At 70.9% G+C, this 41,908-nt stretch carries 39 protein-coding genes and 2 tRNA genes; 18 read left to right on the forward strand and 23 right to left on the reverse strand.

The window, feature by feature from the left end; all coding sequences use genetic code 11:
- Nucleotides 1-149 precede the first annotated feature (149 nt).
- Entirely contained in the window at nucleotides 150-1,355 is a 1,206-nt protein-coding gene (locus ABZ948_RS34490; protein WP_359766332.1) for an MFS transporter, read from the reverse strand.
- Nucleotides 1,356-1,484: 129 nt separating this feature from the next.
- Here ABZ948_RS34490 and ABZ948_RS34495 point away from each other — a divergent pair, with 129 nt between their 5' ends.
- Entirely contained in the window at nucleotides 1,485-2,063 is a 579-nt protein-coding gene (locus tag ABZ948_RS34495; RefSeq protein ID WP_359766334.1) for a TetR/AcrR family transcriptional regulator, read from the forward strand.
- Nucleotides 2,064-2,096: 33 nt separating this feature from the next.
- Here the strand turns inward: ABZ948_RS34495 and ABZ948_RS34500 are convergent, their stop codons facing one another.
- Together ABZ948_RS34500 and ABZ948_RS34505 are read right to left on the reverse strand one after the other, a co-directional pair.
- The gene (locus ABZ948_RS34500; RefSeq protein ID WP_359766336.1) at nucleotides 2,097-7,022 is read right to left on the reverse strand and encodes a response regulator; all 4,926 of its coding nucleotides are present in this window, start codon (nucleotides 7,020-7,022) and stop codon (nucleotides 2,097-2,099) included.
- A 409-nt stretch (nucleotides 7,023-7,431) separates the two neighbouring features.
- Nucleotides 7,432-7,947, reverse strand: coding sequence for an SSI family serine proteinase inhibitor (locus ABZ948_RS34505; RefSeq protein ID WP_359766338.1), 516 nt, complete (start codon nucleotides 7,945-7,947; stop codon nucleotides 7,432-7,434).
- Between the two features lie 199 nt (nucleotides 7,948-8,146).
- Here ABZ948_RS34505 and ABZ948_RS34510 point away from each other — a divergent pair.
- Nucleotides 8,147-8,237: transfer RNA gene (locus tag ABZ948_RS34510), tRNA-Ser, on the forward strand.
- 217 nt (nucleotides 8,238-8,454) lie between these two features.
- Nucleotides 8,455-8,527: transfer RNA gene (locus tag ABZ948_RS34515), tRNA-Arg, on the forward strand.
- A gap of 90 nt (nucleotides 8,528-8,617) precedes the next feature.
- Here ABZ948_RS34515 and ABZ948_RS34520 read toward each other — a convergent pair.
- From ABZ948_RS34520 to ABZ948_RS34555, 8 genes are all read right to left on the reverse strand, one after another.
- On the reverse strand, nucleotides 8,618-9,403 hold the full coding sequence (locus ABZ948_RS34520; protein ID WP_359766341.1) for a hypothetical protein: 786 nt from the start codon (nucleotides 9,401-9,403) through the stop codon (nucleotides 8,618-8,620).
- A gap of 100 nt (nucleotides 9,404-9,503) precedes the next feature.
- Nucleotides 9,504-10,787 (reverse strand): site-specific integrase, encoded by a 1,284-nt coding sequence (locus ABZ948_RS34525; RefSeq protein ID WP_359766343.1) that lies wholly within the window; start codon nucleotides 10,785-10,787, stop codon nucleotides 9,504-9,506.
- Nucleotides 10,787-10,969 carry a helix-turn-helix domain-containing protein gene (locus ABZ948_RS34530; protein ID WP_093781320.1) on the reverse strand — a complete coding sequence of 61 codons (183 nt, stop codon included), beginning with the start codon at nucleotides 10,967-10,969 and terminating at the stop codon, nucleotides 10,787-10,789. The genes ABZ948_RS34525 and ABZ948_RS34530 overlap by 1 nt, the downstream gene beginning before the upstream one ends.
- Nucleotides 10,966-12,444 (reverse strand): replication initiator, encoded by a 1,479-nt coding sequence (locus tag ABZ948_RS34535; protein WP_359766346.1) that lies wholly within the window; start codon nucleotides 12,442-12,444, stop codon nucleotides 10,966-10,968. The genes ABZ948_RS34530 and ABZ948_RS34535 overlap by 4 nt, the downstream gene beginning before the upstream one ends.
- Before the next feature lie 152 nt (nucleotides 12,445-12,596).
- Nucleotides 12,597-13,322: a DUF2637 domain-containing protein gene (locus ABZ948_RS34540; protein WP_359766348.1), complete on the reverse strand. Its 726-nt coding sequence runs from the start codon at nucleotides 13,320-13,322 to the stop codon at nucleotides 12,597-12,599.
- 54 nt (nucleotides 13,323-13,376) lie between these two features.
- Nucleotides 13,377-14,783 (reverse strand): FtsK/SpoIIIE domain-containing protein, encoded by a 1,407-nt coding sequence (locus tag ABZ948_RS34545; protein ID WP_359766350.1) that lies wholly within the window; start codon nucleotides 14,781-14,783, stop codon nucleotides 13,377-13,379.
- Nucleotides 14,784-14,990, reverse strand: coding sequence for a hypothetical protein (locus ABZ948_RS34550; RefSeq protein ID WP_359766352.1), 207 nt, complete (start codon nucleotides 14,988-14,990; stop codon nucleotides 14,784-14,786).
- Entirely contained in the window at nucleotides 14,987-15,346 is a 360-nt protein-coding gene (locus tag ABZ948_RS34555) for an SCO3933 family regulatory protein (RefSeq protein WP_359766354.1), read from the reverse strand. The genes ABZ948_RS34550 and ABZ948_RS34555 overlap by 4 nt, the downstream gene beginning before the upstream one ends.
- 187 nt (nucleotides 15,347-15,533) lie before the next feature.
- Here ABZ948_RS34555 and ABZ948_RS34560 point away from each other — a divergent pair, with 187 nt between their 5' ends.
- A complete protein-coding gene (locus ABZ948_RS34560; protein WP_359766356.1) occupies nucleotides 15,534-15,938 on the forward strand; it encodes a GntR family transcriptional regulator in 405 nt (134 codons plus the stop codon).
- Here the strand turns inward: ABZ948_RS34560 and ABZ948_RS34565 are convergent.
- The 4 genes from ABZ948_RS34565 to ABZ948_RS34580 form a co-directional block, all read right to left on the reverse strand.
- Nucleotides 15,919-16,044, reverse strand: a complete 126-nt coding sequence (locus tag ABZ948_RS34565; RefSeq protein ID WP_359766358.1) for a hypothetical protein — start codon at nucleotides 16,042-16,044, stop codon at nucleotides 15,919-15,921. The two genes, ABZ948_RS34560 and ABZ948_RS34565, sit on opposite strands and share 20 nt — an antisense overlap.
- 1,375 nt (nucleotides 16,045-17,419) lie before the next feature.
- Nucleotides 17,420-18,262: a protein kinase family protein gene (locus tag ABZ948_RS34570; RefSeq protein WP_359766360.1), complete on the reverse strand. Its 843-nt coding sequence runs from the start codon at nucleotides 18,260-18,262 to the stop codon at nucleotides 17,420-17,422.
- 71 nt (nucleotides 18,263-18,333) lie between these two features.
- A complete protein-coding gene (locus ABZ948_RS34575; protein ID WP_359766362.1) occupies nucleotides 18,334-18,777 on the reverse strand; it encodes a glycine-rich domain-containing protein in 444 nt (147 codons plus the stop codon).
- 204 nt (nucleotides 18,778-18,981) lie between these two features.
- The gene (locus tag ABZ948_RS34580) at nucleotides 18,982-19,212 is read right to left on the reverse strand and encodes a hypothetical protein (protein WP_053913072.1); all 231 of its coding nucleotides are present in this window, start codon (nucleotides 19,210-19,212) and stop codon (nucleotides 18,982-18,984) included.
- Between the two features lie 124 nt (nucleotides 19,213-19,336).
- Between ABZ948_RS34580 and ABZ948_RS34585 the strand changes: the two genes are divergently transcribed.
- Nucleotides 19,337-20,677 carry an NsdA family TPR-like regulatory protein gene (locus ABZ948_RS34585; protein WP_359766365.1) on the forward strand — a complete coding sequence of 447 codons (1,341 nt, stop codon included), beginning with the start codon at nucleotides 19,337-19,339 and terminating at the stop codon, nucleotides 20,675-20,677.
- Here ABZ948_RS34585 and ABZ948_RS34590 read toward each other — a convergent pair.
- The gene (locus ABZ948_RS34590; RefSeq protein WP_359766367.1) at nucleotides 20,655-21,188 is read right to left on the reverse strand and encodes an NUDIX hydrolase; all 534 of its coding nucleotides are present in this window, start codon (nucleotides 21,186-21,188) and stop codon (nucleotides 20,655-20,657) included. The two genes, ABZ948_RS34585 and ABZ948_RS34590, sit on opposite strands and share 23 nt — an antisense overlap.
- A gap of 292 nt (nucleotides 21,189-21,480) precedes the next feature.
- On the opposite strand from ABZ948_RS34590, the gene ABZ948_RS34595 reads away from it, so the two are divergent.
- A complete protein-coding gene (locus ABZ948_RS34595) occupies nucleotides 21,481-22,104 on the forward strand; it encodes a nucleotidyltransferase family protein (protein WP_359766369.1) in 624 nt (207 codons plus the stop codon).
- A gap of 225 nt (nucleotides 22,105-22,329) precedes the next feature.
- On the opposite strand, the gene ABZ948_RS34600 is transcribed toward ABZ948_RS34595, so the two are convergent.
- Nucleotides 22,330-23,091: a hypothetical protein gene (locus tag ABZ948_RS34600; RefSeq protein ID WP_359766371.1), complete on the reverse strand. Its 762-nt coding sequence runs from the start codon at nucleotides 23,089-23,091 to the stop codon at nucleotides 22,330-22,332.
- A 271-nt stretch (nucleotides 23,092-23,362) separates the two neighbouring features.
- Here ABZ948_RS34600 and ABZ948_RS34605 point away from each other — a divergent pair, with 271 nt between their 5' ends.
- A complete protein-coding gene (locus ABZ948_RS34605) occupies nucleotides 23,363-23,584 on the forward strand; it encodes a hypothetical protein (RefSeq protein ID WP_359766373.1) in 222 nt (73 codons plus the stop codon).
- Nucleotides 23,585-23,963: 379 nt separating this feature from the next.
- On the opposite strand, the gene ABZ948_RS34610 is transcribed toward ABZ948_RS34605, so the two are convergent.
- Nucleotides 23,964-24,440, reverse strand: coding sequence for a MarR family winged helix-turn-helix transcriptional regulator (locus ABZ948_RS34610; RefSeq protein ID WP_359766375.1), 477 nt, complete (start codon nucleotides 24,438-24,440; stop codon nucleotides 23,964-23,966).
- Nucleotides 24,441-24,545: 105 nt separating this feature from the next.
- Between ABZ948_RS34610 and ABZ948_RS34615 the strand changes: the two genes are divergently transcribed.
- The 8 genes from ABZ948_RS34615 (at nucleotide 24,546) to ABZ948_RS34650 (ending at nucleotide 34,576) form a co-directional block, all read left to right on the forward strand.
- On the forward strand, nucleotides 24,546-24,941 hold the full coding sequence (locus ABZ948_RS34615) for an HGxxPAAW family protein (protein WP_359766377.1): 396 nt from the start codon (nucleotides 24,546-24,548) through the stop codon (nucleotides 24,939-24,941).
- Between the two features lie 76 nt (nucleotides 24,942-25,017).
- A complete protein-coding gene (locus ABZ948_RS34620) occupies nucleotides 25,018-25,890 on the forward strand; it encodes a DUF2797 domain-containing protein (RefSeq protein WP_359766379.1) in 873 nt (290 codons plus the stop codon).
- A gap of 217 nt (nucleotides 25,891-26,107) precedes the next feature.
- Nucleotides 26,108-26,848: a response regulator transcription factor gene (locus ABZ948_RS34625; protein WP_359766381.1), complete on the forward strand. Its 741-nt coding sequence runs from the start codon at nucleotides 26,108-26,110 to the stop codon at nucleotides 26,846-26,848.
- Nucleotides 26,845-28,461: a sensor histidine kinase gene (locus ABZ948_RS34630; protein WP_359766383.1), complete on the forward strand. Its 1,617-nt coding sequence runs from the start codon at nucleotides 26,845-26,847 to the stop codon at nucleotides 28,459-28,461. Before ABZ948_RS34625 ends, ABZ948_RS34630 begins: the two co-directional genes overlap by 4 nt.
- 14 nt (nucleotides 28,462-28,475) lie before the next feature.
- On the forward strand, nucleotides 28,476-29,924 hold the full coding sequence (locus tag ABZ948_RS34635; RefSeq protein WP_359766385.1) for a bifunctional glycosyltransferase family 2/GtrA family protein: 1,449 nt from the start codon (nucleotides 28,476-28,478) through the stop codon (nucleotides 29,922-29,924).
- Complete coding sequence (locus ABZ948_RS34640; RefSeq protein WP_359766387.1) at nucleotides 29,921-32,050, forward strand: ArnT family glycosyltransferase; 2,130 nt, start codon at nucleotides 29,921-29,923, stop codon at nucleotides 32,048-32,050. The genes ABZ948_RS34635 and ABZ948_RS34640 overlap by 4 nt, the downstream gene beginning before the upstream one ends.
- Nucleotides 32,051-32,170: 120 nt before the next feature.
- A complete protein-coding gene (locus ABZ948_RS34645; RefSeq protein WP_435857724.1) occupies nucleotides 32,171-33,673 on the forward strand; it encodes an MFS transporter in 1,503 nt (500 codons plus the stop codon).
- A gap of 144 nt (nucleotides 33,674-33,817) precedes the next feature.
- Nucleotides 33,818-34,576: a TetR/AcrR family transcriptional regulator gene (locus ABZ948_RS34650; protein WP_359766389.1), complete on the forward strand. Its 759-nt coding sequence runs from the start codon at nucleotides 33,818-33,820 to the stop codon at nucleotides 34,574-34,576.
- Between the two features lie 50 nt (nucleotides 34,577-34,626).
- Here the strand turns inward: ABZ948_RS34650 and ABZ948_RS34655 are convergent, their stop codons facing one another.
- Both ABZ948_RS34655 and ABZ948_RS34660 read right to left on the reverse strand, forming a co-directional pair.
- Nucleotides 34,627-35,097: a PPOX class F420-dependent oxidoreductase gene (locus tag ABZ948_RS34655; protein ID WP_359766391.1), complete on the reverse strand. Its 471-nt coding sequence runs from the start codon at nucleotides 35,095-35,097 to the stop codon at nucleotides 34,627-34,629.
- A 10-nt stretch (nucleotides 35,098-35,107) separates the two neighbouring features.
- Entirely contained in the window at nucleotides 35,108-35,461 is a 354-nt protein-coding gene (locus tag ABZ948_RS34660; protein ID WP_435857726.1) for an STAS domain-containing protein, read from the reverse strand.
- A gap of 217 nt (nucleotides 35,462-35,678) precedes the next feature.
- On the opposite strand from ABZ948_RS34660, the gene ABZ948_RS34665 reads away from it, so the two are divergent.
- On the forward strand, nucleotides 35,679-36,401 hold the full coding sequence (locus tag ABZ948_RS34665; RefSeq protein ID WP_359766395.1) for an ANTAR domain-containing protein: 723 nt from the start codon (nucleotides 35,679-35,681) through the stop codon (nucleotides 36,399-36,401).
- A gap of 57 nt (nucleotides 36,402-36,458) precedes the next feature.
- On the forward strand, nucleotides 36,459-37,169 hold the full coding sequence (locus ABZ948_RS34670) for a GAF and ANTAR domain-containing protein (RefSeq protein WP_359766397.1): 711 nt from the start codon (nucleotides 36,459-36,461) through the stop codon (nucleotides 37,167-37,169).
- Here ABZ948_RS34670 and ABZ948_RS34675 read toward each other — a convergent pair.
- The 3 genes from ABZ948_RS34675 to ABZ948_RS34685 all read right to left on the reverse strand — a co-directional run bounded on the left by ABZ948_RS34675 (nucleotide 37,152) and on the right by ABZ948_RS34685 (nucleotide 41,126).
- Nucleotides 37,152-37,973 (reverse strand): YceI family protein, encoded by an 822-nt coding sequence (locus tag ABZ948_RS34675; RefSeq protein ID WP_359766399.1) that lies wholly within the window; start codon nucleotides 37,971-37,973, stop codon nucleotides 37,152-37,154. The genes ABZ948_RS34670 and ABZ948_RS34675 overlap by 18 nt on opposite strands.
- 86 nt (nucleotides 37,974-38,059) lie before the next feature.
- Entirely contained in the window at nucleotides 38,060-40,540 is a 2,481-nt protein-coding gene (locus ABZ948_RS34680) for an MFS transporter (protein WP_494487300.1), read from the reverse strand.
- A 97-nt stretch (nucleotides 40,541-40,637) separates the two neighbouring features.
- On the reverse strand, nucleotides 40,638-41,126 hold the full coding sequence (locus ABZ948_RS34685) for a MarR family winged helix-turn-helix transcriptional regulator (protein ID WP_359766402.1): 489 nt from the start codon (nucleotides 41,124-41,126) through the stop codon (nucleotides 40,638-40,640).
- 215 nt (nucleotides 41,127-41,341) lie between these two features.
- Between ABZ948_RS34685 and ABZ948_RS34690 the strand changes: the two genes are divergently transcribed.
- On the forward strand, nucleotides 41,342-41,536 hold the full coding sequence (locus ABZ948_RS34690; protein WP_359766404.1) for a hypothetical protein: 195 nt from the start codon (nucleotides 41,342-41,344) through the stop codon (nucleotides 41,534-41,536).
- Nucleotides 41,537-41,908 lie beyond the last annotated feature (372 nt).

The raw sequence follows: 41,908 nt of genomic DNA on the forward strand, positions 1-41,908 counted from the left end.
GCCCGCCCCGCGCGCGCCCCCCGCCCCCCCCGCCCCCCCCCCGGCGGTACGTCTGTCACCCGGTCAGGCCGGGGGGCCGCGTGAGATCACAGGGGCGGAGGTCTACCGGTGACGGGGGCCCACCGGCGGCGGATGCGGGAGTTCGCAGCTCACCGCCGCGACCAGGTCACGCCCCACCCCAGCACCAGCCACAGACCCGCCACCCCGCACACCCCGCCCCAGCCGAAGTGGCTGAAGGCGGCGCCCGCGAGGGCCGAGGCGGCCGCGCCGCCCGCGAAACCGGCGACCACATAGGCGGTGTTGGCGGTGGCCGGCGTGGAGGTCGCGGTCAGGGCGAGCGTCTGGTTGGCGACGTGGGACGCGACCAGCGCCGCGTGGATCAGGACCGCGGCGGCGAACAGGGCGGCCGGCATCTGCCCGCCCAGCCAGAACAGCGGCACCGACACGGCGGCGAGCAGATACGCGGACCGCACGACCCGCGCCGCCCCGAACCGGTCCACCAGCCCGCCCGCCAGCGGCGCCACCGCGCTCGCCGTCAGCCCGAAGAGCCCGAACAGCCCGGCGGTCGCGGTGGACAGCCCGTACACCGGCCCGGTCAGCAGCAGCGCGAGCGAGGTCCACAGCGCGCTCCACGCCCCGAACATCCCGGCCTGCCGCACGCACGCCCGCCACAGCTCCGGCGAGCGCCGCAGCACCGAGGGCAGCGCGGCCAGGCCCGCGAACAGCGGCCCTTCCCGCCGCCGCTGCGACGGCAGGACGACGGCGGTCGCGAGCCCCAGGACGAGGGTGAGCAGGGCAGCCCCCGCGAACACCCAGCGCCAGCCGAAGGCCTGCCCGGCCAGTCCGCCCAGCACCCGGGCCGCGACGATCCCGGTGAACAGACCGGCGATGACGGCCGCGACATGACGGGCCCGCCGGTCCGCGGGGGCGCGCTCGGCGACCAGCGGCACGAGCAGCTGCGGGATGACGGTCGCGGCCGAGGCGACGAACATGGCGACGGCGAGGGCCGCGGCGCCCGGGGCGGCCGCACTGGCGGCCAGCGAGAGCGCGGTGACGAGGGTGAGCCCCGCGACGAGCCGACGGCGGTTCGCGCTGTCGCCGAGCGGGGCGAAGAACAGCAGGCCGACCGCGTAGCCGAGCTGTGCGACCGAGGCGATCCAGGCGAGGGCCGAGGGCGCCGAGCCGAAGTCGCGGGCCATGAGGGAGAGCAGCGGCGCGGCGAGGTAGATGTTCGCGGCGGTCACCGCGCTGCAGACGGCGAGCAGTGTGAGGAAGAGACCGGGGGCGGGCGTGCGCTCCTGTCGCAAGGGGCCGGCAGGAGCCCGGCGGGACGTGGTCGTGGTCGCTGACGGCATGAGGGGAGGACTCCTTGGAGTCGGCTCTAGCAACTAACTGGTTGGTTGGACGACGGGGGAACAGTCTGGGCGCGCCCGCCATTCCCTGTCAACCAAACAGTTGGTTACCCGGCGCGCTACCCTCTCCCCATGGCAGCAAGGGACCCCGAGGCCACCAAGGCCCGGATCTTCGAGGCGGCGGTCGCCGAGTTCGCCCGGCACGGCATCGCCGGCGCCCGCATCGACCGCATCGCCGCCGAGGCGAAGGCCAACAAACAGCTCATCTACGCCTACTTCGGCAACAAGGCGGAGCTGTTCGCGATCGTCCTGGAGCGGAAGATGCTCCACCTCGCCGAGGCCGTCCCCGTCGACCCGGACGACCTCGAGAGCTGGATCGACCGCCTCATGGACTACCACGCCGCCCACCCGGAGCTGCTGCGCCTGCTCTTCTGGGAGGGCCTGGAGTACGGCAGCACGGAACTGCCCCACGAGTCCGACCGCCAGGAGCACTACCGCCGCAAGGTCGCCGCCCTCCAGGACGGCCAGGACCGGGGCGTCGTCACCGACGCGATCCCGGCGGCCGACCTGCTCTTCCTGCTGACCGCCCTCGCCAACTGGACCGCCGTCGTCCCGCAGATGCGGCGCATCCTGATCGGCGACGAGGACACCGACCGGGACCGCCTGCGCGCCTCGGTGAAGGAGGCGGCCCGCCGGCTGGCGGCCCGTTAGAGGAGGCTCGGCCCCTGCGGTCAGCGGTCCGCGCTAGTTGGTCCCGATCCGCGCCAGCAGTTCCACGATCCGGGTCTGCACCTCGGCGCTGGTGGACCGTTCCGCGAGGAAGAGCACCGTTTCTCCGGAGGCCAGCCGCGGCAGGTCGGCCTGGTCGACGGCGGCGGTGTAGACGACGAGCGGAGTGCGGTTGAGCTGCCCGTTCGCCCGCAGCCAGTCCACGATCCCGGCCTGCCGCCGATGCACCTGCAACAGGTCCATCACGACGAGGTTCGGCCGGAACTGCCCCGCCAGCGTCACCGCGTCCGCGTCGCTCGCGGCCCGCGCGACCTGCATCCCGCGCCGCTCCAGCGTCGCCGTCAGCGCCAGCGCGATCTCCGCGTGCTCCTCGATCAGCAGCACCCGCGGCGGGTGCTGCTCGCTGTCGCGCGGCGCCAGCGCCTTCAGCAGGACGGCCGGATCGGCACCGTAGGCCGCGTCCCGCGAGGCCTGCCCGAGCCCGGCCGTGACCAGCACCGGCACCTCGGCGGCCACGGCGGCCTGGCGCAGCGACTGCAGAGCCGTACGCGTGATCGGTCCGGTCAGCGGGTCGACGAACAGCGCGGCGGGGAAGGCCGCGATCTGTGCGTCCACCTCCTCACGCGAGTTCACGATCACCGGCCGGTACCCGCGGTCGCTCAGCGCCTGCGAGGTGCTGACGTCCGGCGCCGGCCACACCAGCAGCCGCCGCGGGTTGTCCAGCGGCTCCGGCGGCAGCTCGTCGTCCATCGGCTGCGGTCGCGGCGGATCGGCCACCTCGACGGCACCGCCCGGCCCGTCCAGCGGCTCGGGCCCCTCGGCGGCGTTCTCGTCCGGAGCGCCTATGGCGTACGACCGCCCGCCACCCTCGGTCAGCTGCGCGAGCCGGGACTGCCCGGCGAGGGACGGCTGCGCCGGGACCGGCGCGGGCACCGGCGCCTGAACCTGATTCTGGACCTGGGCCTGGACCGGCGCCTGCACCTGGCCGGGCCCCGGCGGGGGCGTCGGCTCGCCCGCCGGATGCGGCCGCGCGGCCTGCTCCGGACGGTGTGCCTGCTCCGGCCGTGCCCCCGGCTCCGGGCGGGACGTCTGTTCGGTACGCGCGGCCGGGTCGGGCGGCGTGCCGAGCTTGCGGCGCCGTCCCGACCCACCGGGCTGGTGCGGGGGAGGCGTCGCCGTGCCCGGCGCCTGCGCGGCCGGATGAGGGACGGCGGCCGACGCGGCCGGCTGCTGGACCTGTGCCGCCTGCCGGTTGAAGGGCACGCCCTGCCCCAGCGTCCGCACGCTGATGGCCCGCCCCTGCGTGGAGTTCGGATCGACGCCCGCGGCGGCCTCGGCGGGCAACGGCTGAGCCGCCCGCGGAGCACCCGCCGGGGGCAGCGGGGTGCCCGGGGCCGGGGTGTTCGACTGCGGGGCCTGCCGCGCTCCGTTCGGCGGTACGGCGACACCGGCTCCCGTGCTGTCGTCCGCGGCGGGCCAGGGCTGGGGGGCGGGGGTGCCGCCGGGCGGAGTCCCCTGACCCGGGGCGGCCTCCGCGGGCAGCGGCTGACCGGCGGAGGGCTGCTGCCCCGGCGCGGCGACGCCCTGCTGCGGCAGGGGCTGCGCGGCCTGGGGCTGCATCTGGGCCGGAGGCTGGACCGCCTGCCCCGGCAACGCCGCCTGCACACTGTGCCCGAGCCCACCCTGACCGGGAACGGCCACGGCCTGCGGAACGCCTTGCGGGGGTACGACGTCCTGCGCGCCTTGCGCGGGCACGGCGACACCTTGCGGGGGTACGACGCCCTGGGGCGGGACGGCAGTGCCCTGCGGCGGGGCCACGGCGCCGTTCGGCTGGGGGACGTGCCCCTGCGGGGCGTTCCCGGCGGGGACGTTCCCCTGGGGATGAACGGCGTTGCCCTGCGGCGGAACGGGCACGCCTTGCGGCGGCACGGCGTTGCCCTGCGGCGGCACGGCCGTGCCCGGCGCGGGCTGCTGCGCGGCCACTCCGGCCTGCGCGGGAACGGCCTGACCGGGAGTGCTCTGACCGGCTACGCCCTGACCGGGAACGGCCTGCGGCGCGGAAACCCCTTGGGGCGCGGCAACCCCCTGGGGCGCGGGAACCCCCTGCTCGGCCCCGGCGGGCACGGATCCAGGTGCTGCCGGTGCGGCCTGGTGGGCAGCCCCCGCCACCGGAGCCGGACGTCCGGCCCCCTGCGCGGGCGCACCGGGAACAGGGGCGCTGCCCGGTGCCTGTGCTCCGGCCGACCCGGCCACCCCGGTCGCCTGGGGCCCTTCGGCGGCCGGCTGCGGTGCCACGGCCCGTCGCCGACGACCCGTCGGCGCGGTGGTGGGATGCGGCTGCGGCGGGGTGTGATCGGCGGACTGGTCGTGCGGGACGGCGTCGTGCCGCCCCTCCTCGACGCCGTCGCCCAGGCCGCCGTCCACGGAACCCCCCGGCCCGGCAACCGCAACGGCCCCCTGGCCCTGCCCCGGCGCCTGGCCGGTCTGGCCGGCCGGAGCCTCCTGGTGGCCCGGCCCCGTCTGGTCGGCCTCGGCCGGCGGCAGCGCGAAGACCTGACGCGGCCCGGCGGCCTCCTGCTGCGCGGCCCGCTCATTGGCGGCGGCCAGCGCACGCCGCCGACGCCCTGTCGGCTGCGCGGCCTGCCCCTGACCGGAGTCGGCGGCACCAGCGGCGTCACCGGACTGCGGCGCGGGCAGCGCCGGCGGCAACGCGGCCTGCTCACCCGGTTCGCGCCGGGCCCGCCGCCCGGACGGCGCGGGCACGCCCTGCGGCGGGACGGTCCCGCCCAGCCCCGTACCCGAGGCGGCGGTCCCGGCCGCGTGCTCGGCGGCCGTGACGACGGCCCCCTCGGCGACACCCTGCACGGCACTCCCGACGGCGGCCGCACCGGCGTCCTCGGCGGGACGCCCGCGCCGCCGCCCGGTACCGCCGGACACGGCCCCGCCCTCGCCGGAGGCCTGGGCCGGGAGGGCGGCCGGTTCCCCGGCGGCCCGCCTCCGTCGCCGCCCGGTGGGCACGGCCACCTCGGCACCCGCACCGGCATCGGGACCCTCGGCACCCGCACCACCGGCCGCGTCACCCTCGGCACCCGGGTCATCCACGTCCAGGAAGGCATCGGTCGACGACCGCCGCGCCCGACGCCGCCCCCCGCCGGAGGCCTGTTCACCGGGGACAGCGAGAGCATCAGGGGCAGCGAGAGCACCAGGGGCAGCGGGAGCAGCAGGGGCATCGAGGGCAGCGGGAACCGCCACTTCGGCCGCCTGCGCGGTGACCGCCCCGGCTCCGCCCCCGATCGGCACTTCGAGGACGTACGCGCTCCCGCTCATCCCCGGCACGTCATGCGTCTGCAGCACACCGCCGTGCGCCCGGACGATCCCGCGCACGATCGGCTCGTGCACCGTGTCCCCGCCGGCGTACGGCCCGCGCACCTCGATACGGACGACCTCGCCGCGCTGCGCCGCCGCCACCACGACGGTGTTGTCCAGGTAACCGCCCGCCGAGACGGGCGTGTTGCCGGTCGCGTCGACCCCCGCCACGTCGGCGACGAGGTGCGCGAGGGCGGTCGCGAGCAGCCGGGGATCGACCTCGGCCTCGATGGGCGGCGCGTGCACGGCGAACTGCACCCGCCCGGGCCCGATGAGCTCGACGGCCCCGTCGACGCCCGCGGCGACGACGGCGTCCAGCATCACCTTCGTACGGGAGATGTCCTCGCTGCCCGCGTCGAGGCGCTGGTAGCCGAGGACGTTGTCGATCAGTGTCGTGATGCGCGAGTAGCCGGCCGACAGATGGTGGAGCACCTGGTTGGCCTCGGGCCACAGCTGCCCGGCGTCGTCGGCGGCGAGCGCGGCCAGTTCGCGGCGCAGCTCCTCCAGCGGCCCGCGCAGGGACCGCCCGAGCAGGGTCAGCAGCTGCTCGTGCCGGGCGGCGAGCGCCTCGTACCGGTCCTTCTCCCGCTCCCCGAGTGCGGCGTACCGCTCCTCACCGGCGGCGAGTTCCTCGGCGTGCCGCTCGTTCAGCTCCTCCAGCTCGGTGACGTGCTGCTGGCGCAGCGCGGTCAGCTCGGAGGCGTGCTCCTCGGCGACCCGCTCCAGCTCGTCGGCGTGCCGCTTCTCCGCCGCTTCCTTCTCCTCGACGACCGCGTCGTACGGCCGCCGGTCGGTGAAGGTCATGACGGCGCCGACGAGCTGGTCGCCGTCGCGCACGGGCGCGGTCGTCAGGTCGACCGGCACCTTCCCGCCGTCCTTGGCGTACAGCACCTGCCCGCGGACCCGGTGCTTGCGCCCGGAGCGCAGGGTGTCGGCGAGCGGCGACTCGTCGTACGGGAAGGGCGACCCGTCGCCGCGCGAGTGCAGCACGAGCGTGTGCAGCTCCCGCCCGCCGAGGTCGCTGGCCCGGTAACCCAGTATCTGGGCGGCGGCCGGATTGACGAGGACGATCCGCCCGTCGGTGTCGGTCCCGACGACGCCCTCGGCCGCGGCCCGCAGGATCATCTCGGTCTGCCGCTGCGAGCGCGCCAGCTCGGCCTCGGTGTCGACGGTGCCGGTGAGGTCCCGGACGACGAGCATGAGCAGCTCGTCACCGCTGTAGCCGTAACCGTCGTAGGCCTGCTGCCCGTTCTCCAGATTCGCACTGGTGACCTCGACGGGGAACTCCGTCCCGTCCGTCCTGCGCGCGATCATCCGGGTCGGCTTGGTCCGGGCATGCGGATCGAGGTGCTCCGGCCGCCGCATGGACCCCGGGATGAGCTTGGAGTCGAACTGCGGCAGCAGATCGAGCAGCCCGCGCCCCACCAGCGCGGTCCCCGGCGCCTCGAAGGCCTCCAGGGCGATGGTGTTGGCGTTGACGACCGTCCCGTTGGCATTGACCAGCACCAACGCGTCGGGGAGGGCGTCCAGTATGGCTGCGAGGCGAGCAGCGCCTCGGGATGGCCTGCTGCTCACGCGACGCTTCCTCCCTGTTACCGCACCTTGCCGACCGCTCGGGCCATCTTGCCAACCGGCCCGCGGCGTGTCACGCGAGGGAGTCTAAGGGCTGCGGTTGCGCTCGCGACGCCGGATGAGAGCGAGGTCGCACGAGGAAGTGACCCCGAACTGACGACCGAGTAAGCGGAAACGCCCGCCCTCCTGCGACGACGTCGCGGGACCTTCGCGGGACCTTTACGACGGCGGCGTTTCTGTACCTTTCGGCCGAGCTGGCGCGATCGGGGCGGAGTGTGGCGCAAACGGGGTGTGCGGGGGGTTGGCCCGGGGATGCGGGGGCGTGGATCCGGGGACGGGGGTCCGGCCCAGGTCCCCCGTCCCCGGCCCCAGACCCCCGCGCCTCCGGCCCCAGACCCCCGCGCGCCTTGTCTCAGGCCCGCGCGTCGCCGCCACCCATGTCCGGCAGGAGCGGCACGAGCCGGTCCCAGCGGGCGATCTGGCAGCCGTCGCGGCGGTCGTACGTGGCGTCGACCCGGCGTCCGGCCCAGGTGCCGGTGACGTGCGCGGTGGCGGGACCGCCGTACTGCATGGTGCAGAAGCCGCCTTCGGGTGCGGGCGAGAAGACGTCCTGCCCCCAGCGCGTGTCCCGCTCCAGGGCGGTGCAGGCTCCGCGCGGGTCGGGGTGGCTGCCGCCCTCGGGGGTGCAGTACAGCTCGTACGTCCCGTCGACCCCGCCGCCGGCGTTCCGCACGGTCACGGTGAGGTGATCACGGTCCGGACCGGCGCCGAGCCGGTGCGGGGACAGCGGGCCGGGTGCGTCGGCCCGGGCGTACGCGGCCGGGGACACCGAGGCCAGGGAGCCGGCGACGGCGACGGAGGTGGCGGCACCGACGAGGAGGCGCCGCAGGGCGGGGCGGGCAGTGGCCCGGGGGGTGGCACGCAACATGCCCTGCCTAACGCGGCACGGTCCCGGACGTTGCGCGGGGACGTCCACGCGCCGGGCCCGTGGGACGGCGCACGCCCGCGACAACGCCTTTGCCCTGCGCCCTTCCCGCCTAGTACCGTGGGGGTCGATTGGTGACAGCACGCTCGACTGTGTCATCATCGGCACGCACCGACTCGCGCTCGCGCGTGGGGATGTGCCTGGAGGCGTCGCCTAGTCCGGTCTATGGCGCCGCACTGCTAATGCGGTTTGGGCCTTAAAGCCCATCGAGGGTTCAAATCCCTCCGCCTCCGCACCCGATCACGAAGCCCCGGTCCCACCGACCGGGGCTTCGCTGTCGTTGCACCGGGGCCTCGCCGGCGTTACCCCGCGGCCACCCCCGTACGGTCGTTTCCGCAGGTCACAAGGGGTGTGGCTAACGGATTTCACATGGCGGCGGCAGTCATGTAATGTTCTTCCTGTCGCCGCGAGCGAGCCGGAAGGCCCGAGAGCGGCGAAAAAACAGAACAAGCACTCGTAGCTTAACGGATAGAGCATCTGACTACGGATCAGAAGGTTGCAGGTTCGAATCCTGCCGAGTGCACAGCAGACCAGAGGCCCTGTGGAGTGATCCACAGGGCCTCTGGCTTTTGTCTTGACGGCAGTGTTTGACGGCAACCGGGTGCGAGGCGGATTAGACCCCCTCGGTTCGGTCGTCCTGACATGCCGCCCCAGCACTCGCCGCTTGGCCCTGGGCACGGCGCGGCGACTCTGCTCGGGGCCGCTGTGACGCGTCTCTGCCCGTCTCCGCCGTCGCAGGTCCCTCCTCGTCAGCAGAGTGGCGCCGATCGGTCACCCCGACGTACAGGCCCCAGACAGCGGCCAGGGCCCCTGCCAGCAATCCCAGCTCCACAACAGTGCTCTTGACCCAAGCAAGCATTTCCATCAGCCAGGAGTACCGATCTGAGTCATCGGGCGCGGGAGCCGCTTCGGCAAGAGCCGTGACAGGTTTCTCGAACAGCACGGTGTTGGTGTCGCGGTAGTAGGCGGTCACCGTGAGGGCGAGAGCGACCTTTCCGGTGCGCTTGGCCGTCACCCTCCACATCCATGTGGCGCGGTCGCTCTTTGTCAGCACGTTCTGGCGCTCGGAGGAGATCGGAGTGCAGACCACGCCGGCTCCCGAGCACTGGAGTCGCACGCCGATCTGGGCACCGGCTCGGACCTCCGCGCTCGAGTCGCCGGACGGGGGCGTATGCCAATCGCCGATGACCCGGGCCCGGAACCACTGCGGTTTGCCCGCCACGAGTCCGAGTTTCTCGGCATCGGTGTAACCAAGATGCCCCTGAAAGAGCTGCTTGCGGGCGTCGCTTACGCCCTCCACGTACTCCCGCTGGCTGCCGTCAACTCCTACGCTCATGCAGGCTACGAACGAGAACATTCCGGCTGCCAAGAGCACGGCAAGCTTGAGTCTCACCAGCACGCGTCGCCACATGCGCCTCACATTCTCAGATCTTTCGGACAAGCGAGACGCAAGACAAACAGCTACTGCTTTCGGCTGAGCGAGGTGGAACGGTTGACGTCTAGATGGCTACGGGAACGCTTGGCGAACCATCCTCATCGTCCGGATCGTAGCCCTCACCGCGCAGGGCATCCCCGACGCGATCGAACGCCGAGCGCTGCGAGTCGAGCCGTACGAAGGTGTAGATGTCCATGGTCACGCGGATGGAGCTGTGGCCGAGGACTTCCATGATCATGCGGGCGTCGGCGCCCTGTTCGTGGAGCAGCGAGGCGCACGTGTGACGCAGGTCGTGAAAACGGACCCTGCGGACGCCGGCGCGGACGCACAGCACCTCGAAGGAGCGGTTCAGGTTGCGCGGCTCTATGGGGGTCCCGTTCTTCGTGGTGAAGACGAGGCCGTGGGCCGTCCCCTTCCAGTTGGCACCCGCCGCCTTCCGGTCGGCGATCTGCTGGGCGCGCTGAGCGCGGAGCGCTGTCACACACTCGGACGGCAGGGCGACGCGTCGGGCCGATCGCTGCGTCTTCGGTGCCACGATCAGCAGCTCGCCGCCGACCCGCTGTAGGGCTTGCCGGACGGTGAGGACGCCTTCGTGGAGATCCACGTCCGACCAGCGCAGCCCCAGCAGCTCACCGCGCCGCAGGCCGATGCGGACCGCAAGTTCGTACGCTGCCCACAGCCGGTTGTCTCGGGCCGCCGCCAGGAGCTGACGCCCCTCTTTGACCGTGAGCGGTTCTATCTCACGCTTCCTTCCCATGCTCAGCTCCACGTTCCGGGCCACGTTGCGGGGCAGTTCGTCCTCACGTACGGCGTGCTGGAGGGCGGCCCGCAGGATTACCAGCAAGAAGCGGACGGTCCGGTCCGAGGGAAGCTTCGAGCAGCACTTGCCTAGGGCGCAGCAGCGTCGCTTGTGCGCGGGCCGGTTCTCGTCCTTGCCCTGTGCGCAGCACTGGCAGGTGGCCGCCGTCTTGGTCAGGAAGGCCCGGATGTCGCGGGCGGTGAGCCGGGCCAGCTTCTTCCTGCCGAATTCGGGGGTGACGTAGTTGCGGACGAGTGATTCGTAGTTGACGTACGTGGTCCTGCGGACCTTGCCCTGGGCGACGTTCGTGAGCCAGTACGTCAGGTACTCGGCGATGGTCATCTTGCTGGTGGAGACCGGCAGGCCGTTCAGGGAGTCGGCCTTGAGCCTGGTCAGCTTCTCGTGAGCCTCGTCCCACGTCCTGCCGTAGACGCTGCGCCGCTTGTACCTGCCGTCCGTTGTCAGGACGTACGCACTGCCCTCCCAGCGGCCGTCCTTGCGCTGGTAGATGGTGCCCTCGTTGTTGGCGTTCTTCTTCGGCTTGGCCATCAGGCGGCTTCCTGCTCGGTTCGGAGGGATACATAGGCGTCCACGGCGGCTTCGCTGATGCGGCGGCAGCGGCCGATCTTGAAGGAGGCGAGTTCGCGGGAGCGGATCAGGTCGTGGACCTTCCAACGGCTGATGCCGAGACGCTCCGCGACCTGGTCCACGGTGAGCACGGCCGTCGTCATGCGGGCAGCAGTCCTTCCTGCTTGAGGCGTTGGGTGTGCGCGATGTCGTGGCGGATTTGGGCGGCGAGGAGTTCTTCGCCGGGGCGGTAGCCGCTGCTGAGGTAGGTCCACGAGGAGGTGGTGACGAGGGTGGTTTCGTCGGTGGTGGGGAGGCCGGCGCGGGCGGCGTCGGCTTGGGCGAGGCGCCAGGCGCGGCGTACGTCGCGGAGGGCGCCGAGGGTGGTGGAGTAGGCGCGGGACTTGGTGGAGAAGTGGCCGCGGAAGCCGAGCATGTGGGCCCACTTCCAGAGCTTGAGGTGGGCGAACTCCGGCAGGTGGCCGAGGTCCCATGCGGTGCGGATCATCTGCCGTACGTGCCGCTGGACGGGCAGAGACTTGATGGGTTCGGCTTGTCCGGTGCCGTCGCAGTCGGTGCACCGGTCATGGAAGCCGTCCGGGCCGCGTACGTAGCCGCGTCCGGCGCACGGGCGGCAGATCAGGGTGCGGTCTACGGTGCCCGCACCTTCGGCGTTCTTGGTGGCGTACTTGGCGACGTATCCGGCGACCTTGGCGTCTGTGTACTCGGCGACGCGGGCGTCGGTGAGTTCGCCGTCGCCCAGGGCGGTGATGGGGTCGACCTTGAAGCGGCGGCCCCAGGCGATGACGCGTTCGCCGATGGCGTCGGAGGTGACGGTGAGCCGTGCACGTTCTACGGCCAGACCCACGGCGGCGCTCAGGGCGTCGAAGGTGGCCCAGGGCGGGGGTGCGGTGGTGTGGCCGTCGGGTCCGTCGAAGCGGATCACGGCGTGGAAGTGGACCAGGCCGCGCTTCTGGTACTCGGCGACCTTGGCGAAGGAGACGCGCAGAGCGGCGTTGAGCGCCTTCTGGGTCATGCCGAGGTGTTCGGCCAGGGCGCGGCGGAGGTAGGTGGTGAAGCGTGCCCAGAGCTGTCCAGCGTGCGCGTTCCAGAGCACGGCGCCGGTGTAGTCGTACGTGGCCGGGTCCAGCGGCGTGCCGAGTTCCGGGGCGTCTTCGGTGTGGATCTCGCCGCAGGCGCAGGGACAGGGCTTGCCCGCCTTGTTGGTCTTGCGGTTGTGGACGGGGCCGAACGAGGGGGCGGTGAGGGTGACGAAGGCGCGGGGGTGGTCGCGGACGGTCTCGGCGACGTTCTTGCCGCCGGACAGTCCGGCCTTGATCAGGTGGTAGGTGTCGGCGGCGTAGACGCGGGAGCAGGCGGGGCAGCGGGAGGCGCGGCGGTTGCCGCATGTGGTCAGCAGGCGCCCGGTGGGTTCGTCTTCGGAGCGGTAGGAGCGGACCACTTCCTTGGTGGTCTGATCGGTGGTGATCGTCCAGCCGTGGAGGTTGACGGGGCTGGTGCAGCCGTGCAGGTGGCGGACCTGTTCGGTGACGCGGTCGAAGTCGTGGGTGTTGGCCAGTTCGATCAGGTCCCGCAGGCTGGGGCTGATCACGTGCCGTAGGTCGAGGGGGCGGCGCATGGGTGGCGGGGTCTCCCTTCTGGCGTGAGGGTGGGACCTGCGGGCAGCAGCGATTCAGTGCGCTCGGGCTGCTGCCCGCAGGGCATGACGGGTTGGGCCCAGGGGCGGGCAAGCGGTGGGAGGTGCCGGGAAGGCCGGCGGAGGGTGCGGTCCTACAGGGCGGAGTGGAGGGCGGTGGCCATGGGCAGGCCGATGCCGAGCCGCCTCTTGAGCTGAGCCGGAGTAATCGTTTCTCCGTGCTCGGCCTGGTGCGATGCGGCGATGGAGCGCGCTTCGGTCAGCAGCGGCTCAGGCACCTTGACCGCAGGCGCGGGAGCCGTAGCGGGAGCGGCCGGGTGGGGCTGCGAGGGAGCGGGCGCCGGATCGGGAGTGGCCGGGGGCCCGGGCATCGAGGCGGGTTCCGACTCGGTGGAGGCTGGGGCGGGCTCTTGGGCTGGTTCCGTCTCAGCACTGGTTGCCGGGGCGGTGGCTTCGGTGGCGACCGCGTGGAAGGAGCGCAGGAGTTGTGGTCCGACCGCTCCCCAGCCGAGGAGCAGCAGCGGGGCCACGGCGTCGACGGCAGCGCGGCCGTAGTGCCCGGCGACAACGGGTTCGGCGACGTTGAGGGCCAGTGTCAGCAGGCCGGAGACATGCATGAGGCGGTTGGCCGCCTTCATCTGGTCGGCCGGGACGCCGCGCAGGGAGAGGTAGCGCAGGGCCACCAGGAGTCCGACCACGGACAGGTCCACCATCGGGGCGATGAGCGGTGCGATCGGCGCGGGGACGCCCAGGCGCAGGGCCAGGGCCCAGACGTTGCCGAAGGAGAAGACGAACGCCAGCGCAGCGATGATGATCATCACGGCGGTGATGGTGCGCTGAGTGATCCGGTCCTCAGTCATGAGTGTTCACCTCCTTTCTTTCCGGGTGAAGCCACGAGGGAGAGCCGGGGCGAGTCAGGCCGCCATGGGCGGGATGGTGTCGCCCAGGCCGGACTTGCCGAGTTCGACGCCGGGGAGCTGGCCGGTGAGCAGGTCGGCCGGGTCGGCGGTGAGGTGGGCGGTCTCCTGTGCGATGGCGGCGCTGTCCTTGCCGGACACGTAGGGCGTGCGGATCCGGGTGAAGCCAGGCTGCGACTGGTGGTTCATGGAGGCGACGCCGACGTAGGCGCGGTCCTGGAGGTTGATCGGGTTCGCGTCCGGCCACTCTCGGATGTCCTCACCGAGTGCGGCGACGGCAGCTTCGGCGGTCTTCTGTGCGAAGGACAGGCCGATGGGGCACACGTCGCGGATGAACGTCGGGATGGCGTCACCGGTGGACTTCTGGGTCGCGAGGATGACGAGGATGCCCATGCTGCGGCCCTTCTTCACCAGGTCCTCAACGAGCCGGGCGTTCTCGGCGGCGAGCGCGGCGAGCTTCTTCGTCTTGGGGTCACTGCCCTTGTGGTCACGGAAGTAGGTGTGCGCCTCGTCGATGATCACAACGACGAGCGGCCACACGGCGGACGGGCCGACCTCCCACATGCTCTGCACCCCGAGAATGCGCTCAGCAGCAGAGACACGGGCGCGGCGCAGTTCCACCAGCCGCCGGAACAGGGCGTTGGCCTCTTCCAGATCGTCACCGACGAAGGCGAACATCCGCTTCACCAGGTGGGCGTAGTCCCCCTCCTGCGCGGTGGACACCTTGCCGTCGGCGCAGGCGAACTGAATCGCGGGCGAGGGCGCCCAGTCGCAGATCAGCCGGTTGATGAGCGAGGTCTTCCCAAAGCCAGGAAGGCCGGCCACGGTCACGCCGGGCACCTGCGTGAGGTCAACGGACACGGGCTGCGCGTACTCGTCCAAGCCCAGGTCCCACCGGGCGACCTCGTCCAGTTCCTCCCCAGTGGGATGGTGCTCGGTGGTGAACTTCAGCGGATCCAGTCGCACACCTCGAATGACCACCTCACCAGGCTTGTCCTGGGTGACCGCGACCCGCGTGCACCGCCATGCGTCTGCCAGGTGCGGGGCCGCCTTCTGGAACTGCTCCAGACCGACGCCGGGCAGGCAGCTTGCCCGTGCGATCACTCCATACGCGTCGTAGGAGACCTTCAGGGCCGGGACCAGGACGCGGGGCTTGATGGGCTTGCCGTCCGTGTTCGCCAGCGAGGCCATCGCGGTTGGTGTCTTGTCCGTGGCCGACAGCTTCAGCATCGGCGCGAGCCGCTTCCAGCCTCGCCGGATGCGGACGGCCTGCCGGATGGACTGCCGGGTCATGGCATCGGCGCGCACGTAGCGGACCACCCACACCACCGCCCACACGGCGAACACGGCGAGGCCGAGCAGCGCGACGAGCGGGGCCAGGCCGAACACCTCCTGCACAGACATTCATCGCTCCTTGGGGTTGTAGAGGAAGGCCGCGAGGGCCGATTCAAGGGCCGCCCAGTCATCGACAGCGGCCAGGCGGGGGTAGCCGTAGCCGACGAGCACGGCCGCCACCGAGTTGACGAGTGACTCGGTGAAGAGGGGGTCCGGCCCGGCGTGAGCCAGCGGGTAGCTGCGCTCAGCGCCGAACCGGAATTCAGGGCCGCTCACGCTGCGTCAGCGGCCGGAGCAGCACCGCCGACCAGGTCAAGGCGATCGGCCCGGTAGGCGATGCCGTCCATGAGCTGACCGTTGAAGATCCGGGCCCACGGGGTGGCGAACAGCTCCACCGGCATGACCGGCAGCCCCGGCTTGAGGCCGTTGGGGAGACCGGTCTCCGGAACGGTGATCTTCAGCGCCTCGGCGCGGTCCTCCTCCATGAAGAAGAGGGTGACCGTCATCAACTTCGCGCCGGTCTCACGGTCGGTCGCGAACTGGGTCTTCTCCGCGTCCGCGTACTTCGGCACCGGCAGGGTGCCGACCATGAACGACGCGGTGGGGAGCAGACCAACACGGATACGGGCCATGGGTGTTACGTCCTTTCGGTAGGTGCTCCGCCGGGTGGCGGGGCGTGATCAACAGTGCACTACGTCCAGCAGGTGCGTCAAGCGCCTAGCGCACATCGGACATGGCGCGAGCTAGCTCAGTGAGGTCAAGGGTGTGTGCATCAGGGTCTTACTGCGCGAGGTGGGCTAGGCCCGCTACCCTCGGGATATGAAGCTGCCCAAGGATTCCGACACGCCGCCGTACCGTCTGGTCGCCGAGGAGCTGCGGCGGCAGATTCGTTCCGGGCGGCTTAAGCCGGGCGAGCGGGTCCCTTCGTCGCGCGCCCTCGAAGCGACCTACGAAATCGCGAACATGACCGCGCGGTCTGCGCTGCGCGTGCTGCGCGATGAAGGGCTGATCTACTCAATGCCGGGGCGGGGCAACTTCGTCGCCGATCCAGTGCCCTCAGAGGCCGACCCGAAGGCCGGCACTCCCGAGGCGGCAAGCCGTGAGCGAATGCCCACACCGGAATACATCGAGCTGTCCGAACGGCTGGACGCCATAAACGCCAGGCTCGACAGCCTGTTGCAGGTTTTCCAGCAACTCGGCGGTGCTACCGGACCGAAGAAGTAGCGGCACCCTTTTCGGCGATCTTACGCACCAGCTCTTCCAGTCGCGTCACCTTTGCTTCCACCTCCTTGAGTCGCGCCGCGATGCGTGCTGCCTCGTGCTCGTTCATGTCCACCCGTTCGTTGCTGTGCCGTTGTTCGTGCTGCGTTCAGGCAATCGCCGGGGCCTTGCCCGAAGGCTTGCCCAGCGGTCGTCCACGGCCGGATCGAGGCTTGCCTGTACCGCCCGGCAAGCCGTCATCGCGGCTGGTGAGACAGGTCTACCTGCAAGACCGGACACGTACGAGGCGTTCAGAGCTGAGCTCCCGCAGGGCGGGTAGAAACCGTCACTCGGATTCCCGCGCATCCCTCTAGGTGGGATTTCGAGCCTCCCTGCGCTCACGTCGCTCGCCCTTCCAGTCGTCGGCTGGGACATCCAATAGTCCGGAGAATCGCCGGTTTGGCTAACCGGCGATGTGCTGCTATGTTCCGCCGCTCGCTCATCGCGGTTCACCTATAGGGGTGCAGAAATCCGCATCGGTGTGACCCGCATTCCTGTGATCCACGCCACTCCTCGGCCTCTGGCTTCGGGCTCCTGCGGACCCGGTATTCGTCTGCTGCAGGTGTCGAGAGCCCCGTATTGGTGTGACACCTCCTTCTGTGACTTGGGCCACTCGCTCTGAAGCGGCCTGCTCATTGGCCATCGCGAGAACTATGCGACCTCCAGCCTGTGGATAAATTCCGGCGACCACCGGAACAAATGGACAGTAATACGGCAATACAAGGTCATAGCGGCAGTGAAGTTGTGGAGCGGATGGGAAAGCGGGGGCGGTGCATGGCCCTGCGACCGGTCACGGGCCGAGGGCGCCGGAGCTGTGCAGAGTTTCTTTACTGGATCAAGGCGGCCCGCCTACGGCGGGCCGCGCGCGCTGGCGGCCCGTGGCCGCCGCCGCTCCTTGTCTCCGCCACCGCTCCGGCGGCCCCCCGCCACTCAGCGCGCAGCATCGCCAAGGCGGACAGCCAGACCAGGAAGCAAGCCGACCAGTCCGAGCACCAGGACCAGGCCGACACCGACCAAGCACGACCACGACCCCCAACGGCCCACGGCTCACGGCCGCATGGCCCGCAGAACCGCACTCCCTGACCACAGTCGTGTCGGCAACGCCCCGGCCGGATCGAGGCGCGGTCCGTGACGTTAGGAGGAAGCGTGGCTGAGGGCGGTACGGGGTTGCTGGAGACACACGTGGCAGGTGATCGTTCGGCTCGCCCACCGTCGTGGCTGACTTTCGGTGGCTCAGGTCAAAGCCCTTCTCGTTCGAGAACGTGCAGCCAGGGGCAGATCCTGCACCCGTACCCGAGCACGCCAACTGCCCCGGCTACCATCGGCACCGGGGTCCTGATCAGGGCTTCCATGACCGGACCACCCGGAATGCTGTCCAGGCTGAGGGTGGTCCGGTCTCTAGTTGTTGGTCTTGACTCTGCGAGCGATGTCAGGAGAACTGGGTCTCAGAGGCAGCTCAAGGCCTTACCCACCTCGTAGATGGTCGGCCGGTCTTCGGGAGCGTGGCTGAGCATCGCTTCGATCAACTCGCCCAGCTCACCGGGCGCCTTCACGCGGCGTCGTCTGCCGTTGGCCACGGCCTCTCTTTGGACAGGGCGTGGAGCATCGTCCGGGTACTCGACGGCCCGCCAGCCTGTGGCCGAGATGAGCAGGGAGGCGCCGAGAGCGTAGATGTCGGCTTCCGGCGTGGGCTCGGCTTCACCCGTGGCGAGCACGCTGCGGGAGATCTCCGGCGCTTCGTAGTGGACGAGGCAGCCGCGGAACGAGAAGTCGTAGCACGCAGGGACGTGTCCACCTCGGGCAAGGGCGAGGTCGATGAGATGCGTCCGCTCCGGGCCGACAATGAAGTGGGCGGGCTGCACGTCGCCGTGGGCCCAGCCCTTGGCATGCAGTTCGGCCAACGCCTCCACGCAGCCCAGCGCCACGCTCGCATGCGGTGCGATGGACGAGCCTTCGCTACGGCAGGGTTCCCAGAGCCGGTACAGGTCCGGCCCTTCGTGCCACGGCTGGAAGTTCCACGTTCCGCGCTCCCACTCGCCGTAGGCGAAGTCGTCGAAGCCGAGGCGATGCAGCACAGCCCCTTCGCGTGCGGGCGCCAGGGCGGTCCAGGGCTGGGCGGGCCAGTCGGCTGTGGCCTCGATCGGGGAGCCGACCTTCACGGCGTAGTGGCCTCGATGGCTCTCCACTTCCCAGACCACGGAGCCCCGCCGGTTCACGACCAGGCGTTGAGACGTGGGCATGAGGGCATCGCGCACCACGATCGGCAGTTCAGAGGGTGACCCGGACAACGTTCGTTCTCCTTCCGGGCGAGCGCGGCCGACCACGAGTCGAGGCCGGCCGCCTCGCTGCTGTCGTGTTGCTACGCCTGACCGTACGGTCGGCCGCAGTCCGCGTCGCACTGCGCGAGGTTGGTGCCGTCCACGGTCCACAGGTCGTCGAAGACCATGAACCCGGCCGCCTTCATGGCACGCGCCGAAGCGGCGACCTCATGCGGGTCGCGGGCCCCGCCACCGGGCTTCGGGTTGTGGTGCAGGAAGCGGCCCGCATACCGCTCACACAGATCGGCGTAGTCCTTCGTGTGCAGGATGAGCGCGTGCAGGCCGAGGTCCACGTCGTCCGACGGGACCATGGGGACGGTCGCGGTGGACGCGGTGACCATGAAGGCGACCGCCTGGTCTGCGATCCGCTCGGCACGCTCGGGTGACTGCCCGTTGTGGGTGACCACGAAGTGGGCGAGGCTGTGGAACAGCTCTTCGCCAGCCACCGAGCGGCCGGTCTTCTGGTCGTTCGCCGTTGCCGTCATGCGAGGACTCCTTCTGGGTAATGGAGCGCGGCACTTACGGGTTTGGAGGCCGCCCCGGACGGGGGTGGGGGAACCAGGGAGTGAGCACCCATCCGGGGCGGCCGGTCTACTGGCCGACAGCGAGAGCCATGCCGATCACCAGGCCGCACGACCCGCTGATCATGATGATGAAAAGGACTCCTGCGTATCGGCCGATGGCGCGCATCACAGCCCAACCCTGCTGTTGACGTTCTTGATGGCCAGGCGTGCGCTCAGTTCCTCCCGAGCACTCAGCGGCACCACCTTGTCCGGCATGGCGTCCCACTCCCGGCCGCCGCCGACCGGCCGTATCTGCACACGACCGCCGAGCTCACCCATGACGACGCCGATACGTTTCCTGGCGGTGTCCTTCGCCAGTTCGCCGATGCCTGGTCTGGTCTGCTGGTTGCTCGCCATGCAAGGAGCATCGCGACCTGAGGCCACCCCCTAAAAGGTCAGGCTGATTACCCAACTTGGGTAACATCGCGGCAAGTAGAGAACCAGCGACGTTGCGTAGCCCTCGCAGTTTGGGAGCTTGCCGATGCCCGACCCGGACCAGCCGCAGGAACTGCCTGCCAGGCTGCTCACCGATCCCGAGATGATCGAGGCGTGTCGGGTCCGGGACTTCGCCAGAGTCTTCCGGCTGGTCAAGGTCAGGGCGGGGATCTACCCGTCGATGATCGCCCGGCGTTGTGACCTCACTCCGAGCCGTGTGGGCGAAGTCATCGCAGGCCGACGCCACTTGCAGCACATGGATGTCATCGAGCGGATCTCCGACGGCTTGCGCATCCCGGGGGGCATGCTCGGGCTTGCCCGCCGAGCGTGGGAGACGCCTCAGGCTCTGGTGGTCGACGAGCGCGAAGCGCCTCAGGTGCAGGAACCCGAGCAGCAGGCCCCCGCGTCCTTGCCGGGCCCTGATGTGGACAGCATCTTGGCCCTGGCCACGCGAACGAGCCTGAACACGGCCACGCTTGAAGCTTTCCGCTCCTCCATCGAGGACTACTGGCGACGAGACGACCAGCATGGCGGAGAAGCACTGAGGCCGGCCATCGTGGGCCAGCTCCGTTATGTCGTCGGGCTCTTGAAGGAGCGTCGACCGCCGTCCATCCAGAACGGCCTGTACGGCATCGCGGCCGAGCTGGCGCGCCTGACGGGCTGGACCTACTTCGACGCCCGCCAGTACAACCAGGCCCGCGCGTACTTCACCGAGGCCCTGCAACTGGCGAAGGAGATCGACGACCGGCAGTTCATGGCCAACGTCCTCGCCTGCATGAGCTTGCAGGCGACCTATCAGGACAAGCCCGCGGACTCGTTGGCGCTCGTGACTGCCGCCCAGGACCAGGCCCGCTCAGCGATCGGCAGCACTCCGCGCGTCATGTCGATGCTGTCCATGCGGGAAGCCTTCGCCCATGCCACTCTCGGCAACCACGGTGACACTCACCGGGCGATCAGGGAGGCGCACAGCCAGTTCGAGCAGATCGGGGCGAGCGATCCGGACCCCACATGGGTGACCTACTTCGACGAGCCGAAGCTCATCGTGGACACGGGCATCGCCCATGGCCGCCTGGGCGAAGCGGCGACCGCCGAACCCTTGATCGCAGATGCCCTGCGGAGGGAGGACCGAACCAACCAACGAGGCCGTGCGTTCCACTCGTTCTGGCTGGCTCGGACGCAGCTGGACCAAGGCAAGCTCGACCAGGCGTGCCACACCGCCACACAGGCACTGGAGCCCGCGTCGGCAGTGGCCTCTGAGCGGGTGTCGGGGCATCTGCGGGAGTTCTACGACCAGTTGGCGCCGCACAGGCAGGAGCCCGTAGCCCTGGCCTTTGAGGCGCGGCTACGGGAGCTCCTTCCGCCGGTCAGCGGATCGCTTCGTCCATGAGCAGGTAGAGCAGGCCGACGAGCGAGCCGCTACTCACGATTTCACGGCGGTCTATCATCCCGCGCACCTCTGAAAGTGGGATCCACTCGATGCGGTCGGATTCGTTCTTCTCCGTGGGCGGCCCGGCGTAGGTGGCGCCGTCGATGCGGAAGACGTGGTGCTGTGAGTCGGTGATGCCGTTCGCCGGCTCGGCGTAAATCAGGGGCTTGATGGGGCCGGGGCGCCAGCCGGTCTCTTCCAGGACTTCGCGGGCTGCTGCTTCCTCCGGGGTCTCGCCCTCCTCGACCAGGCCCATGGGCAGCTCCCAGGCCCAGGAGTCCGTGATGAAGCGGTGCCGCCACATCATCAGGACCTCTTGGCGGTCATTGACCACGGCGGCGACGGCCAGGTGCCGGAGACGGACGACGTGGTACTCCCACCTGCGTCCGTCAGGCTGCTGGACGTCGACCAGACACAGATTCACCCACTTGTTCGTGTAGACCTGTCGCTCACCGTGGGTCTTCCACTCCATACCTGCGGCCCCTCTCGATCGGTCTCCAGGATCGCAGACCGATCGAGAGCCGGGTGCATGTTCCCCTCTTTTCGCGTCACCTTGACGAGATGTGCCGCCAGGCCCCTCGGTCGCTCCGGCCAGGACTGAGCACCGGGCGGACACATCTACGAGCGACGGCGGGGGGCTTCGCGGAGTCCTTAGCTTGGGAAGCGCGGCTGCTCTGACTGATCGTTTCAGGAAGAGATCCATCAAGAGGGACTCGAAGGCTGAAGGCAGGTGCCGCTGGCCTGCCGCGTGGTAGGCATGAGCGGTGATTGGTCGCCTCCCGCTCGATGAGCAGCTCGCTGCCCTGAGGTCTGTGCTGTCCCGCAACGAAGTGCTGGTGGAGGTGTTGGACCGCACGGCTCGATTGGGGTTGTCGGGCTGGTACCTGACGGCAGGCTGCCTGTTCCAGACCGTCTGGAACGTGGTCACGGACAGGCACCCCACCAGCGGGATCAAGGACTACGACGTCTTCTACTTCGACGATCACGACCTGTCGTGGGAGGCAGAGGACGCTGTGATCAAAGCCGCCGACGATGCCTTCGCCGGTTTGCCAGCTGAGGTCGAGGTCCGCAACGAGGCCCGTGTCCACCTCTGGTACGAGCAGAAGTTCGGCGTCGCGTGCGCTCCCTACACCTCCACCGAGGCCGCCATAGACAGCTTCGCCGCTACCACCTGCTGCTTGGGCGTTCGCCTGGAACGGGACGGGCAGTGGCGTGTCTATGCACCGCATGGGCTTGCCGATGTGTTCAATCTCGTCGTCCGGCCCAATCCAGTACTTGCTCCGCGCGAGGTGTACGAGACCAAAACGGCCCGCTGGCGGCAGCAGTGGCCCGAGCTGACCGTGCTCGACTGGCCTTCAGAGCCCACTCCCCCCGCAGGCAGTCGCTGAGCATCAGCACGGCCGCCTTGGACGTGGTGACGGCAACCCTGACGGCAACGACGGCACACAGCGACCGTTAACCCCGACCCTTAGCGATCCACTGGGAGGAAGGTGGAGCACCCGCCCAACCGCCTGCCCGATCCTACGGATCAGAAGGTTGCAGGTTCGAATCCTGCCGAGTGCACAGCACGTCAGAGGCCCTGTGGATCACTCCACAGGGCCTCTGGTGTATGTCTACGCGAGCTGGGTTTCCGCGGAGCGGCCGGCCCTGAGGTGGCTCTCCAGCGGATGCACGAAGCTGACCTCCGTCCAGTCCTTGGCGAAGCCGCCTTCGGGGATGACGTGGACGTCGGCGATGTTGTTGTCGTCGTCGACGGAGGTCACGACGCCGCGTCCTTTGGACCTGCCGTAGAAGAGGATGCGGTCGTCGCTGAGGCCGGTGACCGAGGTCCAGTCCTTGGCGAAGCTGCCCTCGGGAAAGACGCGTACGTCTCCCATGCTGTTGTTGTCGTCGATGAAAGAGACGACGCCGCGGCCCTTGGAGGCGCCGTAGAACAGAATGCGGTCGCCGCTGAGCCCGGTGACCGCCGTCCAGTCGCGGGCGAAGCTGCCTTCGGGGAAGACGCGTACGTCTCCCAGGTTGTTGTTGTCGTCGATGGCGGCGATGACGCCACGGCCCTTGGCCGCGGCGTAGAACAGGATGCGATCGCCGCTCAGGGCGGTGACCGCCGTCCAGTCCCGGGCGAAGCTGCCCTCGGGGATGACGTGCAGGTCCGCCATGTTGTTGTCGTCATCGATGGAGGAGACGACGCCGCGGCCCTTGGAGGCGCTGTAGAACAGCATGCGGTCGCCGCTGAGCCCGGTGACCGCCGTCCAGTCGCGGGCGAAGCTGCCCTCGGGGAAGACGCGGACGTCCCCCATGGTGTTGTCGTCATCGATGGAAGAGATGACACCGCGCCCCTTGGACGCGCTGTAGAAAAGAATGCGCTCTGACATCGTCGCGCCTCTCCGGCCTGGGTCCGCGTCTCATCACGACGCGAAATGGAATTCCCCCCGAATTTCCCCTGCACAACGCTACGCTCACTCGATCGGCCCTGCATCCCGAAAAAGAATTCAATTATTGACCGCGAAACGTCCAAGTATTTCTGCCGCAATTGCGCGAGTCGGCCGGACGGTGGTGAGGTCCTCGCCGGGCGGCTCCCTGCCGAGGGCGGCGGATGTGGACGGCCGCAGCGCGCCGGGGGCGAGTGGGCGCATACTGGGTGCGATGACAAAGCCTCCTGCGCAGAAGCGTCATTTGCCTACCAGCCCCTTCAAGGCTCCGGTCGTGCCGGCTCCCAAGCACTTCGCCGTGGGTGACCAGGTCACGCACGACATGTACGGCCTCGGCCGGGTGATCGGCATCGAGGACGGGATCGCGGCGCTCGTCGACTTCGGGTCGGCGTCCCGGCGGATCCTGAGCCCGTACGCCAAGATGACCAAGCTGTAGGACCGCTGTGCCCGGTCACGGCACATAAGGCCCCTCTCCTGGGGGGCCTGCTACGAAAGAGAGACTCCCATCGAACCGACTTCGCTGTTCTCCGCTCCGGAAGGGCAACCCAGCCGTTCCGCCGCCGCATCGCCGCCACCGGCGACGAACCCCTTCCAGGCCCCGGACTACGGGGAGGACGAGACCTTCCCGCTCGAGGACGGGGACGCCGGGGGCGCCGGGTACGCCGGGGAGCCCGCTCCGCGGCGGCGTTCGGCGCGGTCCAAGGCCGCTTAGTTCCCCGGGCGCGCACAGATCAGAAGTGAGCAGAGGCTCTGTGGATCCCTCCACGGAGCCTCTGGCATGTGCTCGCCGTCAGCACTCGGCTCGCGGTTCCGGTTCAGTCGGTGCGGCAGTGTTCTTCCAGGTAGTCGGCCGCCAGGGTGCTCGCGCGGCTGAACCAGTCGTGGAGGACCGCGATCTCGTCAGGGGTGTAGTCGGCGAAGAGTCGGGTGAGGCGGGCGTAGTACGGCTCGTAGACCTCGCGGACGCGGGCGACGGCCTCCGGCCGGGCGGCCACGCGGACCCGGCGGCGGTCGGTCGGGTCGGGGCGGCGGGTGATGTAGCCGGCGCGCTCCAGACGGTCGAGGATCCCGGTGACCGCGCCCGTGGTGACGTGGACCCGCGCGGCCAGGTCGCCGGCCGTGGGAAGGTTCTCCCCGGCCTCCAGAACGTAGGCGAAGCAGGTGAGGTCGGTCACACTCAGGCCCACCTGCTGGGCGATCTCGTGCTGTCCGACCAGGTGGGTCGCGATGAGGTGGTCCATCGCCGAGAGCGCCTGCTCCGGTGTGGCGGCCGGGCGCGGCTTCGCTTGCATTCCCAATTCCCTTAGTTCGTGAGATGTTTGGGCCATCAATGGCTTAGTGGTGAGGGGTTCGGGTGTGCTCTTGTCTTCCCGGGTCCCTGGGCGAGGGGACGGCACGTGAGCGCACATCAGTATGACCACGGGCACACGGTCGCGGGGTGGGTCGGATGCGGGATCGCCAGCGTGGGCGCCGGTGTGGCCGGGCTGGGCGTCGTCACGGTCTCGGGCCTGTTGATCGTCGGCGGGATCGCGATCGGGGTCGTGAGTCTCCTGGTCACCTGGGCGCTGCATCTCGCCGGGTGGGGGAAGGGGCCCGGCCTGCGGCCCCGGGACGAGTGGAGCTGGCGCGTGCGGGACTCGGCGGCGCCGGGTGGGCACGAGGAGTGCCTGGGGTGCCGGCTGGCCGGGCGAGGGCGGCGGGGTCCCGGGCGCTCGGCGGACCTGACCATGCCCGCCCAGCGGGACGGGGAGCAGGAGACCGCCGCTGCCGTGGGGGCCGATTCCGCGCGGTGAGGTCTGTCCTCGTCGGCTGCTCAGATACGTCTCCGGCCGCGCCCGTTGTCAGTGGTGCCCCCTACTCTCGGCAGAGATGGCACAGGCATGGAAGTGCTCGGGGCTGCGGTGGTCGGCGGACGGTCCCGTGCTGCTCTGGGACGGCGGGCGGCGCACCGCGCTGACCTGGGGGAAGCGCGTGGCCTTCGCGGTCGCGGAAGGGGGCGTGCGGACGTGTGTGGGGGCCCGGGGGCATCCGTGCCCGGCGGGGGCGGCCGTGTCGGCGCGGAGTACGGGGGCGCGGTGCGAGGAGTGTGCGCGGCTGGACCGGGCGCACTCCGTGGCGGCGGACACCCTCGCGGACGATCCGCGGCCGTACCACGTGTATCTGGCGTGGTTCGGCCCCGGCATGGTCAAGGTCGGCATCACGGCGGAGGAGCGGGGCTCCGCGCGGCTGCTCGAGCAGGGGGCCGTCTGCTTCAGCTGGCTGGGAGTCGGTCCTCTCATGGCGGCTCGGCGTACGGAGGAGCTGCTGCGGGCCGCCCTGCGCGTGCCCGACCGGATTCCGTACGCCGAGAAACGGGTGGTGCGGGCCGGGCTGCCCGCGGCTGCCGCCGACCGGGCCGCCGAGATCACCGCGCTGCACGCGCGGGCCGTGGCGCTCCCCGCCTGGCCGGAGTCGCTCGCCCGGGAGCCGCTGCGGGTCGTCGACCACGTCGACGCGTTCGGGCTCGCGGGGCTGCCCGCCGCCGTCGGGGAGGTGAGCGGGCTCGTCGCCGGGGGCGTGGTCAGCGGGGAGCTGGTCGCTGCCGCCGGGCCCGATCTGCATCTGGCGACCGGGGGCGGTGTCGTCGTGCTGGACACGCGGCTGATGACGGGGTGGGGGCTGGTCCCCGCCACCGGGGCTGAACCGACGGTTCCGGTACGGGCGTTCCGAGACGCGGCGGGGGTCCAGGACGGCTTGTTCTGACGCGGGCCGTCCGGTCGTCCGGTCGCTCCGGCCCGTCCAGCCGGTCCGTCCCAGCGGGCCCACAGCCTCCCCATCGGGCCTCACAGGAACGAACCCGGCGCTCACCACGCCGGATCCCGGTGTACCCAGGAGTTCCCTGAGAGGCGCCTGTGCGTTTCTCAGGGAAATCACAGGTTGCCGAAAGGGCGCTCTCAGAGGGCCTCGACATCGTGTTCACATGACCACGACCTCGCCCCAGGGGCGCACCGAACTGCTGAGGCCGGACGGGAGCCCCGTCCGAGTGCTTGTGGTGGACGACGAGATGTCGATCACCGAGCTGCTGTCCATGGCCCTCCGCTACGAGGGATGGCAGATCCGCAGTGCCGGAGACGGCACGGGCGCGATCCAGACCGCGCGTGACTTCCGGCCCGACGCCGTCGTCCTCGACATGATGCTGCCGGACATGGACGGGCTGACCGTGCTCGGGCGGCTGCGCCGCGAGCTGCCGGACGTGCCCGTGCTGTTCCTGACCGCCAAGGACGCCGTCGAGGACCGTATCGCCGGGCTCACGGCGGGCGGGGACGACTACGTCACCAAGCCGTTCAGCCTGGAGGAGGTCGTCGCGCGGCTGCGGGGGCTCATCCGGCGGTCGGGCGCGGCCGACCGGCGCTCCGACTCCATGCTGGTCGTCGGCGACCTCACCCTCGACGAGGACAGCCACGAGGTCAGCCGGGGCGGCGAGAACATCCACCTGACCGCGACCGAGTTCGAGCTGCTGCGGTTCCTGATGCGCAACCCCCGGCGTGTGCTGAGCAAGGCGCAGATCCTCGACCGGGTGTGGTCCTACGACTTCGGCGGGCAGGCCAACGTCGTCGAGCTGTACATCTCCTACCTGCGGCGGAAGATCGACGCCGGGCGGGAGCCGATGATCCACACGCGGCGGGGTGCCGGTTACCTGATCAAGCCGGCGGCCTCATGAGCGGGCGGCGACGGCCGAGTACGCAGCGGAGAGCGGGCAGGCTGTCGCGAGCGGGCAAGCCGCGCACGCTGCGGACCCGGCTCGTCGTCGCGTCCGTGGTGCTGATTGCCGTCGTGTGCGCGGTGATCGGGACCGTGACGACCCTCGCCCTCAGGTCCCACCTGTACGACCAGTTGGACGGGCAGCTCCACGAGGCCGCGTCCCGGGCGTCGATGAGCCCGCCCAAGGAGCCCGGCGGGGACGGGTCGGCCGACCAGCCGGCGCAGAAGAAGGAGTTCACCCTCGCCGACTTCGTCACCAGGGGCCCGCAGCCGAGCGGGACGATCGCCGCCAAGCTGGAGGGCGGCCGGATCACGGACTCCGCGCGCGGCGTGAAGTCCGAGGACAACTACCAGATGACCGCGAAGTCGCTCAGCCCCGCGCAGAGCGCCGCGCTGTCCTCCGTCCCGCAGACCGACGGAACCGTGCGGACCGTGGACCTCCCCGGCCTCGGCGAGTACCGGGTCGAGTACAAGACCGGTGACAAGGGCAGCTACTACGTCGCCGTCCCGACCACGGACGTCACCAACACCATCAACACCCTCATCCTGGTGGAGATCAGCGTCACCGGCGCCGGTCTCGCCGCCGCCGGACTCGCCGGTTCCGTGCTGGTCGGCGTAGCCACCCGCCCCCTGCGCCGAGTCGCCGCCACCGCCACCCGGGTCTCCGAACTCCCCCTGCACACCGGCGAGGTGAACCTCAGCGAGCGCGTGCCCGACTCGGAGACCGACCCGCACACCGAGGTCGGGCAGGTCGGTGCCGCGCTGAACCGGATGCTCGACCACGTCCACGGGGCGCTGCACGCACGGCAGCAGAGCGAGACACGGGTACGGCAGTTCGTCGCCGACGCCAGTCACGAGCTCAGGACGCCCCTCGCCTCCATCCGCGGCTACGCCGAACTCACCCGGCGCGGCCGGGAACAGGTCGGGCCCGACACCCGGCACGCCCTCGGCCGCATCGAGTCCGAGGCCGGCCGGATGACGCTGCTCGTGGAGGACCTGCTGCTGCTCGCCCGGCTGGACGCGGGGCGGCCGCTGCAGTTCGAGCAGACCGATCTCGTGCCGCTGGTCGTGGACACCGTCAGCGACGCCCGTGCCGCCGGCCCGGACCACAACTGGCGGCTGGACCTGCCCGACGAGCCCGCGCTCGTCTCCGCGGACGCGGCCCGGCTGCAACAGGTCCTCGTCAACCTGCTCGGCAACGCCCGCAACCACACGCCCCCCGGGACGACCGTCACCGCGCGGGTGCAGCGGCGCGGCACCTGGCTGTGCGTCGACGTCGAGGACAACGGGCAGGGCATCCCGGCCGAGTTGCTGCCGCACGTCTTCGAACGGTTCGCGCGGGGCGACTCCGCACGCTCCCGCGCCACCGGCTCGACCGGCCTCGGCCTCGCCATCGTGCAGGCCGTGGCGACCGCGCACGGCGGTGCCGTGACCGTCGACAGCGTGCCCGGGCGGACCGTGTTCACCGTGCACCTGCCCGCGCTGCCGCCCCAGCCGCAGCGGGAAATGAGCTGGCAACAGCACTCACAGGCACGCCACAGCGTCACCACATGGGCACAACAGGGCGCCTGACGAAAGTCGGTTCCATGCGAACCGACTCTTCTCCCGGCACCCTGCCGGCGCGGGAGCACCTCCCGGCCGCACCAGCCGGTACGCCTGTCCTGGACGTAGTGATCCCCGTCTACAACGAGGAGAAGGACCTCCAGCCGTGCGTCCGCAGACTGCACGAGCACCTCGCGCGGACGTTCCCGTACGCGTTCCGCATCACGATCGCGGACAACGCCTCCACGGACACCACCCCGCAGGTCGCGGCCCGGCTGGCGGCGGAGCTCCCCGAGGTCACCACCTTCCGTCTCGAACAGAAGGGCCGCGGCCGGGCCCTGCGGGCCGTCTGGTCGGCCTCCGACGCCCCCGTCCTCGCCTACATGGACGTGGACCTGTCCACCGACCTCAACGCCCTGCTCCCGCTGGTGGCGCCGCTGATCTCCGGCCACTCGGACCTCGCGATCGGCTCCCGGCTCGCCCGCAGCTCGCGCGTGGTGCGCGGCCCCAAGCGGGAGTTCATCAGCCGGGCCTACAACCTCATCCTGCGCGGCTCGCTCCAGGCCCGCTTCACCGACGCCCAGTGCGGCTTCAAGGCGATCCGCCGTGACGTCGCGCAGGTGCTGCTGCCACTCGTCGAGGACACCGGGTGGTTCTTCGACACCGAGATGCTGGTGCTCGCCGAACGGGCCGGCCTCAGGATCCACGAGGTGCCGGTCGACTGGGTCGACGACCCCGACTCGACCGTGCACATCGTCAAGACCGCTACCGACGACCTCAAGGGCGTGTGGCGGGTCGGCAGGGCCCTGGCCACCGGCTCGCTGCCGCTGGACCGGCTCACCCGGCCGTTCGGCGACGACCCGCGCGACCGCGAGATCCAGGACGTACCGAAGGGGCTGGCCCGCCAGCTCGTCGGGTTCTGCGTGGTCGGCGGCCTGTCGACCCTCTTCTACCTGCTGCTCTACAGCGGCTTCCGCGTCTTCACCGGCTCGCAGGCCGCCAACGCCCTCGCCCTGCTGGTCTCCGCGATCGCCAACACGGCGGCCAACCGCCGGCTCACCTTCGGGGTGCGGGGGCGCGGCGGGGCCGTCCGGCACCAGGCGCAGGGCCTGGTCGTCTTCGGCATCGGACTCGCCCTGACCAGCGGCTCGCTCGCCGCGCTGGGCGCGGCCACGTCCGACCCCGCGCACTCCACCGAACTGGCCGTCCTCATCGCCGCCAACCTCGCGGCGACCGTGCTGCGCTTCCTGCTCTTCCGCGCCTGGGTGTTCCCGGACCGGCGGGACGAGCAGGAGCCCCCGGCGGCCCGGGTCACGCCCGGTCCGCGCCTGGATCACGGCCCGCTCCCGCAGCGGCCGGCCGAGCGGCGGTACGCCCCGAACGACACGACCCGGTTCCGCGCCGGTGACGCCGCGGACCGCACCTGGAGGGACGCCACCGTGCAACTCCAGCCGGTACGCCCGACCGACACCGATCCGAGGAACGCCCGATGACGACGTACTACGACGAGAGAACCCGCGAGACGGACACCAGCCCCGCCGACTGGGAGCGGCCCGCGACGGCCCCTCCGCCGCCCCCCGCCTCCGAGCGGCCCTTCGCACGGCGCCTGTGGCGCGGCCGCCCCGAGGACCCCCGCTGGGCCCGCCCGGCCTTCCTCGGCCTGCTGCTCGTCACCACCGTGCTCTACCTCTACAACCTGAGCGCCTCCGGCTACGCCAACTCCTTCTACTCGGCGGCCGTCCAGGCCGGCAGCGAGTCCTGGAAGGCGTTCTTCTTCGGCTCGCTGGACTCGGCCAATGCCATCACCGTCGACAAGCCGCCGGCCGCGCTGTGGCCGATGGCCCTGTCCGTGCGGCTCCTCGGTCTCAGCTCCTGGGCGATCCTCGCCCCCGAGGTCCTCATGGGCGTCGGCACGGTGGCCGTCGTGTACGCGGCGGTGCGGCGCCGGTTCAGCCCCGCGGCCGGTCTGATCGCGGGCGCGGTGCTCGCGCTCACCCCCGTCGCGGCGCTGATGTTCCGCTTCAACAACCCGGACGCGATGCTGGCGCTGCTGATGGCCGTGGCCTGCTACTTCGTCATCCGGGGCCTGGAGGACGGCCGTACGAAGTGGCTGGTCTGGGCCGGGGTGGCCATCGGTTTCGCCTTCCTCGCCAAGACCCTCCAGGCGTTCCTGATCCTGCCCGGGCTCGCCCTGGTCTACGGCGTCTGCGCCCCCGTCTCGGTGAAGAGGCGGATCGGGCAGCTCGCCGCGGGTCTGGCGGCGATCGTCGTCTCCGGCGGCTGGTGGGTGGCGATCGTCGAGCTGTGGCCCGCGTCCTCCCGCCCGTACATCGGCGGCTCGCAGAACAACAGCTTCCTGGAACTGACCTTCGGCTACAACGGCCTGGGCCGCCTCAACGGCGAGGAGACCGGCAGCGTCGGCGGCGGTGGCGGGGGAGGCGGCGGCAACTGGGGCGAGACCGGCTGGGACCGGCTGTTCAGCTCCTCCGTCGGCGGCCAGATCTCCTGGCTGATCCCGGCCGCGCTGATCCTCCTGGTCGCCGGGCTGGTGGCCACCCGCAAGGCCCGGCGCACGTCGGTGACCCGCGGTTCGTTCCTGGTCTGGGGCGGGGCGCTGCTCACGACCATGCTGGTCTTCAGCTACATGCAGGGCATCTTCCACGAGTACTACACCGTGGCCCTCGCCCCCTACATCGCCCCGCTCGTCGGCATGGGCGCGGTGCTGCTCTGGGAGCAGCGCGGCAAGGCGTGGGCGTCGCTGACCCTGGCGTCGGCGATGACGGCGACCGCGGCCTGGGGGTACGTCCTGCTCAACCGCTCCTCCGACTACCTGCCCTGGCTGAAGTGGCTGGTGCTGGTCGGCGGTCTGACGGCGGCCCTGGGTCTGGTCTTCGCCGGGCGGCTGGGCCGTCGACTGGCCCTGGGCGCCGCGGGGCTGGGCCTCGTCGCCGCGCTGGCCGGTCCGGCGGCGTACACCCTGACCACGCTGAACGAGGGGCACACCGGCTCGATCGTCACGGCGGGCCCGGCGGTGGCCGGCGGACGCGGCGGCCCGGGCGGCGGCCCCGGCGGCGGCTTCCCGGGCGGGGGCCAGAACCAGCAAGGACAGCAGAACCAGCAAGGACAGCAAAACCAGCAGAACCAGCAGGCTCCGCAGGGCTTCCCCGGCGGCGGCATGCCGGGCCAGAACCAGCAGAACGGCGACGGCGGCCGGACGGGCGGCATGGGCGGCGGTGGCGGCATGGGCGGTCTGCTCAACGGCGCCAGCGTCAGCTCCCAGGCCAAGAAGCTGCTGGAGGCCGACGCCGACCGGTACACGTGGGCCGCGGCGGCCATCGGCGCCCAGAACGCGGCGAGTTACCAGCTGTCCACCGGCGAGCCGGTGATGGCCATCGGCGGCTTCAACGGCACCGACCCGTCCCCGACCCTGGCCCAGTTCAAGCAGTACGTGGCCGACGGGAAGATCCACTATTTCATCGCCTCCGGCACCGGCGGTGGCATGGGCGGCAGCAGCGACGGCACCTCCTCCCAGATCACCTCCTGGGTCGAGGCCAACTTCGAGAAGGTCACGGTCGGTTCGTCGACCTTCTACGACCTCACGCAGAAGGCGAGCGACTGAGCGATCCCGACCGGGAGAAGGGCGGTGGCCGAGAGCCACCGCCCTTCTCCGCTATTCGGTTATTCGGTTATTCGGTTATTCGGTTGTACAGCGTATGGGAATCATTCTACGGTGTACAGCATGACGACGACTCCCCAGGAACAGGGCCAGGACCACTCCCCACCCCAGGCTCAGGGCCACCCCCAACGCTGGCTGATCCTCGGGGTCATCTGCCTCGCCCAGCTCACCGTGCTGCTGGACAACACGATCCTGAACGTGGCGATCCCCTCGCTCACGCGCGAGATGGACGCCACGACCGCCGACGTCCAGTGGATGATGAACGCCTACTCGCTGGTGCAGTCCGGCCTGCTGCTCACCGCGGGCAACGCCGCCGACCGCTACGGCCGCAAGCTGCTGCTGATGTCGGGCCTGGCGATCTTCGGAGTCGGCTCGCTGGCGGCGGGCCTGTCCCAGAGCCCCGCCCAGCTGATCGCGGCCCGTGCGGGCATGGGCGTCGGCGGCGCGCTGCTGATGACCACGATCCTCGCCGTCGTCGTGCAGATCTTCGACGACAAGGAGCGGGTCAAGGCCATCGCGCTGTGGTCGACGGTCAGTTCGCTCGGTTTCGCGGCCGGGCCGCTGATCGGCGGGGTGATGCTGAACCACTTCTGGTGGGGCGCGATCTTCCTGATCAACATCCCGGTGGCGGTGCTGGGCCTGGTCGCGGTCGCCGCGCTCGTGCCGGAGTCCAAGCACAAGGCGGGCGACCGGCCCGACCTGGTCGGCGCGGTGCTGTCGACCATCGGCATGACGGCCGTGGTGTACGCGATCATCACCGGCCCCGAGCACGGCTGGACCTCCGCGCAGGTGCTGGTCTCCGCGCTGATCGGCGTGGCCGTCCTGGGCCTCTTCGTGATGTGGGAGCTGCGGACCGAGCACCCGATGCTCGACATGCACTTCTTCCGCAACCAGAAGTTCGTGGGCGCGGTCGCGGGCGCGATCCTCGTGGCGTTCGGCATGACGGGTTCGCTGTTCCTGCTCACGCAGCACCTGCAGTTCGTGCTCGGCTACGAGCCGCTGGACGCGGGTCTGCGGACCGCTCCGCTGGCGTTGACCGTCGTGGCGCTGAACTTCACCGGGATCGGGGCGAAGCTGGTGCTGAAGGCCGGGACGCCGACGGCCATCGCGCTCGGCATGGCCCTGGTGTCCGCGGGGCTCGCGGCGATCGCGCTGCTCGGGGGCCACGGGTACGGCGGGATGCTGCTCGGGCTGGTCGTGATGGGGGCGGGTGTGGCCCTGTCCATGCCGGCGATGGCCAACGCGATCATGAGCGCGATACCGCCGGAGAAGGCGGGTGTGGGTGCCGGGATCAACGGCACGCTCGCGGAGTTCGGGAACGGGCTGGGGGTGGCTGTTCTCGGGGCGGTCCTCAACTCGCGGTTCGCGTCGCTGGTCGCCGTCTCGGCGGCGTCGTTGCCGACGGCGCTGGCCGCGGCTGACGGCGCGGAGGAGAAGGCGCGTATCTCCGACGCGTTCGCCTCCGGGCTGGAGACGAGTCAGTTGGTGGGGGCGGTGGCTGTGCTGGCGGGGGGTTTGGTAGCGGCTGCTTTGTTGAGGCGGGCCGAGCGGGCAGAGTCCGCCTAAGGGCTCGGGCGGCTGGGTAGTGGGCGGCTGCGGGAGCGTTCGGGCTGGTCGCGCCCACGCGGCGGAGCCGCACATCTGCGCGGCCCGCGCCCCCAGGAAGCGCGTCTAGCATGAGCGGCATAGCAAGATTGAGGAAGGTGCGCCATGGCGAAGGCGTCCGAGAAGGCCGCGCGGACCAGCGTCTGGCTGGAAGGCAAGGCGCACCGGCGGCGCGGCGGGGGGCAGCCCTCGGGGCTGGACCGGGGGCGGATCATCGAGGCCACCGTGCGGCTGCTGGACGCCGAGGGGCTGGCCAGGTTCTCGATGCGGCGGCTCGCCGGAGAGCTGAACGTGACCGCGATGTCCGTCTACTGGTACGTCGACACCAAGGACGACCTCCTCGAACTCGCCCTGGACCAGGTCATGGGCGAGATGCGGCTGCCCGACCCGGACGCCGACGAGGACTGGCGCGACCAGGTGCGGGCCCTGGCCCGGGAGTACCGGGCGCTGCTGGTGCGGCACCCCTGGGTGTCGGCGCTGGTCGGCGTCTTCCTCAACATCGGCCCCCACAACCTGGCGTTCTCGCGGGTCGTCCAGCGCGTCGTCCGCAGGACCGGGCTGCCGGCGAAACGCCTGACGAGCACGATCTCGGCGGTCTTCCAGTTCGTCTACGGCTACGGGACGCTGGAGGGTCACCTCGCCATCCGGGCCGCGGCCGCCGGCCTGACCGTGGACGAGTACTTCCAGCAGTCGCTGAGCACGGTGACGGAGGCCCCGCAGGCCGCCGAGGTCCTCCAGGAGTCGCAGGAGATCATGGCGGCGCGCGGCGGCGACACCGTCGCCGAGATGCTGGAGCGCGACTTCGAGTTCGCGCTGGAGCTGCTCGTCGCCGGCATCGAGGCGATGGTCGCCCGGGAGGAATGAGCCCCTCGGGACGGGGCGCCCGGGAGGGATGAGCCCCGGGGGGGAGCCGGTTACTCCCCCTCGGCCAGCCGTGCCGGGAACCCGCCCGTCGCCACCGGGCCCCACCGCTCCGGCGTGATCCGGATGATGGACTTGCCCTGCTTGACCATGGCCGCGCGGTACTCGTCCCAGTCGGGGTGCTCCCCGGCGATGTTCCGGTAGTACTCGACGAGCGGTTCGACGGAGTCGGGACTGTCGACGACCTCGGCCGTGCCGTCGATCTGGACCCAGGGGCCGTTCCAGTCGTCGCTGAGGACGATCAGGCTCACCCGGGGGTCGCGCTTGGCGTTGCGGGTCTTGGCGCGCTCCGGGTAGGTGGAGACGACGATCCGGCCGGAGTCGTCCACCCCGCAGGTCAGCGGGGAGCCCTGGGGACCGCCGTCGGCCCGCCGGGTCAGCAGGATCGCGTGGTGCCGGGGCCGGACGAAGTCGAGCAACTCGTCCAGCGAGACGCGGGTGTTCGTAGCGATGTTCGGTGCCATGTGCGGCAGCCTACGACGCCAGCGCCTCGGCGAGGTTGTCGTACACGGGGACGTCCCGGCGCAGCCCGGTCAGCTCCAGGACGCGGCTCGCGACACCGTCGGGCCGGGCCACCAGGCGCACCCGTGCCTCGGGACGCAGCCGGTGCCGTATGTCGTTGATGAGGCGGACGCCCTGGGAGTCCATGAAGGAGGTGCCGGTGAGGTCCAGGACGAGCACCTCCAGGCGGTCGCCCCGGGCCTCGACCGCGGACACGACGAGCGGAAACAGCTCTTCGGCGTTGCAGAAGTCGATCTCGGCGGGCATGGCGAGATGGACGCGACCGGGCAGGTCGCGCGATTCGGTGGGATTCGGGAGGAAAGTCACGGAGCTCACCTGGCAGACGTTCGTCCGGATTCCGGTAAGGCCGCTTCCTGACCCGTGGAGCCCATTCCACCACGGCCCGGGGTGGTCGCGAAAGCGCCTGGCCCGGCCGTCGGCCGGACGTCACTTCGAGGCAACCGAGCAGTTAGAGTGCTGTCCGTCCTGTGCTCGCAGTCGGGAATGTGCTGCGGAGCTCTCCTGCGCATGGTCATGGCCGTGCATGCCGAAGAGGTTCGTGGTGGCTGCGTCCGAGTTTCCTGATTTGCCCCGTTTTCCGGTCGGCTTCGAGCTGGCCGAGGCCCTCACGGTGGCTTCTCGGCAACTCCACGAGACCCTCACCCCGCACAGCACCCTGCGCACGGCCGTCCGGCTCGCCGTCCACCTCATGCCCGGGGCCGAGCACGCCGGCGTCTCCGAGATCGAGCGCGGCAACAAGCTGCGCACCCTCGCCTGGACCGACGAGGTCGTGCGCTCCGCCGAGGCCCGGCACGAGGGCCGCGACCAGCCCGGGCACTGGGAGCAGCTGTGGCACAGCCCCGTGGCGCGGATAGCGGACAGCGAGTCCGACGAGGGCTGGGACGTGCTGTCGGCCCTGGGACTGCGCTCGGCGCTGTCGCTGCGGCTGCGCGCCGACCGCCGCCGGCTGACCGTGCTCACGGCCTACGCGCGCAAGCCGGGCGCCTTCGACGAGGACGCGACGCGCATCGGCCGGCTGTTCACCGCGCACGTCAGCTTCGCCCTGGAGTCCGCGACCGTGCGCGAGCAGCTCACCGAGGCCATGCGCACCCGGGACCTGATCGGCCAGGCCACCGGCATCCTCATGGAACGCCAGGGCATCGACGCGGCCGCGGCCTTCGAGAGCCTGGTGCGCGCCTCCCAGCGCGAGAACGTGAAACTGCGCGATCTGGCCCGCCGTATCGTCGGCGCTCACAACTCCACGTGAGGGCATGTGAGTTGCGGCGGGGGCGTTAAGGGACGCCGACGGGATACCCGTACGGTCATGAGCTCCGAGACGTCCGACACGCTGGACCAGGCGATGGTGCGCAGCAGCGGTCTCGACACCCTGCTGCGCGACCTGACCGACCGCGCGGTGCAGGAGGTGCCCGGCGCCGCCGCGTGCAGCATCACGGTGCGCCGTGCGGACCGGCTGCTCACCCTGGCCGGCAGCGAGGGCCTGCCGAGCGGCCTGGATTTGAGGCAGTACGAGAACGGCTCCGGCCCCTGCGTCGAGGCCGCCGAGACCGGCACCGAACAGTACGCCCCGGACCTGGCCGTGGAGTCCCGCTGGCCGTCGTACACGGGCTACGCGCTGTCCACGGGCGTCCGTTGCGTGCTGGCGGTGCCGATCGCCGTCGAGGGCGAGACCGGCGCCGCGATCAACTTCTACGGGGAGCGGGCCGGGGTGCTGGGCACGGGCCGGGACGCGGCCCGTGCCTTCGCGGCCCGGGCGGGGGACGCGATCAGTGTGGCGCTGCGCATCGAGCGGCGCCGCCAGTCGGCGGCCGACGTGCGCACCGCGCTGCTCTCCCGCAGCGTCATCGACCAGGCGATCGGCATCCTCATGGCCCGGGAGCGGATCGACGCGCGCCTCGCGCTGGAACGGCTGCGCCGGGTCTCGCAGGACCGGAACGTCAAACTCCGGGACCTGTGCAGCCAATTGGTGGCGAGAGTCTCCCGGCCGGCAGACCCCGCCTCACGCCGCCGGGAGTGACTCGCCCTGCACGGCCTGGATGTCCAGCTCCACCTTGAGCGTGGTGCCGACGGCGGCGATGCCCGCCTGGAGGACCTGGTTGTAGTTCATCGCGAAGTCCTCGCGGTGCAGTTCGGTCGTGGCGCGGAAGGCCGCGCGGGTGCCGCCCCAGGGGTCCGGGCCGGTGCCGAGGTAGGCCAGGTCCAGGTCGACCGGCCGTACGACGCCGTGCATGCCCAGTTCGCCGTGGACGGTCCACCGGTCCGACCCGGTCGCCGTCAGCCCCGTGGACCGGTAGGTGATCTCGGGGAACCGCTCGACGTCGAGGAAGTCCGGCGACTTCAGGTGCCCGTCGCGCATGCCGTTGCCGGTGTCGATGGACGCGGCCCGGATCACCGCCTCCACCCGGGACTTGGTGACGTCGTCCGGGGCGATCTCGATCGAGCCGGAGAACTCCGTGAACCGGCCGTGCACGCTGGAGATGCCCAGGTGCTGCGCCACGGCGGCCACGCTGGAGTGCACCGGGTCGACGGTCCACGGCCCGGGCGGCGGCAGCTCGGTGCCGCCCTGCCGGGCCAGCGTCACCGTGCCGACCTCGGCCCGCCCGCTCGCCGTGACGATCACGCTGGAGGCCGCGGGCGCGTACCCGACGGCCGTGACGATGACCGTGTACGCCCCCGGCTCCAGCGGCGTCACGTCCCGTACGGCGCCCTCCGCGTCGGCCTCGGCGCGCAGCACCTGCGCACCCGTCATGTCCGCCACCGTGACGACCGCGTGCGACACGGCCCATCCGTCCCGGGTGCGGATCCTCGCGGTCAGTCCCATCAGGTAACTCCTCAGAAAGAGACCGGCCCGCGGCAGGGGCGCACCTCCGCTCAGAGCGCGCCCACCGCCACGGGCCGGGGTCCGTACTACTCGCCGGGGTGGGCGAGTTCGATGTCGTGGCCGTCGGTGCCGCGGCCCGTGACCGTCAGGGCGGTGGCCACCGGCGGGTAGCCCGTCGCGATGACGGTGTACTCGCCGCCGTCCAGGTCGGTGAAGGCGTACGCCCCGTCCGTGCCGGTCGTGGCCGAGCCGACGACGTTGCCGGCCTGGTCGAGCAGCGTCACCCGGGCGTCGGCCAGCGGGCCGTGCGGGGCGCGGACGACACCCTGGACGCGGGCGCCCGAGCCCAGGTCGATCTCGACCCGGGTGACCCCGGCGCCGCCCACCTCGACGGGCAGGGCGCGCGGCCGGTATCCGGCGGCGTTCACCGCGACGGTCACCGCCCCCGGCACCAGCTCGGCGAAGGAGAACTCGCCCTGCTCACCGGTGGCCTGGGTGGCCAGCAGGTCCCCGCGCACGTCCGTCACGATGACCATGGCGTCCTTGACCGGCTGCCCGCTCTCCGCGGCCCGCACCAGGCCGGTCAGCCCGCTGGTGCCGCTGAGCAGGATGTCGTAGGAGACCGGCTCGCCGTTCACCACGACCGTGGAGGCCTGCGGCTGGAAGCCGTCGGCGGAGGCGATCAGGACGTACGACCCGGAGGCCGGGGCGTCCAGCACGTAGGAGCCGTCGGCCTGCGCCACGGACCGGCCCAGCTGACGCCCGGCCAGCGAGATCAGCGTGACGGCGGCCTGCGGCACGGGCGCGGACTCGTTGCCGCGGACGAAACCGCGGACCGGCACACCGCCCCCGGCGGAGCCGGGCTCCTCGCCCCGGGCCATCGTGGCGACGGCGGCGAGCCGCTGCGTGCCCTCGGGCCCGGTGCCGCCGGCGCCCTCGGTCTCCGCCACGGCCCAGCTCGGCACGGCCCGCTCCCCGGCGGGAGCCCCGGCGGGAGCCTCGGCGGAAGCGGAAGCCACGGCCGGAGTCTCGGCGGGTGCGTCCGCGTCCGCGGCCTGCGCCAGCGCGCCCTTCGTCTTCAACGGGACCTCCTTGATGAACAGCGCCACGAGCAGGGCGAGCAGCGCCAGCGGGGCCGAGTAGAGGAACACGTCCGCGACACCGTGGCCGTAGGCGCTCTCCACGACGGTGCGGATCGGCGCGGGCATCGCGCCGAGGTCGGGGATGTTGCCCTCGCCCGTGCCGGCGTGACCGAGGGCCGCGCCCTTGGGACCGAGGTCGGCGAGGCCGTCCTTGACGTAGTCGGTGATCTTGTTGGCCAGGACCGCGCCCAGGGCGGAGACGCCCACGGCACCGCCGAGGGACCGGAAGAAGGTCACCGTGGAGCTGGCGGCACCGAGATCACCCGGCTCCACCTGGTTCTGCGTGCAGAGCACCAGGTTCTGCATCATCATGCCGATGCCGAGACCCAGCAGCGCCATGAAGATCGCTATGTGCCAGTACTCGGTGTCGTAGCGGATCGTGCCCAGCAGTCCGAGACCGGCCGTCACCAGCACACCGCCGCCGAGCAGCCAGCCCTTCCAGCGCCCGGTCCGGGTGATGATCTGGCCGGAGACGGTGGAGGAGACGAACAGGCCCGCGATCATCGGGATCGTCATGACGCCGGACATCGTCGGCGACTTGTCCCGGGCCAGCTGGAAGTACTGGCTGAAGAAGACGGTCCCCGCGAACATCGCGACCCCGACGAACAGCGAGGCCAGCGACGCCAGCGTGATGGTGCGGTTGCGGAACAGCCGCAGCGGGATGATCGGCTCGCTCGCCTTGGACTCGACCAGGACGAACAGCGCCAGCAGCACCACGGAACCGCCGACCATCGCGTACGTCTGCCAGGAGAGCCAGTCGTACTTGTCACCGGCGAAGGTGACCCAGATGAGCAGCAGGCAGACGGCCGCGGTGATGAAGAAGGCACCGCCCCAGTCGACCTTTACCTTCCGCTTCACCACGGGCAGGTGCAGGGTCTTCTGCAGCACGATCAGGGCGATCACGGCGAAGGGCACGCCGACGTAGAAGCACCAGCGCCAGCCGAGCCAGTCGGTGTCGGTGATGACACCGCCGACCAGCGGGCCGCCGACCATCGCCGTGGCGAAGACGGCGCCCAGGTAGCCGTTGTACCGGCCGCGCTCACGCGGCGAGATCATCGCCGCCATGATGATCTGGGCCAGCGCGGACAGACCGCCCATGCCGATGCCCTGGACGGCCCGGAACGTGATCAGCGTGGCCGGGTTCTGCGACATGCCGGCCGCGGCCGAACCGGCCACGTAGATCACCAGCGCCAGCTGCACGAGCAGCTTCTTGGAGAACAGGTCGGCGAGCTTGCCCCACAGCGGGGTGGACGCCGTCATCGCGAGGAGCGCGGCGGTGACGACCCAGGTGTAGGCGCTCTGGCCGCCGCCGAGGTCGCTGATGATGCGGGGCAGGGCGTTGGAGACGATCGTCGACGACAGGATCGCGACGAACATGCCGAGCAGCAGCCCGGTGAGGGCCTCCATGATCTGCCGGTGTGTCATCGGAGCGCCGTCGCCGGAGGAGCCGTGGGAGCCTCCCCCGTGCTTGGCATGAGCCCGCACACCGGCTGGTGTGGTCGTTGCCATGGGCTTCCTTTTCTTACGTGCTTGCGGGTGTACGGGTGGTCTGTTCGAAGGCGGGCGGTGCCGCCCGGGCCGCGGGCCGGGCGTCGAAGCTCTCCCTCAGCCGCGCCATCAGGGACGTGAGCTGGCCGACCTCCTCGTCGGTCCAGTCGCTCAGGCGCTCGGCGAGGACCTCGGTGGTCCGCCGGGACAGCTCGTCGAGCTGGGCGTGACCCGCGGGGGTGAGGCGCAGGATGCGGGAGCGCTTGTCCCCGGGGTCGGGGGAGCGTTCGATCCAGCCCCGGGCCACGACGTGCGCGACATGGCGGCTGGTGACCGACATGTCCACCGCGAGCAGCTCGGCGAGCTTGCTCATGCGCATGTCGCCGTGGCGGCCCAGCAGCGTCAGTACGGCCGCCGACCCGCCGGGGCACTCGGCCGGCATGATCCTGCCGAGCTCCCGCTTCACGGCGCCGAAGGCACTGAACTGGCGGACCAGCTCCTCGTACTGCGCCCTCTCGGCCATGACACCTCCGCTTTCGTTGCTTAGGGCAACCATGGCATCTGTTGGTTGCTGAAGGCAAATAAAAAGGGAGGGTGCGGTAACAAAAACTTGGCAAAGGCAAGTATTGCGGCAGTAAATGTGCAGGTGGTGAGCCTGGCGGTACGGGTCGCGCCAGGACAAACGGAAGGCCAACCCCCACTTGGGGAGCCCCGGCGTTTTCGCTAGGGTCTCGGGCCATGGCGAACAACCAGGCCCCCCAGGGCAATCACGACCCTGCCGGCAGCACCCAGATGTTCCGCGCGTTCGTCGACGAGGCGCCGCAGGGGCGGCAGGCCGCGGCGACCAGTGGCGGTCCGCGGATCGGTCTCATCGTCGGCGTCGTGGTCGCGGTGGCGATCGTCGCGGCGGTGGCTTGGCTGGCGCTGTCGTAACTCGTACGGCGGGTTCACGGGCAACGGCGCTGCTGTGCGGTTCGTTGCCCGGTGCCGGCGTTTGCGCTGAGGCGGGGTGGGTCCGCAGCCCGGCGTAGCGGGGTGCCGCTTCTTTGGGACGGGTGCCGCCCTTAGCGGCACGATTGCCCGCAGCTAAGCGGGACGGGCCGGCCCGCAGCCAGGCGGCGGGCCCCGCGGCGACAGGTCTGCGGCGGCAGCCACGACGCGCCCGCACCCGCCAGACGGCGCAAGGGGACGTGTCGGGGGGTGTCCGCCCGCAGCGGTTGGCGCGTCAACGCCAGTCAGTCGGTAAAAGGGTCAATCGCGCCGTTCCGAGGACGGACACACCCCGGCGGGGCGCCCCCCCCCGCC

Source organism: Streptomyces olindensis (assembly GCF_040645895.1).
Lineage (GTDB): Bacteria > Actinomycetota > Actinomycetes > Streptomycetales > Streptomycetaceae > Streptomyces > Streptomyces olindensis.

Coding starts and splice junctions, on each gene's coding strand:
- ABZ948_RS34490 (WP_359766332.1), bottom strand. CDS start 1,355: ATGCCGTCAGCGACCACGACCACGTCCCGCCGGGCTCCTGCCGGCCCC.
- ABZ948_RS34495 (WP_359766334.1), top strand. CDS start 1,485: ATGGCAGCAAGGGACCCCGAGGCCACCAAGGCCCGGATCTTCGAGGCG.
- ABZ948_RS34505 (WP_359766338.1), bottom strand. CDS start 7,947: ATGTTGCGTGCCACCCCCCGGGCCACTGCCCGCCCCGCCCTGCGGCGC.
- ABZ948_RS34525 (WP_359766343.1), bottom strand. CDS start 10,787: ATGGCCAAGCCGAAGAAGAACGCCAACAACGAGGGCACCATCTACCAG.
- ABZ948_RS34530 (WP_093781320.1), bottom strand. CDS start 10,969: ATGACGACGGCCGTGCTCACCGTGGACCAGGTCGCGGAGCGTCTCGGC.
- ABZ948_RS34535 (WP_359766346.1), bottom strand. CDS start 12,444: ATGCGCCGCCCCCTCGACCTACGGCACGTGATCAGCCCCAGCCTGCGG.
- ABZ948_RS34540 (WP_359766348.1), bottom strand. CDS start 13,322: ATGACTGAGGACCGGATCACTCAGCGCACCATCACCGCCGTGATGATC.
- ABZ948_RS34545 (WP_359766350.1), bottom strand. CDS start 14,783: ATGTCTGTGCAGGAGGTGTTCGGCCTGGCCCCGCTCGTCGCGCTGCTC.
- ABZ948_RS34555 (WP_359766354.1), bottom strand. CDS start 15,346: ATGGCCCGTATCCGTGTTGGTCTGCTCCCCACCGCGTCGTTCATGGTC.
- ABZ948_RS34560 (WP_359766356.1), top strand. CDS start 15,534: ATGAAGCTGCCCAAGGATTCCGACACGCCGCCGTACCGTCTGGTCGCC.
- ABZ948_RS34565 (WP_359766358.1), bottom strand. CDS start 16,044: ATGAACGAGCACGAGGCAGCACGCATCGCGGCGCGACTCAAGGAGGTG.
- ABZ948_RS34575 (WP_359766362.1), bottom strand. CDS start 18,777: ATGACGGCAACGGCGAACGACCAGAAGACCGGCCGCTCGGTGGCTGGC.
- ABZ948_RS34580 (WP_053913072.1), bottom strand. CDS start 19,212: ATGGCGAGCAACCAGCAGACCAGACCAGGCATCGGCGAACTGGCGAAG.
- ABZ948_RS34585 (WP_359766365.1), top strand. CDS start 19,337: ATGCCCGACCCGGACCAGCCGCAGGAACTGCCTGCCAGGCTGCTCACC.
- ABZ948_RS34590 (WP_359766367.1), bottom strand. CDS start 21,188: ATGGAGTGGAAGACCCACGGTGAGCGACAGGTCTACACGAACAAGTGG.
- ABZ948_RS34600 (WP_359766371.1), bottom strand. CDS start 23,091: ATGTCAGAGCGCATTCTTTTCTACAGCGCGTCCAAGGGGCGCGGTGTC.
- ABZ948_RS34605 (WP_359766373.1), top strand. CDS start 23,363: ATGACAAAGCCTCCTGCGCAGAAGCGTCATTTGCCTACCAGCCCCTTC.
- ABZ948_RS34610 (WP_359766375.1), bottom strand. CDS start 24,440: ATGCAAGCGAAGCCGCGCCCGGCCGCCACACCGGAGCAGGCGCTCTCG.
- ABZ948_RS34620 (WP_359766379.1), top strand. CDS start 25,018: ATGGCACAGGCATGGAAGTGCTCGGGGCTGCGGTGGTCGGCGGACGGT.
- ABZ948_RS34625 (WP_359766381.1), top strand. CDS start 26,108: ATGACCACGACCTCGCCCCAGGGGCGCACCGAACTGCTGAGGCCGGAC.
- ABZ948_RS34630 (WP_359766383.1), top strand. CDS start 26,845: ATGAGCGGGCGGCGACGGCCGAGTACGCAGCGGAGAGCGGGCAGGCTG.
- ABZ948_RS34635 (WP_359766385.1), top strand. CDS start 28,476: ATGCGAACCGACTCTTCTCCCGGCACCCTGCCGGCGCGGGAGCACCTC.
- ABZ948_RS34640 (WP_359766387.1), top strand. CDS start 29,921: ATGACGACGTACTACGACGAGAGAACCCGCGAGACGGACACCAGCCCC.
- ABZ948_RS34645 (WP_435857724.1), top strand. CDS start 32,171: ATGACGACGACTCCCCAGGAACAGGGCCAGGACCACTCCCCACCCCAG.
- ABZ948_RS34650 (WP_359766389.1), top strand. CDS start 33,818: ATGGCGAAGGCGTCCGAGAAGGCCGCGCGGACCAGCGTCTGGCTGGAA.
- ABZ948_RS34655 (WP_359766391.1), bottom strand. CDS start 35,097: ATGGCACCGAACATCGCTACGAACACCCGCGTCTCGCTGGACGAGTTG.
- ABZ948_RS34665 (WP_359766395.1), top strand. CDS start 35,679: ATGCCGAAGAGGTTCGTGGTGGCTGCGTCCGAGTTTCCTGATTTGCCC.
- ABZ948_RS34670 (WP_359766397.1), top strand. CDS start 36,459: ATGAGCTCCGAGACGTCCGACACGCTGGACCAGGCGATGGTGCGCAGC.
- ABZ948_RS34675 (WP_359766399.1), bottom strand. CDS start 37,973: ATGGGACTGACCGCGAGGATCCGCACCCGGGACGGATGGGCCGTGTCG.
- ABZ948_RS34680 (WP_494487300.1), bottom strand. CDS start 40,540: ATGACACACCGGCAGATCATGGAGGCCCTCACCGGGCTGCTGCTCGGC.
- ABZ948_RS34685 (WP_359766402.1), bottom strand. CDS start 41,126: ATGGCCGAGAGGGCGCAGTACGAGGAGCTGGTCCGCCAGTTCAGTGCC.
- ABZ948_RS34690 (WP_359766404.1), top strand. CDS start 41,342: ATGGCGAACAACCAGGCCCCCCAGGGCAATCACGACCCTGCCGGCAGC.